Source organism: Streptomyces sp. NPDC005017 (assembly GCF_042873115.1).
GTDB lineage: Bacteria > Actinomycetota > Actinomycetes > Streptomycetales > Streptomycetaceae > Streptomyces.
In genome coordinates this window covers 57,672-112,777 of sequence record NZ_JBIALD010000007.1, presented here as the reverse complement: position 1 = coordinate 112,777, position 55,106 = coordinate 57,672, and the positions used below count along the sequence as shown (strand labels likewise).

The window sequence follows — 55,106 nt, the reverse complement described above, 5'->3', positions numbered from 1 at the left end:
GTGGTCCTGCGGACGCCTCCGGGGGCCGCGCAGTTCCTGGCCTCGGCGATCGACCAGGCCGAGCTGCACGACATCCTCGGGACGATCGCCGGGGACGACACGCTGATGCTGATCAGCCGGAACCCCACGGGTGGGCAGGCGCTGGCCGACCATCTGCTGAGGCTGGCCCAGAACGGTCACTGAGGGGGCGCGGCCGTTCACGGGGGAGGCATGCGGTCGGGTTGCGCGTGCGGGCCGGTCGTAGCGGGGCGCGCCCGCGCGGCGGTGGCCGCACATCGAACAGAGCCCCGCGCCCCTTCAGGGCGCTCGGATCAGCCCAGCCAGGCCGCGAGGCCCTGGGTGCAGCGGACCTCGTCGCCCGCCGTGATGAGGAGGCCTTCCGCGTCGGGGAGGGATTCCAGCCAGGTCAGGCCCTCGCGTGAGCCCATCGCGAAAGCCGCTGTGGCCCAGCAGTCGGCCCAGGTCAGAGACGGCGCCACCACGGTCACCGCCAGCAGGTCGGTCACCGCGGAGCGGCCCGTGCTCGGGTCCGTGATGTGGGTGCCGCGTTCGGTGGTGCCGGAGGTGGCGACCGCCAGTTCGGGGGCCGTACCGGCCGAGATCACCGCCGCCAGGCCGCCGGGCCGCAGCGGGTCCGACACCCCCACCCGCCAAGGGCGTTCGGCACCGGGAGCGCCCAGCAGCTGCACGTCCCCGCCGCCGTTGACGCTGACGCCGGTCGCCCCGGCGGCCGTCAGCCGCCGTGCGGCCCGTTCCGTCGCCCAGCCCTTGACGATGCCGGTCGGGTCCAGCCGGCCCGCGTAGGACGTGCTGAACCAGCCGTTGCTGACCCGCTCGGCCCGCGCGCCCAGCTCGAGCACCTCGGCGACCTCCGGGGCGCACCCGGCCAGGGACACCTCGCCCCGGGCCAGCCGGGAGAGCTGACTGTCCTCGCGATAGGTGCTGAACACCTCGTCGGCCCGGTGCAGTTCGGCCACGGCGTCGGCCAGGGCCGCCCGGACCGCGTCGGGGTCCCCGCCGCGGACGTCGAAGGAGAAGACCGTCCCCATGACCTCTTCCGTCCGACGTGCCGCGGCGGGAGTCGGTGACCGGTCGCCCTCAGGCACCGGAGACCTGGTCGAGAGCCGACTGGAGGGACTGCCGGTAGCCCTCGCTGGTGTACGTCGCTCCCGAGACAGTGTCGATCTGAGCGTTCTGCGCCGCCACCGCCGCCTGGTTGAGGCGCGGCACGGCGTTGCCGGTGATCTCCGAGCTGCGGCCGCCGCTGGGCGCCTGCACCGCGGCGGCCTGCGTGATCTTCCCGCCGACGACGGTGACCCGGACCTGGACGGGCCCGTACTGGGTGCGGGCGGCCGTGCCGGTGACCGTGGTGCCGGCGGGGGCCTGGGCGCCGCCCGCGCCGCCGCCCGCCGCACCGCCCGTCGCGCCGCCCTGGGCGACGGGCGGCGGGGCCGGGACCTGGGCCGCCGCGCTGGCCGGGTCCGTCCCCGGCTTCAGCGCCAGCAGCAGCACGATCCCGGACACGGTCGCGGCGGTGGCCAGCACGAAACGGCGGACGGGGTGGTTCTTCTTCATCGAAACTCCTGGCGCGCCCCGGACGGGGTCACATCTCGAAGGACTCGTGGTGGATCCGCCGGGCCGGGACACCCGCGTCCCGCAGTGCCTGGTACACCGACCGCGCGAACCCGGTCGGCCCGCACATGAACACGTCGTGGCGCTCGACGTCGGGGATCTTGCGCTGGAGGGTCTCCGCGGAGATGTCCGGCCGTTCCCCGTCCGGGCTGTTCACCGCGTACATCAGCCGCGCCCCGCGCTCGTCGGCGATCGCCGCCAGCTCGCTCCACAGCGCCAGGTCCTGGGTGCTGTTGGCCCGGTAGAGCAGGGTGATGTCCCCGGCGGCGCCGGGCAGCGTCTCGAACAGAGCCCGCATCGGCGTGATGCCCACCCCGCCCGCGACCAGCAGCACCTTGCCGCGGCTGCGCCGCTGGGCGGTCAGCGCCCCGTACGGCCCCTCGGCCCAGACCCGGGTGCCCGGGGTGAGGTCGCGCAGCCGGGAGCTGTGGTCGCCGATCGCCTTGACGGTGATCCGCAGCAGACCGGGCCGGGGCGCCGCCGACAGCGAGTACGGGTGGGAGCTGAACCGCATGCCCGGCGCGAGGAACCGCCAGCGGAAGAACTGGCCCGCCTCCGCGCCCATCCGGTGCAGCTTGCGCCCGCTGATCAGCACGGACACGATGCCCGGCGTCTCCTCGATCACCGCCTCGACCCGCATCCGGTGCCGCAGGTTCAGCCGGACCGGCGTCAGCACCCGGTACCAGATCATCAGCGCGGTGACCCCGGCGTACAGCCCGGTCCAGACGGTCTTCGCGATCGGCTGCACGGCGAAGTCGTTGCCGGTGGCGATCTGGTGCCAGAACGTCAGGAACACCGCCGCGTACGTCAGCAGATGCACGTGGTACCAGGCGTCGTACGGCAGTCTGCGCCGCACCCCGCCGACCGAGACCAGTCCGATGAGCAGCAGCAGACCGGTACCGATGGCGGCCTTGCCCATGTCGGGCAGCTCGGTCACCGACTCCACCGTCTGCGCGACGATGTCGCCGAAGCCGCGGCCGGACTGGAGGGCGTACCCCCACATGGTGAGCACGACATGGGCGATGACGAGGCAGAGGGTGTACCGCCCGCTCATGGCGTGCCAGCGCGCGACCCGGTCGGACCCGACCCGTCGCTCGAGAGCGGGCACCCGGGCCATCTGGAGCACCACCAGCGCCATCAGATAACCGGCGATCAGCCCGGTGATCCGGCCCGCGTTCAGGATCCAGCCGGCCCGGTCGGCCACGGCGGGCGTGTTGTCCCACCACAGCCAGAGCACGGCGGCCGCGCCCGCCCACAGGCCGAACAGCAACGGCACCGCGGGCGAGCGGCGGGGCCGAATCCGACGCATGGTCTGCCGCCTGGCGGCCCGACCGCTTGCGAGGGTCGTGGTCACGGTTCCTCCGGGAGCGGGGACTTGTGTCTTCCCTGGGCCCTGAGATACGCAAGGGAACGCCGAGCCGTTCAGCGACCACCGCGGGACGTGGCCACCCGGACGTGTCTACCCGGTTGTGGCTACCCCGGCATGGGCGGCAGCGGCAGGGGCAGCCCCGGGAGGCCGTCGAGGCTCGTGGCGATGTGCTCCTTCTTCTCGAAGTACGCGCTCAGCGAGGCGTCGTCCTCCCGCTCGAACCGCCGCCCGTGCAGATCCCGGTCCTGCTCGTAGGACATGAACGGCACCGCGTACCCGCAGCTGTCCCGGATCACCTCCGCGGTGACCACGACGATCGCCCGCAGCCCGTGGTGCGCCGGATCGATGCCGTCGAAGTGCGCCAGCAGCTCCCCGAACCGGGGGTCGTCCCGCAGCACGGCCTCGCCGTGCCCGTGCACCCGCACGATGTTCGGCGGCCCCTGGAAGGCGCACCACATCAGCGTGATCCGTCCGTTCTCCCGCAGATGCGCGACCGTCTCGGCGGTGGAACCGGCGAAGTCCAGGTACGCCACGGTGAGTTCGTCGAGCACGACGAAGGAACCCCTGAGACCCTTGGGGGAGAGGTTGACGGTGCCGTCCGCCGCCAGCGGGGCGGTCGCGGTGAAGAAGAGCGGCTGCTCCTCGATGAAGGTCCGGAGCCGGCCGTCTATGCGTTCGTAGGTCTTTCCCATGATCAAGGATTCTCCGGGGACACGGAACCTCTGTCCCTCGGATATCGCCACCGGCCGGGAACGCCCCGCCACGACCACCGACTTTGACGAATCATGCAAAGGTCTGCATACTCATGCATACCAACGGCGACATCCTAGGAGCAGTGCAGTGAGCAGCAGCAGCGGTGACGTACGGCTCTGGGGCGGTCGTTTCGCCGACGGTCCCGCCGAGGCCCTGGCGAAACTGTCCGCGTCCGTCCACTTCGACTGGCGGCTCGCCCCCTACGACATCGCCGGTTCCCGTGCCCACGCGCGCGTGCTGCACAAGGCGGGCCTGCTCACCGAGGACGAGCTGACCCGGATGATCGCGGGCCTGGACCAGCTGGAGGCGGACGTCGCCGACGGCTCGTTCACCGGGACGATCGCCGACGAGGACGTCCACACCGCCCTGGAGCGGGGCCTGCTGGAGCGGCTCGGCCCGGACCTCGGCGGCAAGCTGCGCGCCGGCCGCTCCCGCAACGACCAGGTCGCCACGCTGTTCCGGATGTACCTGCGCGACCACGCGCGCGTCGTCGCGGGCCTGATCGCCGAGCTCCAGGACGCGCTGATCGGTCTCGCCGAGGCGCACCCGGACGTGGCGATGCCCGGCCGCACCCACCTCCAGCACGCCCAGCCGGTGCTGTTCGCCCACCATGTCCTGGCCCACGTCCAGGCCCTGTCCCGGGACGCCGAGCGGCTGCGCCAGTGGGACGAGCGCACGGCGGTCTCGCCGTACGGCTCCGGCGCCCTCGCGGGTTCCTCGCTCGGCCTGGACCCGGAGGCGGTCGCCGCGGACCTCGGCTTCGAGCGCGGCAGCGTCGGCAACTCCATCGACGGCACGGCCTCGCGGGACTTCGTCGCCGAGTTCGCCTTCATCACCGCGATGATCGGGGTGAACCTCTCCCGGATCGCCGAGGAGGTCATCATCTGGAACACGAAGGAGTTCTCCTTCGTGACCCTGCATGACGCCTTCTCGACGGGCTCGTCGATCATGCCGCAGAAGAAGAACCCGGACATCGCCGAGCTGGCCCGGGGCAAGTCCGGCCGCCTCATCGGCAACCTCACGGGCCTGATGGCCACGCTCAAGGCGCTCCCGCTCGCCTACAACCGCGACCTCCAGGAGGACAAGGAGCCGGTCTTCGACTCCATCGACCAGCTCGAGGTACTCCTCCCCGCCTTCACCGGCATGATGGCCACCCTCACCGTGCACCGCGAGCGCATGGAGGAACTGGCCCCTGCCGGCTTCTCCCTGGCCACCGACATCGCCGAGTGGCTGGTCAAGCAGGGCGTGCCCTTCCGGGTGGCCCACGAGGTGGCGGGTGAGTGCGTCAAGGCCGCCGAGGCCGAGAACAAGGAACTGGACGAGCTGACGGACGAGCAGTTCGCCAAGATCAGCGCCCATCTGACCCCCGAGGTCCGCACGGTCCTCAACGTCCCCGGCGCCCTCGCCTCCCGAAACGGCCGCGGCGGTACGGCCCCCACCGCGGTGGCGACCCAACTCGCCGAACTCAAAACCGACGTCGAGACCCAACACGCCTGGTCCACCGCCAAGACCCCCACCCCATGACCCGCCCCTCCTCCCTCGCCCCCGCGCCCTGAAAGGGCCGCGGGGGAACGACGCCTTGAAGGTGGGCGGGGAACGACGCCCTGAAGGTGGGCGGGGAACGACGCTTTGAAAGGGGCGCGGGGAACTGCGCAATCCCACGGTCAAGGGTCAGCCACAGCCCCACCCAAGCCCCACCCCCAAGGGGCGCGGGGAACTGCGCAATACCCACGCACGCGGTCGCCTAAGGGGCGCGGGGAACTGCGCAAACGACGGTCAGCGGTCAGCCGCAGCCCCACGAAAGCCCCCACCCCCAGGGGGCGCGGGGAACTGCGCAATCCCACGGTCAGCGGTCAGCCGCAGCCCCACGAAAGCCCCACCCCCAAGGGGCGCGGGGAACTGCGCAAACGCCCCCACCACCCGGCACCCGCAAGCCACCCCCCAAGCACCTCGCGGCCGCGAAACCGCCGCCGTCACAACAGAACATCGCGGGTTACGTTGGTCGAGGCCCCACCCGAGCCAAGCCGGAGCCAAGCCCGAGCCAACCGCAGAGCCAAACGAACGGAGCCCGCGATGCCCTTCGCCCGCCTCGCCCAGGCCACCACCCCCACCTGCCACCTAGGCCTGGGCCTGGCCGCGGTAGGCCGACCCGGCTACATCAACCTCGGCCGCGACACCGACCTCCCGGAGGACCGCACGGTCGAAGCCCTGAGGGCCCGCACCCACGAACTCCTCGACGCGGCCTACGCCCAGGGCGTCCGCTACTTCGACGCGGCCCGCTCCTACGGCCGCTCGGAGGAGTTCCTCGCCGACTGGCTGAACACCCACCCCAACGCCGACGACATCGTCATCGGCAGCAAATGGGGCTACACCTACACCGCGGACTGGACCACGGACGCCGAGCACCACGAGGTCAAGGACCACAGCCTCGCCACGTACGAACGACAGCGCGCCGAGACCGACGCCCTGCTCGGCGACCACCTCGACCTGTACCAGATCCACTCGGTCACCCCGGACAGCCCGGCGCTCACCGACAAGACCCTGCACGCCGAACTCGCGGAGGCGGCCGCACGAGGCGTCTCGGTCGGCTTCTCCACCAGCGGCCCGGCCCAGGCGGACGCGATCCGCGCCGCGCTCGCCGTCACGGTCGACGGCGAACCCCTCTTCCGTACGGTCCAGTCCACCTACAACGTCCTGGAGACCTCCGCCGCCCCCGCCCTCGAAGAGGCGCACGACGCCGGACTCACCGTGATCGTCAAGGAGGGCATGGCCAACGGCCGCCTCGCGGACCCGCACGCCCCGGCCGCGCTGAAGGCGGTCGCCGCGGAGAACTCCCTCGGCTGCGACGCCGTCGCCCTCGCCATGGTGCTGCGTCGGCCCTGGGCCGGCGTGGTCCTCTCCGGCGCGGCGACCACCCTCCAGCTCGCCTCCAACCTGCACGCCCCCGTCGTGGACCTCGACGACGAGCAGTTCGCCCGGCTGACCGCGCTCGCCGAGGACCCGCACACGTACTGGGAGCAGCGCAGCCGACTGCCCTGGCACTGAAACACCACGAAACACGGCACCCCCGCACACCACACCCACAACACCGACGGCCATGAGACGCGCGCGCCCACAATGAGACATCAACGTCTCACATGGGCTATGCTCGTCTCATGGCTGTCGACCGTGACCTCGTGCTGCGCACCGCCGCCGCGCTGCTGACCCGCAAAGCGACCGCGACCATGGACGAGGTCGCCAAGGCCGCCGGCATCAGCCGCGCGACCCTGCACCGGCACTTCGCGGGCCGCGACGCGCTCGTACGCGCCCTGGAGTCCCAGGGGATCGCCGAGTGCGAGGCCGCTCTGGTCGCGGCCCGGCTGGACGAGGGCAGCGCGAGCGACGCGCTGCGCAGACTGGCGCGCGAGATAGAGCCCGCGACCGGACTGCTGTCGTTCCTCTACAGCGAGAACCAGCTGTTCGAGGGCGAGGGCCAGAACGAGGGCTGGGCCAGGCTCGACGCCCGCGTCGCGGCACTGTTCCGCCGCGGCCAGGACAGCGGGGAGTTCCGCATCGACCTCAGCCCGACCTGGCTCACCGAGGCGCTCTACGGCCTGTTCGCGGCCGGTGCCTGGGCAGTACAGGACGGCAAGGTCGCCCGCAACGACTTCCAGTTCATGATCGTCGAGCTGCTGCTCGGCGGTGCACTACGGAGAGAGGAATCATGACCAGCACCCTGCGGCCGGCGTCCACGACCGAGGCGGTGAAGCGCCCGGGCCGCTGGCTGGCGCTGTCCGTGCTCGTGCTCGCCGTGCTGCTGGTGGCCGTCGACGCGACGGTCCTCGGTCTCGCGACTCCCTTCATCAGCGAGGATCTCAACCCCTCCGGCACCCAGCTGCTGTGGATCGGTGACGTCTACTCCTTCGTGATCGCCGGTCTGCTCGTCACCATGGGCAGCCTCGGCGACCGGGTCGGCCGCAAGCGCGTCCTGCTGGTCGGCGCCACGGCGTTCGGCGCGATATCCGTGCTCAACGCCTACGCGACGACCCCCGAGATGATGATCGCGGCCCGCGCGCTGCTCGGAGTCGCCGGTGCCACCCTGATGCCGGCCACGCTCGCGCTGATCCGCAACCTCTTCCACGACCCGCGCGAGCGCAGCCTCGCCATCGGTATCTGGGGCGCGACGGCGTCGGCCGGTACGGCCGTCGGCCCGATCGTGGGCGGCTTCCTGCTGGAGCACTTCTGGTGGGGCTCGGTCTTCCTGATCAACCTGCCGGTCATGATCGTCCTGGTCCTCGTCGGCATCAGGACCCTGCCCGAGTCGCGCAACCCCCGGCCCGGCCCCTGGGACCCGGCCAGCGTGCTGCTGTCCCTGGTGGGCATGATCGCCGTGGTGTACGCGGTCAAGGAGGCCGCTTCGCACGGCCCCGGCTGGGAGGCGCTCGCCGTGGGCGCCCTGGGCGCGGCCGCGCTGTACGGCTTCGTACGCCGGCAGCTCACCCTGCCGACCCCGCTGCTGGACATGCGCCTGTTCGCCCGGCGTGGCTTCAGCGGCGCGGTGCTGGCCGACCTGCTGACGGTGCTCGGTATGTCCGGCCTGGTGTTCTTCCTCTCCCAGTATCTGCAACTAGTGCAGGGCAGGCGCCCCTTCGAGGCCGGTCTCGCGGAACTCCCCGCCGCGGTGGGCGCGGTGGCGGCCGGTCTGGTCGCGGGCCAGGTGGCCCGTCGCCACTCGGTGCGCGCGGTCGTCTCCGGCGGTCTCGCCGCGGTCGGCCTGGCCCTGGGCGCCCTGGCGTTCATCGACCAGTCCACCGGCTACCCGATCCTCGGCGCGGCCCTGCTGATCGTCGGCGTCGGCGCGGGCTTCTCGTTCACCGTCACGGCCGACGTGATCCTCGGGTCCGTACCCAAGGACCAGGCGGGCGCCGCGTCCGCAGTCTCGGAGACGGCGTACGAACTTGGCGCGGCCCTCGGCATCGCCCTGCTGGGCTCGATCGTGACGGGCATCTACAAGGGCTTCCCGGCCCCGGCCGGCACCCCTGCCGAGGCCCACGAGTCCCTGGGCGGCGCGGTCGAGTCCGCCACGCACCTCCCCGCCACCACGGCCGAGCCCCTCCTCGACGCCGCCCGCGAGAGCTTCGTCGACGGCCTCGCCTTCGCCTCGGCGGCCGGCGCGACAGTCCTCCTGGCCGCCGCGGCAGCAGCCTGGTTCATGCTCAAGAACCAGACCCTGGAACCCACCGACTAGAACAACGCCCCTCCTCAAGGGGCGCGGGGAACTGCGCGACAAGCTACAGACGACCCGCACACACCCCCCGGCAGCAGCGAACCCCGCCCCACCGCGAAGCGCTACGCGGCCTTCGCCTTGGTCGCGTACATGTCCACATACTCCTGCCCCGACAACCGCATGACCTCGGTCATCACCGAGTCCGTCACGGCCCGCAGCACATACCGGTCCCGGTCCATCCCCTCGTACCGGGAGAACTCCAGCGCCTCACCGAACCGAACGGTGACCCGGCTCGGCCGGGGCATCCCCGCCCCACCCGGCTGGATCTTGTCCGTGCCGATCATCGCGAAGGGCACGACCGGCGCCCCGGTCATCAGGGTCAGGCGGGCGATACCGGTGCGGCCGCGGTACAGCCGCCCGTCGGGCGACCGCGTCCCCTCGGGGTAGATGCCGAACACCCGCCCCTCCTCCAGCACCCGGCGCCCGGTCATCAGCGCGGCCACCCCGCCCTTGCCGCCGTCGCGGTCCACGGGGATCATGCCGACGCCGGTGAAGAACCAGGCCATGAGCCGGCCCTTGAGCCCCTTGCCGGTGACGTACTCGTCCTTGCCGATGAAGAACACCTGCCGGTCGCAGACCAGCGGCAGGATCATCGAGTCGATGAAGGTCACGTGGTTGCCCGCGAGGATGACGGGACCCTCGCCCGGGATGTTCTCCACTCCCTCCACCCGGGGGCGGAACATCAGGCGCATGATCGGACCGAGCACTGCCTTGATGAGGGCGAAGCGGGACAACGGGTCCTCCGGTGTCGAGGTGGACGACGGTGAATTCTGTATGAGTCTGTGCAGGTGAGGACGATACTCGCGGCCACGGGGGTTGCGCACATCGGGTTCACACACGTCTTACGCGAAATTGACCGCTGTTTACCTGCGGCGGCGTCGCGCAGGACGCCCGTAACCCGGCGGCGACGATGTGACGGACATCGCGCGGGACCGTGACCACCGGGTGCCCCGCCCCGGCGGGGCCAAGCCGACGGCCCGTCATTCTCGTCCTCCGGTACGACATTCAGCGTCATCCATGTGTTCCAGCCGGAGTATCCCTCCGGTCATGTCCACGCCCCTACCATCGGCGCGCACACAAGCGACAGGAACGACGGCAAGGAGGCCGCCCATGGGAACGCACGAGTCGAACGAGCCGCAGCCGGCCGGTACCGGACGGCGGGCCCTGCTGGGCGCGGCCGTCCTCGGCGCGGGTGTCCTCGGCCTGTCCGGCACGGCGCGGGCCGCCGGAGCGCCGGGCGGGTCCGTGCAGGGCGGCGGGATCAGGAGCCTGCCGAAGCCGACGATCATCGGCCATCGCGGCGCGAGCGGCTACCGCCCCGAGCACACACTCGGCGCCTACCAGCTCGCGCTCGACCTGGGCGCCGACATCGTCGAGGCCGGCGACCTCGTGCCCACCAGGGACGGTCACCTGGTCTGCCGCCACGAGCCGGAGATCGGCGGCACCACGGACGTCGCGAGCCACCCCGAGTTCGCCGACCGCAAGGTCACCAAGATCCTGGACGGCGTCTCCGTCACCGGCTGGTTCACCGAGGACTTCACCCTCGCCGAGCTGAAGACCCTGCGCGCCGTCGAGCGCATCCCGGCCAACCGCCCGCACAACACCCTCTACAACGGCGTCTGGGAGATACCCACCTTCGAAGAGGTGCTGCTCTGGCAGGACGAGCAGACGCGCAGGCGGGGCAGGCAGGTCTGGATCTACCCCGAGCTCAAGCACCCCAGCTACTTCCGCAAGCTGGGTCTCGGCCTGGAGGAGCGCGTCGCCAAGGTGCTGCACAAGCACCGCAAGGACCGCCGCAACTCGCCGGTGATCCTCCAGTCCTTCGAGCCGACCGGCATCCAGCGGCTGAACAGGCTGGTCGACAACAACCTCGTCGTCCTGCTCTCCGGCGCGGCCACCCGCCCCTGGGACTTCGTCGAGACCGGCGACCCGCGCACCGTCGCCGACCTGGTCAAGCCGGCCGGCCTGCGGGAGATCGCCTCGTACGCCCAGGGCATCGGCCCGACCCTGGACCTGGTCGTCCCCAGGGACGCGGGCGGCAACCTCACCACGCCGACCACGCTGGTGTCCGACGCGCACAAGGTCGGGCTGATCCTGCACCCCTGGACCCTGCGCAACGAGAACCCGTTCCTGCCCGCGAACTTCCGCAAGGGCACCGACGCCGACGCCTACGGCGATGTCTTCGGCGCCTACCGCACCTACTTCGCCACCGGCATCGACGGCGTCTTCACCGACCAGCCCGACACCGGCCTGCTCGCCCGCGAGGCCTTCGTCAACGGCTGAGCACGCCGCCCCTCCTGAAGGTGAACCACCGGCCGTCCGGGCAACTGCCCGCCCGGACGGCCGCGTCGTGCCGCATATGACGCACGACATGCTCACCGCCCTGCGCCCGCTGCTCGCCGCCGAGGCCTCGGCCGAGGCCCATGCCACCGGCACCGAGCCCGGCGACCTGGAACAGGCGGTCTGGCTGCGCCTGCTGGAGCGCCTCGACGCGGACGCCCCGCCGCACCACCCCGAGCGCTGGCTGCGCGCCGCCGTCCGCGCCGAGGCCCGCCGCAGCCGCCGTACGGCCCGCTTCGAGCTGCCGTACGGTACCGAGCCGGCCGACCCGGCCGACCGCGACCCCGAGCAGCAGGTCATCGGCGCCGCGCGGGGACGGGCCCTGCGCGAGGCGGTCGGCCGGCTCCCCGGCCGCTGCCCCCAGCTGCTCGCGGCGCTGCTGTCCTCGGGAGACCTCACCTACCGGGAGATCGCGGGCGAGTTGGGTATCTCACAGGGAAGTCTTGGCCCGGAACGTTCCAAATGCCTGGGATGTCTGCGGCGTTTGCTCACCCGGGAGGTTGCGGCCGGGGGAGCACGGGGATAGGAGTGAGGACTAAAGGCAACAGGTGAGCGGGAGGCGTGCACACATGGGCATGAGCGTGACCATCTCCGAGGCGACCGACCAGGACGTCGAGCAGATCTTCCGGTTGCAGTACCTGTGCTTCCAGAGCGAAGCCGCGCTGTACGGCAACTACCGCATCGACCCGCTCGTGCAGAGCCTGGACTCCGTGCGTCAGGAGGTCGCCGCCGACTGCGTGTTCGTGGCCCGGCTGGGCGACGAAGTGGTCGGCTCGGTGCGCGGCCGGGTCGCCGGGGACGGCTCCGCCGCCATCGGCAAGCTCTGCGTCCACCCCCGCCTCCAGGGCCACGGCATCGGCGCCCGCCTGCTGCGCGCCGCCGAGTCAGCCCTCGCCGCGCAGCGCGGCGCCACCCGCTTCCGGCTCAGCGCCGCCCACCGAAGCGAAGGGGGCCTGCGCCTGTACCGCCGCGTGGGCTACGTCGCCGTGGGCACGGACAAGGGGACGGACGGCGTACCGATGATCATCCTGGAGAAGGCCGCGGGCGACTACGCGGCCACCGCCTGACACCGTCGAGCGCGCGGGGCCGTGCCACGGGCCGCGCCCCGCTCCTCCCCCTGCCGCCGGGACGGCTCAGGCGGTCCGCTGCGACCGCGCCCTGCGCAGCCAGTACATCGCGGACAGCGGCAGCAGGACGGGGATGAACAGATACCCCATGCCGTAGTCCGACCACACGGTCGCGTCGGGGAACGCCGAGGAGTCGGCCAGGGTCCACGTACCGACGGTCAGCACGCCCAGCAGCTCCGCCGCGCAGCACACGAACGCCGCCCTGCGGGCCCTCTCCCCGCCCCGCACCAGCGAGTACGTGATGAACCCGTAGACGAGCCCGGCCACCGCCGAGAGCGAGTAGGCCAGCGGCGCCCTGTCGAAGTCCGTCGAGATCTGCACGGCCGAGCGCGACACCGCGCCCACCACCATCACGCCGTACAGCCAGACCAGCAGCATGCCGGGTCCGCCGATCAGCCGGGCGGGCTTGTCCTGGCCGGTGTTCGCCTCGGCCTCGCCGGTCGTCATCTCAGCCTCCCCAGATGTCGTAGAGCCGTACTTCCAGCACCGCGAGGACGACACCGCCGGCGGTGACCGTGAGCGAGCCCCAGCGGGTGCGCTCCGCCAGCGACATGAACCCCGTCACGGGCACGCACGCGAACGCGCCCAGCAGATACGCCACGAAGATCGTCGTGCCCTGCTCCGGCTTCTCGCCCCGCGCCAGCTGCACGATGCCGATCACCAGCTGGATCAGTCCCAGCACCGACACCACGGCCATCCCGATGAAGTGCCAGTCCTTCGTCGGCTGGTCACGGTAGGCCGCCCAGCCGCACCAGGCGGCGAGCAACAGCGCGGCGACGCCGGTCACCAGCGTCAGGACATCAGACATGCGGCGACCCTATTACGCGGCGGACGGCTCGCCGCAGCCGGGCCCTGACCTCCGGACGCGGGCTCCGGCCGAGCTCGGCATAGGGTCTAGACCATGTTGATCCACACGCGTGCCCTGCTCTTCGACAACGACGGCACCCTGGTGTCCAGCCTCGCCTCGGTGGACCGCTGCTGGGGCCGGTGGGCGGCGGAGTTCGGGATCACCGCCGAGGAACTGGCGCGGGTCGCGCTGCACGGCCGTACCGCCGCCGAGACGGCCGCCGACCTGCTGCCCGCGGACGTCGTGCCCCGGGCCGTCGCGAGGATCGAGCAGCTGGAGGTCGACGACGTGCCCGGCGGCGTGGAACTGCTGCCCGGCACCCGGGCCTTCCTGGACGCGCTCCCGGCCGACCGCTGGGCCGTCGTCACCTCCGCCACCCGCCGCCTGGCCGAGGCCCGCCTGGACGCCGTCGGTATCCGGCCCAAGACCCTGATCACCGCCGACGAGGTCACCCGCGGCAAGCCCGACCCGGAGCCCTATCTGCTCGCCGCACGGCACCTCGGCGTCGACCCCGCCGACTGCGTCGTCTTCGAGGACGCCCCGGCCGGGCTCGCCGCGGGCCGGGCGGCCGGAATGCGGACCGTGGCGTTGGCCACAACCCACCGGCCGGGACAGCTCTCCGCGGACCTCGTCGTGAGGGACCTGTCGGCCTTGTCCGTACTGGTCACCGACGTCGGCGTGGAGATCGCCGTACGCAACTGAGAACGTTTCCACGGCTGTCCACGGCTGTCCACTATGCGGACGGCCGTGTCCGGTCAGAAGCGTCCGTCTGGTTTACTGATCGCATGACCACGACGAGCGACCGCATCTCTGCGACCGGGGCGACCATGACGCCCGGTGCTCGTCGTCTGTGTCTCCACGCGCACATGTGTTGCCCCATGTGCCGAATGTGCGCCTTCTAGAGGGCCCCCGCACCATCTGAGCCTCGCGCCCCGAAGCGAGCGCCCGCTCGTGTCCCACGCACCTGAGATGCCTGGACCGAGCACGCCCCGCGCACAGTTTCTCCCCCGGTTCCACCGCGCCAGCGAGAACCGTGCCGCGATCCGGCTGTTCCCGACCATGCATGCCACGTGCACGGTGCCCACCAGCGCGCCGCGCACTCGACAGTGACGGAAACCCCAGTGATCACCACAACGGGCCTGACCAAGGTCTACCGCTCCCGCGGCCGCGAGGTCACCGCCCTCGACGGCGTCGATCTTCACGTCCGCGAAGGCGAGGTGTACGGCGTCATCGGCCAGTCCGGCGCCGGAAAGTCCTCGCTCATCCGCTGCGTCAACCTCCTCGAACGCCCCACCTCCGGCACGGTCACCGTGGCCGGGCGGGACCTCACCGCGCTCGCCGGCCGGGGCCCGCGCGCGGGCCGGGAACTGCGGCAGGCGCGCAGCCGCATCGGCATGGTGTTCCAGCACTTCAACCTGCTGTCCTCACGCACCGTCCAGGACAACGTCGAGCTGCCCCTGGAGATCCTCGGCCACTCCGGCAGGGACCGCTCCCGCAAGGCGCTCGAACTGCTCGACCTGGTCGGACTCGGCGACAAGGCCAAGGCCTACCCCGCCCAGCTCTCCGGCGGCCAGAAGCAGCGCGTCGGCATCGCCCGCGCCCTGGCCGGCGACCCCAAGGTGCTGCTCTCCGACGAGGCCACCAGCGCGCTGGACCCGGAGACCACCCGCTCCATCCTCCAACTGCTGCGCGACCTCAACCGCCAGCTCGGCCTGACCGTCCTGCTCATCACGCACGAGATGGACGTGGTCAAGTCGATCTGCGACTCGGCCGCCCTGATGGAGAACGGCCGCATCGTCGAGTCCGGCACCGTCAGCGAACTGCTCGCCACCCCCGGCTCCGAACTGGCCGCCGCCCTCTTCCCGGTGGGCGGCGAGGCCACCGGCGAGGACCGCACCGTCGTCGACGTCACCTTCCACGGCGAGGCCGCGACCCAGCCGGTCATCTCCCGGCTGGCCCGCACCTACAACATCGACATCTCCATCCTCGGCGCCGCCATCGACACGGTCGGCGGCCTCCAGGTCGGCCGGATGCGCATCGAACTCCCCGGCCGCTACGAGGACAACGTGGTGCCGATCGGCTTCCTGCGCGAACAGGGCCTCCAGATCGACGTATTGGACACGCTGGGCGACGCGCCCCTGCTGGTGAAGGACGGTGCCCGGTGACCTGGTCGGAGATGCAGCCGCTGCTGGAGCAGGCCTGTACCGAGACACTCGTCATGGTCGGCTGGTCCACCCTGATCGCCGTCCTCGCGGGTCTGCCCATCGGCATCCTGCTGGTCCTCACGGACAAGGGCGGACTGATCCAGAACACCGTGGTGAACAAGGTCACCGGGCAGATCGTGAACGTCGGCCGCTCGATGCCGTTCATCATCCTGATGGTCGCGCTGATGGACTTCACCCGCTGGATCACCGGCACCACCATCGGCAGCGCGGCCGCGATCGTGCCCCTCGCCATCGGCGGCATCCCGTTCTTCGCGCGGCTCGTCGAGACGGCTGTCCGGGAAGTGGACGGCGGTCTCGTGGAAGCCGTGCAGTCGATGGGCGGCAACACCTGGACGATCGTCCGCAAGGTCCTCGTCCCCGAGTCCCTGCCCTCGCTGATCGCCAGCACCACCACGACGGTCATCGCCCTCATCGGCTACTCCGCCATGGCCGGCACGGTCGGCGGCGGCGGCCTCGGCGACCTCGCCGTCCGCTACGGCTACCAGCGCTTCGAGACCGGCCTGATGTGGACCACCGTGGCGATCCTCGCGGTCGCCATCTCCCTCATCCAGTTCGCCGGCGACTACGCCGCCCGCTCCCTGCACCGCCGCGGCGCCCGCTCCGGGCCCGGGCCGAAGCTCCGCCTGCTCAAGGCGAAGGAGCCGGCCACGGCCGACGTCGGCAGGGCCGCGTAGACGAGCCCCCGCGCCCGCCCCGCCCCGCCCCGCCCCGCCCCACAGACTCCCCGTCCCACCCACGACGGGGTCGCACCACCCATAAGGAAAGGCACTTTTCGTGCGTAACACCGCCAAGATCACCACCGCCGTCCTCGCCGCCGGAGCCCTCACCCTCGGACTCTCCGCCTGCGGCTCCGACAACTCCGGCTCCGGTGCCGACGCCGACGGTCCGCTGATCGTCGCCGCCAGCCCGACCCCGCACGCCGAGATCCTCGACTTCGTCAAGGACAACCTGGCGGAGAAGGCGGGCCTCGACCTCGAGGTCAGGGAGTTCACCGACTACGTCACCCCGAACACGGCCACCGAGGACGGCTCCGTCGGCGCCAACTACTTCCAGAACCAGCCGTACCTCGACGACTTCAACAAGAAGAACGGCACCCACGTCGCGCCCGTCGTCACGGTCCACCTGGAGCCGCTCGGCCTGTACTCCGAGAAGGTCAAGAGCGCCGACGCCCTCAAGAGCGGTGCCACCATCGCCGTCCCCAACGACACCGTGAACGAGGCGCGCGCCCTGAAGCTGCTCGCCGACAACGGCCTGATCACCCTCAAGGACGGCGTGGGCAACGAGGCCACCCCCGCCGACATCACCGAGAACCCCAGGAACTTCAAGTTCAAGGAGCTGGAGGCGGCCCAGACCCCGCGCTCCCTCAAGGACGTGGACGCGGCCGTCGTCAACGGCAACTACGCCATCGAGGCCGACCTCAAGCCCGCCCAGGACGCCCTCGTCCTGGAGTCCGCCAAGGACAACCCCTACGGCAACTTCCTCGCCGTCAAGGAGGGCAACGAGAACGACCCGCGCGTCAAGAAGCTCGCCGAGCTGCTGACCTCGCCCGAGGTCAAGAAGTTCATCGAGGACGAGTACGCCGGCTCGGTCATCGCCTCCTTCTGAACCCACTGACGCCCTTTCAGCGGGCGTTCACCGCACCCGGTGTCCCCTCTGCGCGAACGCGTGCGCGAACGGAGGGGCCCCCGGGTGCGGTTCGGTGCTTTCATGCTGCATGCTGGGCAGTTCAGCGGACCTCACGGTTGCGAAGACGTCCCGAGGCTACGGAGCGGCGCATGACGAGCACCTTCCCCAACATCTCCATCAGCACGGAGCGGTTGGTGCTGCGTCCCCTCGACGAGGACGACGTCCCCGCCCTCGCCGAGATGATGAACGACGAACAGATCGCGGCCTGGACCGACGTACCGCAGCCCTTCGGCGAGGACGGCGCCCGCACCTGGATCACCGAGTACGCCCACGCCGAGCGCGCGGCCGGCCGCGGACTCGACCTCGCCGTCACGGAGTTCCTCACCCAGCGCCTGGTCGGCGTCATCCAGCTCGGCAGGACCGACTGGCACATCCGGTCCACCGAGCTGTCGTACATCGTCGCCCCCTGGGCCCGCGGCGAGGGCTACGCCTCCGAGGCCGCCCTCGCCACCGCCCAATGGCTGTTCGGCGACCAGAAGTTCGAGCGCATCGAGATCCGCACCGCCGCCGCCAACACCGCCTCCCAGCAGGTGGCCCAGAAGATCGGCTGCATCAGCGAGGGCGTGCTGCGCAACGCCTGCATAGTCCACGTCCGCGCCGACGACGGCACCTGGACCGACGTCCGCACGGACTTCATCGTCTGGAGCCTGCTCCCCGAGGACCTGGAAGGCGCCGCCGAGCAGCTCGCCGACACCGCGGGCTTCACCGCGTACGCCGACTGGAACTGACCGCCCGCGGCCGCATGCGACAGCCCCGGCCGCACAGCACGAGCAGGTAGGCTCACCAGGTCCGCCCCGCCGCGGGCCACCCCCGACGACGACCCGCGACGACCTGCGAAGACCCCAGGAGACTGACGACGATGGCCGACCGGGTCACGGTGATCGGCTGGGACGGCTCGCCGCTGACCGCGGCGGCACGCGCCGCCCTGGGCGCGGCCACGCTGGTGGCCGGCGCGGCACACCATCTGGCCCTCCCCGAGGTGCCTCCCGCCGCCGAACGCATCCGGCTCGGCAGCGTCGCCCTCGCCGCCCGCCGGATCGCCGGCCACCGGGGCAGCGCGGTCGTGCTGGCCGACGGCGACCCCGGCTTCTTCGGCGTCGTACGCACCCTGCGCTCGCCCGAGTTCGGCCTGGAGATCGAGGTCGTCCCCGCGGTCTCCTCGGTCGCCGCCGCCTTCGCCCGCGCGGGCATGCCCTGGGACGACGCCCAAGTGGTCGTCGCACACCGGCGCACCCTGCGACGCGCGGTGAACGTATGCCGCGCCCACACCAAGGTCGCGGTCCTCACCTCGCCCGGCGCCGGCCCCGCCGAGCTCGGCCTGCTCCTCGCCGGCGTCCACCGCACCTTCGTCATCTGCGAGGAACTGGGCACCGAACGCGAACAGGTCACCGTCCTCACCTCCGACAAGGCGCCCGACCACACCTGGCGCGACCCCAACATCGTCATCGTCATCGGCGGCCGCTCCGGCCCCGGAGCCGCCGCCGAGGACACCGGCTGGCTCGCCGGCCGCGACCCCGCCGCCGGCCCGCGCGGCTGGACCCAGCCCGCCGGCGCCTACGCCGGCACCCTCGGCGAGGGCGAGTCCGACCTGCTGCGCGCCGCACAACTGGCCCGGCTGGGCCCGCGCACCGGCGACCTCGTCTGGGACATCGGCTGCGGCTCGGGCGCGTTCGCCGCCGAGGCCGCCCGCGCGGGCGCAGCCGTCCTCGCCGTCGACCACGACATCGACGCCTGCGCCCGCACCGACGCCGCCGCGCGCCGCTTCGGAGTCCAGCTCCAGATCGTCCGCGGCACCGCCCCGCACGTGCTGGAGGACCTGCCCGAACCGGACGTCGTCCGGGTCGGCGGCGGGGGAGCGGCCGTCGTCTCGGCGGTCGCCGACCGCCGCCCCGCGCGCATCGTCGCCGACGCCGCCACACGCGACGCCGCCGAACGCATCGGCCGCGATCTGACGGAGCACGGGTACGACGTCGAGTGCGCCCTCATCCAGTCCGTGGAGCTCGACACCCGTGCCTGGACGGAGAAGGAGCGGAGCGTCGCGTTCCTGCTGTGTGGAGTGCTGCCGGATCGCTCCCCGTGATCCTGTTGTCGTACCGCGCGCGGTAGGCTGGCCGATCGTTGTACCGCATCTCGGTCGACCGGCACTTCGTCGGTCAATGTCCGGAAAGCGCACCCCTTTTGGGGTGAGTGTGGTACGGCAGAACCGGAGGACGCGCAACGTGGCGCAGTCCACAGCGGACCGTTGCGGATCAAGCTGTCGTGACGGCGGCACGCCAGCGACAATGCCACCGAATGGCTTTGTCGCCTTTTTTGGGCGGGTCGTTCGTGCCGCTGGACACGCACGCTCGTTCTTCACTGTGGGGCGGTCGGTGCGCCGTCCCGGGTGAGCTGGTCGTAGAGGCACTAACCGATGGGCGAGGGGTTCGCATGACCGACACCGGCCAGGTCCCGGGCGAGGGACTGCCGGAGAACGCAGGCACGGTGGAACAGCCGGGCGTTCCCGGGCACGGCGCGTACACCTACCTCGCCGAGTCTCCCGCGGAGGACGAGGACCTGCTGCTGCCCGGCGCCCAGAGCGCCTGGGGCAACGAGGTCGCCCCGCCCGCGCCCGAGCCGGTCGTCGAGACCGTGCACGAGCCGGACCCGCACGAGACGGGCGGCCGCGACAGCGGCTCCGTCGACCTGAGCGGCGTCCGTCTCCCCAACCCCGCGCCGATGGCCGGCCGCCGCCCGCTGCATCTGGGCCCGCCCCTGCCCGACACCTCCGCCAGCCCGGTGCGCTCCCTCGCCGACCGCGGCCCCGCGGGTGCTCCGGTGCGCCAGCCCGGCCCGGAGTACGTCGACGCGGCGCGCGCCCGCGAGACGCCCGCCCAGGGTGTGCCGGTGCCGTCGCAGCCCGGCGCGGTCCCGCAGGCCGCGGCCCAGGCCATGCCCCAGGGCGCGGTGCCGTGGGGTGCCCCGGCCCAGGCGGCCCCCGAGACCGTTCAGGCCCCGGCGTCCGTCCCGGCCCCGGCTCCCGCCCCGGTGGCCGAGCAGGCCGTGGCCGACGCGACGGCCCCCACTGCGGAAACGGTTGCCCCGGCCACGCTCCCCGAGCCGGAGCCGGTGGGCGCGGCCCAGGCCACGCTGGCCCGCCTCACGATCGAGGCGACGGCGGCCGCGCAGGAGCCGGTCGCGTACGAGGCGGAGGCGCCCCGGGCGGCGATCCCCGAGCCCGCTCCGGCTGAGCCCGCTCCGGCCCAGGCCGAGCAGGTGGCAGCGCCGGTAGCAGAGCAGGTCGTGGAGCCCGTCCAGGAAGCCGTCCCCGCGTCGGCCGAGACGCCGGAAGCCGCCGAGCAGGCCACCGAGGAGCCCGCTGTCCTGGCAGAGGCCCCGCAGCCCGAGGGCACTCCGGCCCCCGAGCCCGTCCAGGAAGCCGCCGCGGAGCCCGCCCAGCAGCCCACGGCCCCCGAGCCCACGGCACCCGCTGAGGCCCAGCCCGAGGCTCAGGCCGCCGAGGCCCAGGCCCTCGAGGCCCAGACCCCCGAGCTCGCGCCCACGGAGCCCACCCCGGCCGCTCAGCCCGAGCCGGAACTCCAGCAGCCCGCCCCGGCCGCTGACCCCGCGCAGCGACTCCAGCAGCCCACCCCGGCGGCCCAGCCCGAGCCCGAACTCCAGCAGCCCACTCCGCTCGCCGAGCCCGAGGCCGAGTTCCAGCAGCCCACCGCGGCGGCCCAGCCCGAGGCCGAGTTCCAGCAGCCCATTCCGCTCGCCGAGCCCGTGCCGGAGCCTCAGCAGGCCGCCCCGGTCGCCGAGCCCCCGCAGCCCACCCCCGAACCCGCGGCCGCCGACGGCGAGATCGCCCCGCAGGGGCCGTCCGCACCGGTCGACGAGACCCGCACGGGTGGTGCGGGCGGGAACGAAACGCCCGAAGGCGAAGCCGAGGCCGCAGCGCCCCCACACCCGCTGCCCCCCATCCCCGAAGCCCTCGCGGGCCCCCAGGCGATCCCCCAGGACCTCCAGGCACCGCGGGAGCCCGAGGCGCCCCAGCAGCTCCACGCTCCGCAGGAGCCCGACGCCCCGCAGCAACTCCTCGCCCCGCTGGAAGCCGACGCGCCGCAGCAACTCCCCGCCCCCGAGGCGGTCCCGGCCCTCGTCGCCCAGGAGCCGGCCCCGGCGCAGATCCACCCCGGCACGCTCCCCCTGAACCCCACCCCCACCCCGCTGGGCGAGTTCGTCCCGGTGGAGGGCGCCCCCGTACCGACGACCCCTCACCTCGCCCCCACCCCGCCGCACCCCCTCCAGGTACCGGCCCAGCGCGACACGGCCCCCGAGCCCGAGCAGCCCGTCACGGACCTCGTGCAGCAGGCGGACGACCTCCAGACCCGGGCCGCCGAACAGGAGGACGCGCAGGAGGCACAGGGCGCGCAGCCCCTGGAGGCCCCGCACGCCCAGGAGGTCCAGGAGACCGAAGCCTCCGCCGAGGCAAGGCAGTCCGCCGGCCCTGCCGCCCCCGCGTACGACGACGCCGAGCGCGAGGCCGTACTGAAGGTCATGCGCGAACGCCGCGACATCCGCAACGGTTTCCGCAGCGACCCCATCCCGCACGAGGTCCTGCTCCGCGTCCTGGAGGCCGCCCACACCGCGCCGTCCGTGGGCCACTCGCAGCCCTGGGACTTCGTGGTGATCCGGTCGGCCGACACCCGCCGCACCATGCACGAACTGGCCACGCGCCAGCGCGAGGCGTACGCGAAGTCGCTGCCCAAGGGCCGGGCCAAGCAGTTCAAGGAACTGAAGATCGAGGCCATCCTCGACACCCCGGTGAACATCGTCGTCACCGCCGACCCGACCCGCGGCGGCCGGCACACCCTGGGCCGCCACACCCAGCCGCAGATGGCGCCGTACTCGGCCGCCCTCGCGGTGGAGAACCTCTGGCTCGCCGCCCGCGCCGAGGGCCTCGGCGTCGGCTGGGTCAGCTTCTTCGACGAGCGCGAGATGGTCCGCTCCCTCGGCCTGCCCGAGCACCTGGAGGTCATCGCGTACCTGTGCGTCGGGTACGTCGACGAGTTCCCGGCCGAGCCCGAGCTGATGCAGGCGGGCTGGTCCAAGCGCCGCCCGCTGTCCTGGGTGGTGCACGAGGAGACGTACGGCCGCCGCGCCCTGCCCGGTGAGGAGCCGCACGACCTGCTCGCGGAGACCGTCGCCCAGATCCGCCCGCTGGACGCCAAGGCCCTCGGTGAGGCCTGGGAGCGGCAGAAGCGGATGACCAAGCCGGCCGGGGCGCTGGGCATGCTGGAGATCATCTCCGCCCAGCTGTCCGGTCTGTCCCGGCAGTGCCCGCCGCCGATCCCGGAGCCCGCGGCCGTCGCGATCTTCGCGGGCGACCACGGGGTGCACGCCCAGGGCGTCACCCCCTGGCCTCAGGAGGTCACCGCGCAGATGGTGGCCAACTTCCTCGGCGGGGGAGCGGTCTGCAACGCGTTCGCCAACCAGGTCGGCGCCGAGGTCTGCGTCATCGACGTGGGCGTGGCCGGCGACCTGCCCGCGACCCCGGGCCTGCTGCCCCGCAAGGTCCGCGCGGGCACGTCCGACATGACCACGGGCCCCGCGATGACCCGCGAGGAGGCCAAGCAGGCCATCGAGGTCGGCATCGAGACGGCCCGCGATCTGGTGGCCGCCGGCAACAAGGCGCTGCTGACCGGTGAGATGGGCATCGCGAACACCACCGCGTCCGCCGCCCTGATCTCCGTCTACACGGACACCGACCCCGCCGAGGTGACCGGCCGCGGCACCGGCATCAACGACGAGACCCTCGCCCGCAAGACCGAGGTCGTCCGCCGGGCCATCGAGGTCCACCAGCCCGACCCGGCCGATCCCATCGGGGTCCTGGCCGCCATCGGCGGGTTCGAGCACGCGGCCATCGTCGGCCTTCTCCTCGGCGGCGCGTCGCTGCGTACGCCGGTGATCCTCGACGGGGTGAGCGCGGGCGCCGCCGCCCTGGTCGCCCGGGCCATCGCCCCCGAGGTGCTGGCCGCGTGCATCGCCGGTCACCGCAGCGCGGAGCCGGGCCATGTGGCCGCCCTCAACAAGCTCGGCCTGCGTCCTCTGGTCGACCTCGACCTCCGCCTCGGCGAGGGCACCGGCGCCCTCCTGGCCCTCCCGCTCGTGCAGAGCACGGCACGGGCCATGCACGAGGTGGCGACGTTCGACTCGGCAGGGGTCACAGAAAAGTAGGCCGCACGCGGCGGCTGTGGGCAGGCGTTCCTCCCCCAGTGCCTTAAGGCCTGGGGGGTACCCCCAGGGCGGAACGGGTGGGCACAGCCGCCCACGGACCCGCACGTCCGGGGGTCCGGGGACAGAGCCCCCGGTTTCGGGAAGGGGCGGGCTGGGGGAAGGAAACCCCACCCGCCCGAGCCACCCACCCGGCGCGCCCCGTAAAATCCGCACGTCAGGGCCGCTTCAACGCCGCAGCACGCCCCCGCACCGCCGCCTGTTCGAGGAGCGCACCCCCATGGCCGAAAACCCCGCCTACCCGGTAGGCCTGCGCCTCACCGGCCGCAAGGTCGTCGTCCTCGGCGGCGGCCAGGTCGCGCAGCGCCGCCTCCCGGCCCTGATCGCCGCCGGCGCCGAGATCCACCTCGTGTCCCCCGAGGCGACCCCCTCGGTGGAGGCGATGGCGGACGCGGGCGAACTGACCTGGCACCGGCGCCCGTACGAGAGCGGCGACCTCGCCGAGGCCTGGTACGCCCTGATCGCCACCAGTGACGCGGACGCCAACACCCGGGCCTCCGCCGAGGCGGAGCTCCACCGCGTCTGGTGCGTCCGCTCGGACGACGCCGACGCGGCCACCGCCTGGACCCCGGCGACCGGCCACAGCGAGGGCGTGACGGTCGCGATCCTGACCACCGACACCAGGTCCCGCGACCCCCGCCACACGGCCGCCGTCCGTGACGCGGTCGTCGAGGGCCTGCGCGACGGCACGCTCGTCGCCCCGCACCACCGCACCCGCACCGCCGGTGTCGCCCTGGTCGGCGGCGGTCCCGGCGACCCGGACCTGATCACCGTGCGCGGCCGCCGGCTGCTCGCCGAGGCCGACGTCGTCATCGCCGACCGTCTCGGCCCGCGCGACCTCCTCGCTGAACTCCCGCCGCACGTCGAGGTGATCGACGCGGCGAAGATCCCGTACGGCCGTTTCATGGCCCAGGAGGCCATCAACAACGCGCTGATCGAGCACGCCAAGCAGGGCAAGTCTGTCGTCCGCCTCAAGGGCGGCGACCCGTACGTCTTCGGACGCGGCATGGAGGAGCTCCAGGCCCTCGCCGAGGCGGGCATCCCCTGCACGGTGGTGCCCGGCATCTCCAGCTCGATCTCCGTCCCGGGCGCGGCGGGCATCCCGGTCACACACCGGGGCGTGGCCCACGAGTTCACCGTCGTCAGCGGTCATGTGGCCCCCGACGACGAGCGCTCCCTGGTCGACTGGCCGTCCCTCGCCAGGCTGACCGGCACCCTGGTGATCCTCATGGGCGTCGACAAGATCGGGAAGATCGCCGAGACGCTCGTCGCGCACGGCAGGTCCGCGGACACCCCGGTCGCCCTGGTCCAGGAGGGCACGACGGCCGCGCAGCGCCGGGTCGACGCGACCCTCGCGACGGTCGCCGAGACCGTACGCGCCGAGGAGGTCAAGCCCCCGGCCGTCGTCGTCATCGGCGAGGTCGTCCGGGTCGGGCCCGCGACCTAGACGTAACCCGAGGTAACTCACCCGCTCCCGAGCCGTTGGCACCGCACGCACGACAAGGCAGTATCACCCTGTGGCCGATCTCATCACCGTTGACGACCCCGCCGACCCGCGCCTGAGCGACTACACGGGCCTGACCGACGTGGAGCTGCGCCGCAGGCGCGAACCCGCCGAGGGCCTGTTCATCGCCGAGGGCGAGAAGGTCATCCGCCGGGCCAAGGACGCCGGGTACGAGATGCGCTCGATGCTGCTGTCCGCGAAGTGGGTCGACGTCATGCGCGACGTCATCGACGAGCTCCCGGCACCCGTGTACGCGGTCAGCCCGGAGCTCGCCGAGCGCGTCACCGGCTACCACGTGCACCGCGGCGCGCTCGCCTCCATGCAGCGCAAGCCGCTGCCCGAGGCGACCGAACTCCTGCGCTCCGCGCGGCGCGTGGTCGTCATGGAGTCGGTCAACGACCACACCAACATCGGGGCGATCTTCCGCTCGGCGGCCGCCCTGGGCATGGACGCCGTACTGCTCTCCCCGGACTGCGCCGACCCGCTGTACCGCCGCAGCGTCAAGGTCTCCATGGGCGCGGTGTTCTCCGTGCCGTACGCCCGGCTCGACAGCTGGCCCAAGGACCTGGACTCGGTCCGCGAGGCGGGCTTCACACTGCTCGCGCTCACCCCGGACGAGAAGGCGAGGAGCCTCGACGAGGCGGCCCCGCACCGGATGGACCGGGTGGCCCTGATGCTCGGCGCGGAGGGCGACGGCCTCTCCACCCAGGCCCTGGTCGCGGCGGACGAATGGGTGCGCATCCCGATGTCCCACGGCGTCGACTCGCTCAACGTCGGCGCGGCCGCGGCCGTCGCCTTCTACGCGGTCGCCACGGGCCGCCCGGAGGCCTAGGGCCCTTCTGACGGATCTCCGCGGCGTCGCGACGCCCGGCACGCACCCTCGCCGCACGGTGCGGAGGGACAGGTGGCTCCGCCACACGACCCTCCGCACCGCACACCGATCGCACGCACCGAACGCCGCTCCTTCTCCCACGGAGACCCCTCAGAAGGGCCCTGGGGCCCTGTCCGGTCAGATCCCCGCCCGCCGGACGCACGACGGGTATCTGCCGGACGGGACCCGGCCCCACGCCTCACCGCGCGGGGGCCTCGGCCCCACGCCTCACCGAACCGGTCCGGCCCCACGCCTCACCGAGCGGTCGACAGCTCCATCGTCGACCGGTACTGCAGTTTCATCGTGGCGCCCCGGTCCAGGGGCGTGTACGACGGCACGGCCTTCTCCTGCCGCTCGCGGCCGCCGGTGCCGCCGAGCCCGCTCGCCGAGCTCTGGCAGCCCTGCACCAGCGCGATGCCGACCGCCACGAGCAGGGTGACCACGACGAACACGAACAGCCGCTGCCGCAGCAGCCTCGGGTTGGCCGGACGCAGCTTGGTCCCGGTGCCGCGGGGCGCCGGACGGCCGCCGCGCGGCACGGGCCGGCTGCCGCTGCCGCCACGCGTCGAGCTGCGGCCGGCGGGAGTGTTCCGGGGTGCCGGTGTGGGCCGGGCCTGCCCGGAGCGCGAGGCCGTACCACCCCGGGAGGCGCTGCCGCCCCGCGACGGGGTCGCCCCGCGCTGTGCGGCCGGACCCCGCGAGGGCGTCGCGCCCCGGGGCGGGGGAGTGCCCTGCGGCCGGGGCCTGCGCTGCTGCTGGAGCCGCTGCTGTTCGGGATGGACGCGCTGCTGCTCGGGGTAGGTGTCCGTGAGCCGCCCGGCGGGCCGGTCGGACTCCGCGGCGCGGGGCGCGGGCGGACGGCCCTCCAGCAGGATCTGGGCCTCGCGGGCCGCGATCTCCTTCAGCCGCAGGGACAGTTCGAGCGTGCTGGGCCGCTCCTCCGGGTCCTTCGCGAGACAGGCCCGCACCAGCGGGGCGAGCGCGTCGGGGACGCCGTGCAGCTGGGGCTCCTCGTGCACCACGCGGTACAGCATCACCTCCGAACTGCCGTGTCCGAAGGGGGAGTCGCCGGTGCAGGCGTAGGCGAGCGTGGCGCCCAGCGAGAAGACGTCGGTGGCGGGTGTGACGGCCGCGCCGCGCACCTGCTCGGGGGCGAGGAAGCCGGGGGAGCCGACGGCGGTGCCGACGTGCGTGAGGGTGGAGGCGCCCGTCGCCCAGGCGATGCCGAAGTCGATGATCCTGGGGCCCTTGGGCGACAGCAGGATGTTCGACGGCTTCAGGTCCCGGTGCACCACCCCGGCCTCGTGGACCGCGACGAGCCCCTCCGACAGAGCGGCCCCGACCGCGGCGACGTCCGCCGCGACCAGCGAGCCCTCCTCGGCGACCTTGTCGTGCAGCGAGGGGCCGGGCACGTACTGCGTGGCGAACCAGGGCCGGTCGGCCTCCAGGTCCGCGGCGACCAGCCGGGCCGTGCACCCGCCCCGGATGCGCCGGGCGGCGGACACCTCGCGCGCGAACCGGGAGCGGAACTCCTGGTCCTCCGCCAGATCGGGCCGGATCACCTTCAGCGCGACCCGCTGCCCCTTCTTGTCGGAGCCCAGATAGACCACACCCATGCCGCCGGCGCCGAGACGCCGGTGCAGTTTGAACGAGCCGACGACGCGCGGGTCCTCGCGCCTCAGGCGCATCATCGCCATGTTCATCCCCGCTGCCCGGTCCGTGTGACGTGCCACAGCTTACGTTTCCGCGGCCGTGTGCGCGCAGAGGCCGCGCCCTCTCGGTCCGATCGATTGTCAGTGCCCGGTGGGAGACTTGAAAGACGGTCAGGCAAGGCGCGAACGGGGCGGCTCCAGGCTGCCCAAGATCCCAACGGCCAGACTCAGAAGGGGGATTGAACCCGTGAAGGGTGATCGCGTGGAGATAGTCGTGGACGCCGGCGACACGACCCGTACGTACGAGGTGGTGGCGAGCAGAGCGGGCCGCAGGGTGGAGACGGCGGTGCGCCGGGGGGTGGTGGAAGTGAGCGAAGTCACCCGGACCGGGACGGTGGTGCGGACCGCCCGTTTCATGGCGACCCGGGTCCTCGCCCTCGTGGAGCAGCCCGTGCCCCGCGAGGACAGCTCGGAAATGACCGGACAGACCGGGCGCCCCCTCCGGGAAGACCCCGAGACCTAGGACCATGTCTCCACCCAGGGGAGTACGCGAGGGCGAAGGGCTCATCCTCCGGGAGGCCCGGCATTCGGTACGAGGGCATGACGTCCCAGGCCCGCAGCGAGCCTAGATTTGAAGTCAAGCGGCGGGTGCAGCACTCGTCCCCCGAGGTCAGACGCCCGCCGCTGCCAACGACAACTGAAGCGGTCAGGAGAGGGACCATGGCCCACGCGGCACCGCGGACAGCGCTCCGCACGCGCCGGGACAAGGCGCACACAGCCTTCCGCGCACGCCGTACGGGGCGTCGCCACCCACTGGTGGCGACCGCCATGGCCCTGCCCCTGGCGGTCCTGCTCCTCGTCGTCTTCGACGGCTGGGAGACAGTGGCCACACAGGCGTCGTCCGTGGGCGTGATGCTGGGGCGCTGAGCGGCGACCCCAGGCCCGGAAGAGCGGTCCGGGCGGGGACATCCACCCATAACCCCGTGGGGACGGGGGTGCGGCGGACGGCAAAAAAATGCCGGCGCAGCTGGGGAGCTGCGCCGGCATTGCTTTTCCCTCTCCGGGCGACCCGGTTCCCGTACCCTCACGGCCAGAGCGACCTGGGGGGATGAGTGACCGCAGACCTGTTGTCCGAGCTCACCGTGCGGGCCCGGCGCGCGGCACACCCGCGCACCGACGACTGCGCCTGCGCGGCCGCCCCTCTCGCCCAGCGCCCGGACGCCACCGTCGTACGGCACGGCCCGACGGTCGCGAAGGCGCACGCTCCCGGCAGCACCGCCGGTGATCTCGCGCCCCGTCTCGCCCTGGCGGCCGCGCTGCCCGCAGTCCTGCTGCCGCCCCTGTCGTCCACGCCCGTCGCCCTGCACGGCCGCCCGGTGACGTTCTGGCCGTACGGCACCCCCGTGGACCCCGAGGACCCCGACGCGGCCCCCTGGGAGGCCGCGGGCGCCCTCCTCGCGGCCCTGCACCGCACGCCCGCGCCCGACGGCCTGCCCCCGATGCGGGGCCCGGCCAAGGCGGCCCGCGCAATCGCGAGGCTGCGCGAGGGGGCCCCGGGCCACCCGGCCGCCGGACCCGTCCTGCGCGCATGGGAGACGCTCCCGCCCTGGGCCCGCGACGAGCGGCCGATGCCGGACACCACGACCGTGTGCCACGGCGACCTGCACCTCGGACAACTGGTCCGGCACCCCGCGCCCGGCGGGTCCTGGCGGCTGATCGACGTCGACGACCTCGGCACCGGCGTCCCCGCCTGGGACCTGGCCCGCCCGGCGGCCTGGTACGCCTGCGGCCTCCTCCCGCCCGAGGAGTGGACCCGCTTCCTGGACGCCTACCACGGCGCCGACGGCCCGGCCGTGCCCCCGGACGGCGACCCCTGGTCCGCCCTGGACGTCCCCGCCCGCGCCCTGACGGCCCAGACGGCGGCCCTGGCGATCACCAAGGCCGTCGCCGCGGACCGCGCGCTCGACGAGGTGGAACAGGCGCTGATCGACGCCTGTGCGCGCATGTGTCCCGTATCACCGCAGTTGACGACGAGTTTCGCGAAGTAGCGTGCAACCGGGCGCGAGGCGACGGAGTCTGTCCTGGAGACACCCGAAGCAGGACCGAACGGCGAGGAGTTGAGCCGATCATGCAGTGTCCGAAGTGCCACGGCGCGATGCACACGTACAACCGCAACGGCGTCCAGATCGAGCAGTGCTCCAACTGCCGGGGCATCTTCCTCGACTACGGCGAGCTGGAGGCGCTGACCCGTCTGGAGTCCCAGTGGTCGCAGCCCGCCCCGCCCGTGCCCCCGGCCCCGGCCGCCTACCCGGCCGCGCCCGTCCCGCCCGCCCCCGCCTGGGGAGCCCCGCACGGCGGTCACCACCGGCACAAGAGCTTCGGCCGCATGCTCTTCTCCAGCTGATCCGCCGAGCCGCACCGCACACGAAGAAGCCCCCGGTCGCGGACCGGGGGCTTTCGGTGTGGACGATACTGGGATTGAACCAGTGACCTCTTCCGTGTCAGGGAAGCGCTCTCCCGCTGAGCTAATCGTCCTCGGGACCCTGAACCCGCAGGTCAGGGGCATTGCGTGCGCGATACTGGGATTGAACCAGTGACCTCTTCCGTGTCAGGGAAGCGCTCTCCCGCTGAGCTAATCGCGCGGGGATCCTCGCGGATCAGGTCCTTGCGGACCAGTGGACGATACTGGGATTGAACCAGTGACCTCTTCCGTGTCAGGGAAGCGCTCTCCCGCTGAGCTAATCGTCCTTGGAGGTGGAGACGGGATTTGAACCCGTGTAGACGGCTTTGCAGGCCGTTGCCTCGCCTCTCGGCCACTCCACCAGGAGTGTAGGGGATCGGGAAACCCCCTCTTCCTTCGAGCGGACGACGAGGCTCGAACTCGCGACCTCAACCTTGGCAAGGTTGCGCTCTACCAACTGAGCTACGTCCGCCTGTCGTTTCGGTCGGCTTGCGCGTCCCGGCGACGTGTTGAACTCTAGCGGATTCCTGGGCCAGCACAAAAACGCGTTTGTGCAGCGTGCTGCGCCCCACCTGGTCGGCGACCCGGCCGGAGCTCCCACGACGACATGCCCAGGTCACCCGCAGGACACCCGCCATAGACTCGACAACGTGCTCGACCTAGCTCCTCTGGCCCGCTTCGGCGACCGCGTCGCCACCGGCCTTCTCGACGTCACCGACGACCCCGCGGCCCTCGACTCCACCGGCTTCTGGGCCGTCTGCGCCGACTTCGAGGGCCGTCTGACCTGTGCCCGCTTCGCGGACGTCCGCGAGCAGCCGGTGCCCGCGCCCGTGCCGGACGCCTGGCACGGCCCGTCGCCCGACGGGTGGACCTCGTCGCTCGACCGCGCCGCCTACACCGCGGGCGTACGCCGCATTCGCGAGCACATCGCGGCCGGCGAGGTCTACCAGGCCAACCTCTGCCGCGTGCTGTCCGCGCCCGTCGCCCCCGACGCCGACGTGGACGCGCTCACCGCACTGCTGGCCCGCGGCAACCCCGCGCCCTACGCCGGGACGATCCGGCTGCCGGAGCACGGCGTGGAGATCGCCACGGCGTCCCCCGAACTGTTCCTGCGGCGCGCCGGACGGGTCGTCGAGTCGGGCCCCATCAAGGGCACCGGCCGCACCGAGGCGGACCTCCTGGACAAGGACTACGCCGAGAACGTGATGATCGTGGACTTGGTCCGCAACGACATCGGCCGGGTCTGCGCCACCGGCACCGTGACCGTCCCCGACCTGTGCGCCGTCGAGAAGCACCCGGGCCTGGTCCACCTCGTCTCGACCGTCCGCGGCGCCCTGCGCGACGACGCCGGCTGGGCCGAACTGCTCGACGCCGCCTTCCCGCCCGGCTCGGTCACCGGCGCCCCCAAGTCGAGCGCCCTGCGGATCATCGAGGCGCTGGAGACCGCGCCGCGCGGACCGTACTGCGGAGCCGTGGGCTGGGTCGACGCCGACCGCGGCACCGCCGAGCTGGCCGTCGGCATACGCACCTTCTGGATCGACCGCGCCGAGGGCGTGCTGCGCTTCGGCACCGGCGCCGGCATCACCTGGGGCTCGGACCCCGAGGGGGAGTGGCGCGAGACCGAACTGAAGGCGTCCCGCCTGCTCGCGGTAGCGTCGGGAGCGTACGAGGTGAGTGGAGAGGGGCTCTAGAAAGTGAAGATCTGGCTCGACGGCGGGCTCCAGGACACCGAGTCCGCTCGCGTCTCCGTCTTCGACCACGGCCTGACCGTGGGCGACGGCGTCTTCGAGACCCTGAAAGCGGTGGACGGCAGGCTCTTCGCCCTCACCCGGCACCTGGACCGGCTGACCCGCTCCGCCCGCGGCCTCGGCCTGCCCGACCCCGACCTCGACGAGGTCCGCCGCGCCTGCGCCGCCGTCATCGAGGCCAACCCGATGCCGCTCGGCCGGCTGCGCATCACCTACACCGGCGGCCACGGCCCCCTCGGCTCCGACCGGGGCGAGCACGGCCCGACCCTCGTCGTCGCCCTCGGCGAGACCGGCCGCCGCCCCGACTCCACCGCCGTGATCACCGTCCCCTGGACCCGCAACGAGCGCGGAGCCCTGACCGGCCTGAAGACCACCTCGTACGCCGAGAACGTCGTGGCCCTGGCCCGCGCCCACCAGCACGGCGCCTCCGAGGCGCTGTTCGCCAACACGGTCGGACAGCTCTGCGAGGGCACCGGATCCAACGTCTTCGTCGTCCTGGACGGTGAGATCCACACCCCGCCGGTCGCCTCCGGCTGCCTGGCCGGCATCACCCGGGCCCTCGCCGTGGAGTGGACAGGCGCCAGGGAGACCGACCTCCCGCTGGACGTCCTCGAGCGCGCCGACGAGGTGTTCCTCACCTCCACGCTGCGCGACATCCAGGCCGTCCACCGGATCGACACCCGCCAACTGCCGGGCGCGCCGGGGCCGGTGACGGCGAAGGCGATGCAGGTCTTCGACGAGCGCGCCGGCGACGACCTGGATCCGTAGACGCGTATTCGGGCTGCCGCAAGGCCCCTTCGGCGGGTAGAACTCCGTTGATGACCACGACCCTGCGGCCGACCGAGCCGCTTCAGCGCGCCGCCGACGGGGCGCTGTCGCGCCACTTCTCGGTGTGCGTGAACAGCCGTCCCGTCGGCGTGGTGCACCTGGCCACCCATCCCGTGTTCGGGCCGTCCGTCGCCCAGATCCGCGACCTGCGCGTCGAGGAGCCCGACCGCCGGCGCGGCCGCGGCACGGTCGCGGCGCTCGCCGCCGAGGAGGTGGCCCGGGCCTGGGGCTGCGCCCGCATCGAGATCACCGTGCCCGCCGACGCCGGACCCGCCCTGCGGCTCGTCACCGCCCTCGGCTACGTCCAGCGCAACCGCGGCATGGAGAAACGGCTCGGCACGGTCCCGCCCGCCCTGCCCGAGGGCAGCCGGGCCCGTCCGATGACCCCGGCCGAGTTCGGCCCCTGGAACGACAAGGGCATGGCCGACTACGCCCTCAACTGGATCGACCGCGGCGTCCCCGAGAACGAGGCCCGGGAGAAGGCGCGCAGCGACAACGAGGCCCTGCTCCCGCAGGGGCTGGACACCCCGGACGTGCTGCTGAGCGTCCTGGAGCACGAGAGCGCGCCCGTCGGCACGCTGTGGCTCGCCCTCGCCCCGGGGCGCGCGTACGTCTACGACGTCGAGACCGACGCCCGCTTCCGGGGCCGGGGCCACGGCCGTTCCCTGATGCTGCTCGCCGAGTCCCAGGCCGTCGCCGCGGGCCGGCGGACCATCGGGCTCAACGTCTTCGTGGGCAACACCCCGGCGGAGCGGCTCTACGAGTCGCTGGGATACCGGCCGGTGGGCTACTCGATGTACAAGCAGCTGCTCTGAGCCCGCCGGGGCGGGCGGGGGCGGCTCGTCGTTGTGCTGGGCGAGCGGCCCGCCCTGGGCTCAGCCCTGTCCGGCGAGGAGCCGGTCCGCGATCTCCTCGACGCGCTCGCGCAGACCCTCCTGGCTCCTGCCGCCGTCGAGACGCTCGCCGTCGATGACATAGGTCGGCGTGCCGGTCACGCCGATAGCCTTGCCCTCGGCCTGGTCGGCGTCGACGATCAGGATGTGCCGGCCGTCGATCAGCGCCGTGTCGAACTCCTCGGCGTCCAGACCGAGTTCACGTGCCACGTCGACGAGGAAGGCCTCCCCGCGGCTCGCCAGTTCCTCCACGCGGCCCAGCACCGCCTCGACGTACGCCCAGCCCTGCCCCTGTTCGGCCGCCTCCTCGGCGGCCTGCGCGGCGGCGAAGGCGTGCTTGTTCTTCTCCAGCGGGAAGTGGCGCAGCCGCACCTCCAGCCGGTCGCCGTAGCGGGCCCGCAGGGCGCTGAGGTCGTCCAGGGCGGTACGGCAGTCGGGGCACTGCAGGTCGCACCAGACGTCGAGAACAGGGGCCGTGGGGCGCGCGGGGGCGGGGGAGGTGTCGCTCATGGGCACAGTCTTCCAGCCCAGGTCGGGACGGCCCAATCCGGTGGGCGCGGACCGAGGCGGTCCCGTCGCCCAGGTCATGAACGGTGCGGCCGCCGTCCCCGGTGGGGGTGACCCGGGGGCGACCCGGACTCAGGGAGGAGACGACCCGGAGATGTCCCTGATGTCCCGCTGGACCATGGCCGGGCGGGGTCCGGCAGGTGCACGATGGAGGGGACGAACCACCATGTCCGACCGAGTGTGCCTGGAGGACCGGATGATTGCCGAGACGGTGTGTTCCGCCGTCGCCGTGGCCGGGCTCGGAATCGCCGCGGTCAACGCGTACCGCAGGCGCTTCCTGACGGCGGCCAGGATCGCGGCCTACTCCCTCGTGCCGCTCGGCCTGGTGATGACGGGCGTGATCGACTGGCTCGCCGACACGGCCTTCAGTCCCACGGCGTGGGCCGGCTTCGGTGTGCTCGGCCTGGCCTGGGTGCTCTTCGCGACGACCCGGGCGGTCGAGCGCCGCCGCGGCGGCACCCGCAAGGAGCGCCGGGCGGCCGCCGCCGCACAGCGCGACGCCGTCGCCCCGCAGGCCACCGCCCCCTCCCTGGGCCCGAGCACGCGCGGCGCGTCCAAGCCGCGGAGCGCGCCCCGCGGTGACGGGGAGGACTTCAGCGACATCGAGGCGATCCTGAAGAAGCACGGCATATGACCGCCGGGTGAGCCCGGCACACCATCGGAACGCCACCGCGCCGCAGCCCGCGGAGAGGTGGAGACGCGCCTATCCCAAGCCATCGGCCTTCGTCACAGTTTCCGGCGAACTACCGCCTGATCCGGGCGTGTTGAGCGTGTCAAGGGTGCCGTTTGCGTCATCATCACCCGCGAGATGCTGGACACGACACAGAGCGATGCCGCGCCGCCGAAGGACGAGCCCCGCGGATGCCTCTTCGCCCTTTCCCAGCCACCGCTGATGATCTTCCTTGCGGTGATCGGGAGCCTTCTGCTCATGGCCGCGCTGCACGACCTGCTGCTGCTGTGATCCGTACCCGCGGTCCCCGGCGCCACCCGCTGGGGACCGCGTCACCCTCCGGGGGCCGTGCGGCCGACCCGGAAACCTCCGGGACGAGACCGGCAGCCCTCGGGACGACGTACGGTCCGTGTCCGAAAAGCGACGGGCTCAGCCCGCGGCCTCCTTGCGGCGGGCCCGGTAGGCGGCCACGTGCAGGCGGTTGCCGCAGGTGCGGCTGTCGCAGTAGCGCCGCGAGCGGTTGCGGGAGAGATCCACGAAGGCGCGCCGGCAGTCCGGGGCCTCGCAGCGCCGCAGCCGCTCCTGCTCCCCGGCCACGACGAAGAAGGCCAGCGCCATGCCGCAGTCGGCGGCGAGATGATCGGCGAGGGAGGCACCGGGCGCGAAGTAGTGCACATGCCAGTCATAGCCGTCGTGGTCGGTCAGCCGGGGCGTGGTGCCCGCGGCCGCGACCAGCTCGTTGATCAGTACGGCGGCCGAGCGGGCGTCGGGAGCCGAGAAGATCGACGCGAACCGCCCGCGGATCTTGCGTACGGCGGCGAGGTCGAAGGCGGAGAGCGTCCCGATGTCACTGACCTTGTGGCCGCGCACGAAATCCTCGAGGGCCGCCACGTCGGAGAGCGCCTCGGGGGTCGACTCGTCCTCCGGTGCGGTGTTCACCAGATCCACCACAGTGTCGAGTGCGCACCGGGTGTCGTGGGTGATCAGCACGTTTCGCTCTCCCTGGCCTGGGGTCGGGCGGGCGCCCGCCGATGCTGGCCGATGGTAGTGGCTCCCGGCCGCATCGAAAGGGGCACCGCCCCCGCTCGCGATGTCCTTACAACGCGTGACGCCCCTCGGTCGTTCCCGGAACCCCGGCACGGCTCGGGCGGTCGGCCGTGGGAAAGCAGGACCGGCGTCGTCGCCGCGGTGGTTCCGCGGCGACGACGCCGGTGTGTGCCGTATGCGGTTGTCCTGGCCCGAGCCGTCTCCCCGAGTGGACGGCGCCGGGCGGTCTGTGAGGTGCTCGCTCAGCTCTCCGCCAGGATGTGCGACAGCTCCTGGTCCAGGTCGAAGTGCCGATGTTCCGTGCCGGGCGGCACGGCCGCGTCCGTTCGCTTCAGGAAGGACTCCAGGGCCCGCGCCGGGGCCTCGAGCAACGCCTCGCCTTCCGGAGAGCTCAGGGCGATGCACACGACGCCCTGACCATGACTGCGCGACGGCCAGACTCGGACGTCGCCGGTTCCCGTGGGCCGGTGCAGGCCCTCGGCGAGGAGGTCGCGGGCGAACACCCACTCGACGGTCTCCTCGGCTCCGGTGTGGAAGGTGGCGTGCACGGCGTAGGGGTCGGCCGTGTCGTACCGCAGGCCTGCGGGGACAGGCAGGGAGGACTCGCTCGACACAACGAGGCGCAGGTGCAGCTCGCAGCTGACCGTGGTGTTCATAAGCGCCAGGGCCTTTCGCTCAGTGTGCGCTCGGGGATTCGCACGTCGGCGAAATCGACATGCCACCTACGGTGCCGTTGTAAACCCCTCTGCGTGTTTTGCATGTCTTTACGTAACTCTTCCGGCCGAGGGTGGCATCGGCGGGTACGACCATTACGGTGACCGGATTCGGTCCGGTAGGGTTTGGCTGTATGAATACGGGGAGTGACAAGCCGGGCGAGGCAGTGGCCATGGCGACGGACGGTGCGAAGGCGGACGGGGCGCAGGGCGATCGCGCGCTCGGATCGAGGGCGCCGGCGTTCATCAAGGCGCGCCGTGCGCTGCACGTGAGCTGGCAGGTCGGCGTCTTCATCGTCGGTCTGGCGGTCGTCGGGGCCGGCGTCATCATGCTGCCGCTGCCGGGTCCCGGCTGGGTGGTGATCTTCGGCGGTATGGCGATCTGGGCGACCGAGTTCGTCTGGGCCCAGCTGGTGCTCCGCTGGACCAAGCGCAAGGTGACCGAAGCGGCCCAGCGCGCCCTCGACCCCAAGGTCCGTCGCCGCAACATCGTCATCACGTCCATCGGCCTGGTGATCGTGATCGCCCTCGTCGGCTTCTACCTGTGGAAGTTCGGCATCGTCATGCCCTGGAAGATCAAGGACCAGTGATCCCCGGCGGGCGCGGGACCGCCTCCGGCTGGTCACAGCCACCCCCTGACATGGGGTAATGTTCTTCCTGCGCCCGGGCGATTAGCTCAGTGGGAGAGCGCTTCGTTCACACCGAAGAGGTCACTGGTTCGAACCCAGTATCGCCCACCCGGAACATCGGCCCGTCTGCTTCGGCAGACGGGCCGATGTCGTTCCCGGCGACCCGGAGAGCCTCGCCGGGCCTGGCCCGGTGACCTGCCTCGACAGGACGTGGTGTGCCTGGCGACCACGGGGGTCCCCATCCTCGCCCCGTCACCTCCCGGCGACGCCTCGACGGTCCCGACGCCCCCCATGACCGCCCCGCCCCTCCGGCTTCCCGGTCGCGGCACGGACCGCCCTCGGCCGGCCCAGCCTCGATGGGGCTGCCCCGGATCCTTGCGGTCAGGGTGAGAGCCCCGCCCGGTTCCTCCGCCTGAGACGCATACCGCCTCGAGCTTCCCGAAAGCCCGGGGCCGTCAGCCGCCCTTGAGGGGCGCGAGGAACGGCACGACCAGCCACGCACGACCCGCAGTCAAGCGACACAGCCGACACCCCCGCCCTCAAGGGGCGCGGGGAACCGCGCAAACAACCGCACGAGACCCGCAGGGAACTCGCGGGGAACTGCGCGAACGGCCACACAGCCCGCACCCGAACGACACCCCCACGACCAAGCCCCCGCGGACAGCTCGGTGACGATCCGTTACTCCTGGTGAGGTGCCGAGGAACGGGCCGAGCGGATCAACGAATCCATCAGACTCTCCGAGAAGAAGTACCCGAAGATCAGGGTCGAGGCGGACTTCCGGGACCGCCTCTGTTACTGGGAGAAGTTCCAGACCCGGGCCGCCGACGGAAATCCCCCGGACGTTTTCCAGAACACCGTCGGATTTCTTGGGAAGTACGACAAGCGCGGCATCCTTCTCGGCCTCAAGTCGCAGATAGACGCGGGCAATCTCCGCATCGGCGACTTCCCGGGCCGGCGTCACCTCCGTCGGTGAGGTGGACGGAAAGCAGTTCGGCATTCCGGTCGGCTCCCACACCAGGGCCCTGGTGATCGACAAGAAGGTCCGTCAGAAGGCAAGCGTGGCAAAGGGGTCGGGCCGGCCCGGCGGTCCACGACCCCGAGGTGGGGACGGCCACGGGATACGAGGTGGTGGGGCTACTGCATGCTCTGGAGGCGGTGGCGTAGGGCGTTGAGGTTGCGGAGGCGTTGTTCGTACGTCGCGCCGAGGGTGAGCAGGAGGAGGCCGGCGAGGGCGGGTGGGGCCCAGCGGGGGAGGGTGTCGGCGAGCTGGACGAGATAGGGGGACAGCTCGTGGAGGGCGTCCAGCGCGAGGACCGCGCCGCCGAGTAGCAGCGGGGCCTGGAGGTTGTGGCCGGCCCCCAGCAGGGTCACGGCCAGGGCGCCCAGGCCCAGCAGCAGCGGTCGCTCCCAGTGCGGATCGGCCCACGCGGCCACCAGACTCGGCAGCAGAGTGACGGCGAGGCCCGGGCCGTACGCCGTCCAGGAGGAGACCTCGGGGTCCCGGCGCCGGCGCAGGTGCCCGACCAGCAGGGCGGGAATCGTCACCGGCAGCGTGTACGCCTCCGGGTCGGTGACCTCCCAGGCCGCCAGCCGCACCCAGGAGGCCAGCACGAACAGGGCCATGGCCGCGTAGCCCACCTCGCGCCGCTCAGGACGTACGGCCGTGCCCGCGGTGATCACACCGGCGAGAGCCAGTACCAGCGACAGCATGGCCGGGTCCGGCAGTGCCAGGCCGACGGCGACCAGGCCGGACGCCGCCCCGGTCACCTCCACCGCGACACGGGCCGTGCCCTCGGCGCGGGGCGCGTACAGGGCCGCCGCCGCGGGCACCGTCAGCACCAGCAGGGCCGTGTGCTCCGGCGCCCAGCCCAGCGAGGCACCCACGGCGCAGGCCAGCGCGGTCGCGTACACCGTCGCCGCCACCGCGGGCAGCGCCCGCCTGGCCAGTGCCGCACAGCCCGCGGTGAGCAGGGCCAGCACCGTCAGTGTGGCCGCCTCGGAGGCCAGCGACAGCAGCGCCAGGTCCACCGAGGTGACCAGGGCCAGGATCGCCGGCACCAGGCGGCGCGGGAACATCAGCCCGGCCGTGAGCAGCCCGAGCAGCACCAGGCCCGCGACATAAGGCAGTTCCAGCGTCGCGGGCAGCACCAGCGCCGCCGCCCAGCCCAGACCCAGGGCCGCGTCGAGCGCCCTCGGCCGCCACACACCGTCCCTGACGGCGAGGGCCAGCACCCCGGCGACCACACCCAGTACCACCGGCACCAGGGCGGAGTCCTGCGGCCACGGCACCTCACCCGCCACCGCCGCGCGCACGTCCCCGGGCGCCCCGGACCACACCCGCGTCACCCAGCTCACCGGGCCCAGCGCCGCCGGCACCACGGCGGGCAGCGTCCACACCAGCGCCAGTGCCTGCACGGACCCCGACGCCCAGAGCGCGCCGTCACGCACCGCCAGCGGCGCACGGGGGACCCGCACGACCGCCAACAGGGCCACACCCAGGGCGAGATGGGCCGCCACCGTCCACATGCCCGGCAGCACCGCACGCGGCACTCCGCCCAGCGCGGCCACCGTCAGCAGACCCGCCGCCACGGCCGTACCCAGCGCCACGGCCCGCAGCGGGGCCCGCCAGGCCGCGCCCAGCGCGATCAGGGCGGCAAGAAGGAGAAGCGCCGACGCCCGCGCGGCGGCACCCGGACCGGACGCCGTCAGCGACAGCCAGCCGGCCCCCAGGACACCCCAGGCGCCCATGCCGAACGCACCGGCCGCCGCCACCCGACGCACGGCTCCGGCCCCTGGGCGCAGCGCCAGCAGCGTGTCGCAGGCCGCCGTCACCAGCAGGGCCGCCGATATGCCGTACGGGCCCATGTCCAACGCCATGGCGCCCAGCAGCAGCGGGAGTTGGGCCACCGCCAGCGCGGCCGGGACCGGCAGCCGCAGCGCCGGGCCGGACCGGCGGGCGACCCCCAGGCCGTACCCCGCCCACACCGCCGCCAGGACCGCCGACGCCACCGCCGCGTACCCCGTGCCGTCCTCGTCCGCCAGTGCCACGCGGTGCAGCGCGTACGCGTCCAGCACGGTCAGCGCCAGGCCCAGGCCCGCCACCGACTCCGCCGTGGCGCCCAGAGCACGCCGCAGCAGCGGAAGCGGCGCCGTCAGCGCGGCCGCCGTCAGCACACCCAGCACCAGCGCGCGCCCGCCGATCCCGAGATGCCCCCAGCTCACCACCGTGAACGCGGTCGCGGCGATGGTCAGCAGCACACCGCCCAGCACCAGCAGCACGTTCTGCACCCCCGGCGCGGAGGTCTCCGGGCGCGGCGGCACGACGCCGGGCAGCGGGCGTACGGGCGTCAGCTGGGAGACCAGCCAGGCACGGCGGGCCAGCAACTGGGAGCGGCGGGCGTCCAGCCGGAACAACTCGGCGTCCAGGAGCCGCAACTCCTCGGACGGCGGCGGAAGGTGCGTCATACCAGGCAGTGTGGTCCCCGTCACCGCGCACGGCATGAGCACGCGTACTCAGAGAACGTACTCAGAACCGCGCCCGCCGACCGGCACACTGCTCCCATGGACTGGAACCGGTACCGCTTCCTGAGTCGGTGGTCCCTGCCCGCGCCCCCGGCCGCCGTCTACGCGGCACTCGAACGCGCCGACGACTATCCCCGCTGGTGGCCCCAGGTCCGCGCGGTCGAGCGCCTGGACGAGGTGACCGGCGTGATCCGGGCCCGCTCCCTGCTGCCCTACGACCTGACCTTCACCGCGCGCGAGGTGCGCCGCGACCCTGCCGCCGGGGTGCTGGAGATCGCCATGACCGGCGACCTGGAGGGCTGGGCCCGCTGGACGATCAGCCCCCACGGCACCGGCACCCTCGCCCGCTACGACCAGGAGGTCGAGGTCACCAAGCCGCTGCTGCGCAGACTCGCCGTGCCGGGACGGCCCTTCTTCCGCGTCAACCACGCCCTGATGATGCGCTCCGGCCGACGCGGACTGCGGGCCTACCTCGAAGCGGTTTGAAGGAGACGCGCTGGAACCTGTATTGTTCAGTGCGTTCCCGGGCGATTAGCTCAGTGGGAGAGCGCTTCGTTCACACCGAAGAGGTCACTGGTTCGAACCCAGTATCGCCCACCGGGAAAAGGCCGGTCCGCCAGTGCGGGCCGGCCTTTCGCGTACCTCCGCCCGTCGGGCCGCCGCACGCGTCTCCGGACGCACTTCAGGCCGCCGCACGCATCCCCGGACGCACCCTTCAGGCGGCGGCCCGCATCTCCGGCCGCAGCGGCCACGCCGGGTCCACCTGCTCCTCACTGCCGCTGCGCGCGAACCACGCCTGCAGCCCACGCGCCTGTGCCGCGTGCCACACCGCCTGGAGCGTGTGCAGCTCCGCGGGGGAGAGGCGCTCCAGCCGCGCCGCGAACCTGCGCCCCACCGCACGCACCACCTCCAGCGCGGCCAGCGCGTCCGCGGCCGCGTCGTGCGCCTCGTCCAGCGCCACCTCGTAGTGCGCGCAGAGATCGGTCAGCGTGCGCCGGCCCTTGCGATAGCGGTCCAGATGCTTGTCCAGCACCCTCGGGTCCAGCACCAGCAGGGGCGCCGACTCGAACCAGCGGCCCAGCGACGACGCCCGGTGCCTGCGCAGCTCACGGTCCAGCAGCGTCAGATCGAACGGCGCGTTCATCACCACCAGCGGGCGCCCCACCACCGCCTGATCGTGCAGGCCGGCGGCTATCTCGTGCATCACCGGCGCGGGCCAGCGGCCGTTGCGCACCAGGTGATCCTCCGTCAGTCCGTGCACCGCGGTCGCCGACTCCGGCACCGGCACACCCGGATTCACCAGCCACCGGATCACCCTCGGCCGGCTGCCCGGCGCGTCCTGGACGACGAGGGCGGCCGACACGATCCGGTCGGTCTCGACGTCCACACCCGTAGTCTCCGTGTCGAATGCCGCCAGCGGCCCCTCGTACCAGGTTTTCATGGCCCCACAACTCCTCGTTCACCCAGGGCAGCTGACGTACCGTCTTCTGCCTGTTTGGTGATACCCGGGCTGTTTGCGCACTACGCCGCCAGGAGACAACAGGAGTACGGGTCTTTGCAGTTCAGCGGCCCGGCACCGGGAAAGCACCTGCCTGGAAGGCTGTTGGACATGGTGATAGCGCAGCCCGAGCGGGGCGGGCTGCTGCCCGAGCGCACGGGCGCTCACCGCGGCACACTCGCCACCACCGCCTGCATGGAGACCCTGCAGGTGGGATATCTGCACGCCGTCGCCGCCGCGGCCGGCTGCTCGCTGTCCCAGCCCTTCCCGGACAACGGCATCGACTGGCACGTCAGCCACAGCGCGCCCGGCCACACGGTCGACGACGAGGTCACCATCAAGGTCCAGCTCAAGGCGACCTACCAGATCCCGCCCGGCCCTCCCGGCCGCTCCTTCTCCTTCACCCTCGACAACGAGCACCTCAGGAAGCTCGCCCGCACCCCGGTCTCGGTCCACAAGATCCTCGTCGTGATGCTCGTGCCGCGCTCCCAGGACGACTGGCTGCGCGCCGGCCACGACCGCCTCGACCTGCGGCACTGCTGCTACTGGGTCAACCTCGCCGGCCACGCCGTCACCGGCCGGCACCGCACCACCGTGCGCATCCCGACCGCACGGATCTTCGACGACCGGGCCCTGTGCGAGATCATGACGCGGGTCGGGACGGGAGGCAGACCATGACCCACCGCCCCTACGACGAACCCCTCAGGCCGGTGCGCCCCCACCCCGAGGACACCCCGTGGAACCGTCCCCCCGAGCCCGGCGACGTCGACCCCGCCGTGCTCGGCGCCCTGCTGCACCGGCACGGCTGGCAGCGGCGCGGTGGCGCCCCAGGCCGCTACGGCCGCTGGACCCCGCCCGGACCGGCCGCCGCGGGCACCAGCCTGCTCGTCCCCGAGAGCCGCGCCTTCCCCGACAGCGACGACCTGCTCGGCGAGGCCCTCGACGCCCTCGCCCGCAGCGCCACGCCCTCGGCCCGCGAGGTCCTCGTCGGCCTCAGCGTGCCCAGCGACGAGATCCGCTGGTCGCGCGACATCCCCGCGGGGCCCGCCGGAGCCGCCCCCTGGACCGTCGAGGAACAGCTGCGCGCCGCCGCCCGCCAGACGCTGCTCGCCGGGGCCCTCGCCATCCGGGCCCGCGCCGGGTACCACGGCGCCCGGCACCGCAGACCCGCCGCCGCCCTGCTGGAGACCGTCCTCGTCGGACCCGCCGGCGGCGGCGACAGCCTCACCGCCTTCGTGCCCGTCACCGGCGGCCGCCCCCTCGCCGTACGCCTCCACCAGGCGCTGTACGCCGCCCGCGAGGCCATCGACTACCAGCGCGCCACCGGCGGCATGGACGCCTTCGACGGCGCGATCGAGGCGGGCGTGAGCCGCGAGCTCACCGAGGCACTGATCAACCTGGTCCGCGGCAGCGAGGGCGCCCGGATCGCCGTCGACTGGGCACCCGCCGCCGGAGTGCCCGACGGCTGCGGCGCCGAGCCCGTGGAGTTCTCGCCCGGCGACCTGGCCGTACTGCGCGAGGCGGGCGCCCGCTATCTGCGCGGCGAACCCTCCGTGCCCGTGCGCCTCACCGGCGCCGTCGTACGGATGCGCAGGTCCGGACCGCGCGGCGAGGGCAGCGTCCGGCTGCGTGTCCTCGCGGGCGCCGAGATCCCGCATGTCCGGGTCGTCCTCGACGAGGAGGACTACCGCATCGCCGGCCAGGCCCACCTCGTCGGACTGCCCGTGCGGGTGCAGGGCCGCCTGGAGAGCCGGGGCGGCTTCCGGCGGCTCACCGGCGCCTGCGGCGTGGCACCCGTACAGGTCGACGAGGCGGAGCGGGACCGGCTGATGAAGTCCCTCCAGGAGAACCTCGACTTCTTCGAGGAGGCCTGCGGCGGGGATTGATTTCGCGGAGAGGGGTGCCGGGTCGGTACGATCCGGAGTCAATGCGTGCGCTCCGGTATGGCGCCGCGCCCCCCTTCAGTCAGGAGAGACCGGTGTCAGACGTCCGTGTGATCATCCAACGCGATTCCGAGCGGGAAGAGCGCACGGTGACGACGGGCACTACGGCGGCCGACCTCTTCGCCGGCGAGCGCTCGATCATCGCCGCGCGGGTGGGCGGTGAGCTGAAGGACCTCACCTACGTGCTGCTCGACGGCGAGACCGTCGAGGGCGTCGAGATCACCTCCGAGGACGGCCTCGGCATCCTGCGCCACTCCACCGCGCATGTGCTGGCCCAGGCCGTGCAGGAGCTGTTCCCCGAGGCCAAGCTGGGCATCGGCCCGCCGGTCAAGGACGGCTTCTACTACGACTTCGACGTCGAGAAGCCGTTCACGCCCGAGGATCTCAAGGCCATCGAGAAGAAGATGCAGGAGATCCAGAAGCGCGGGCAGAAGTTCGCCCGCCGAGTCGTCACCGACGAGGCCGCCCGCGAGGAGCTCGCGGACGAGCCCTACAAGCTGGAGCTGATCGGCCTCAAAGGCTCCGCCTCCAGCGACGACGGCGCGGACGTCGAGGTCGGCGCCGGCGAGCTGACGATCTACGACAACCTGGACGCCAAGACCGGCGAACTGTGCTGGAAGGATCTGTGTCGCGGCCCGCACCTGCCGTCGACGCGCCTCATCCCGGCGTTCAAGCTGATGCGCAACGCGGCCGCCTACTGGCGCGGCAGTGAGCGCAACCCGATGCTCCAGCGCATCTACGGCACCGCCTGGCCGTCCAAGGACGAGCTGAAGGCGTACCTCGACTTCCTCGCCGAGGCCGAGAAGCGCGACCACCGCAAGCTGGGCAACGAGCTGGACCTGTTCTCCGTCCCGGAGCAGATCGGCTCCGGCCTCGCCGTCTTCCACCCCAAGGGCGGCATCGTCCGCCGGGTGATGGAGGACTACTCGCGCCGCCGGCACGAGGAGGAGGGCTACGAGTTCGTCTACACCCCGCACGCCACGAAGGGGAAGCTCTTCGAGACGTCCGGGCACCTCGACTGGTACGCCGAGGGCATGTACCCGCCCATGCAGCTCGACGAGGGCGTGGACTACTACCTCAAGCCCATGAACTGCCCGATGCACAACCTGATCTTCGACGCGCGCGGGCGTTCCTACCGTGAACTGCCGCTGCGGCTCTTCGAGTTCGGGACCGTGTACCGGTACGAGAAGTCGGGCGTCGTGCACGGTCTGACCCGTGCCCGCGGTTTCACCCAGGACGACGCGCACATCTACTGCACCCGTGAGCAGATGTCGGAGGAGCTCGACAGGACGCTCACCTTCGTCCTCGGGCTGCTGCGCGACTACGGTCTGACCGACTTCTACCTGGAGCTGTCCACCAAGGACCCGGAGAAGTTCGTCGGCTCGGACGAGGTCTGGGAGGAGGCGACCGAGACCCTGCGCGAGGTCGCCGAGAAGCAGGGTCTGCCGCTGGTCCCGGACCCGGGTGGCGCCGCCTTCTACGGGCCGAAGATCTCCGTGCAGGCTCGCGACGCCATCGGCCGTACCTGGCAGATGTCGACGATCCAGCTGGACTTCAACCTGCCGGAGCGGTTCGACCTGGAGTACACGTCGGCGGACGGCTCGAAGCAGCGGCCGGTGATGATCCACAGGGCGTTGTTCGGAAGCATCGAGCGGTTCTTCGCGGTGCTGCTCGAGCACTACGCGGGCGCCTTCCCTGCCTGGCTCGCGCCCGTCCAGGCGGTCGGCATCCCGATCGGCGACGCGCATGTGGAGTACCTCCAGCAGTTCGCCGCCGACGCGAAGGGGAAGGGCCTTCGCGTCGAGGTGGACTCCTCCTCCGACCGGATGCAGAAGAAGATCAGGAACGCGCAGAAGCAGAAGACGCCTTTCATGATCATCGTCGGTGACGAGGACATGAACGCGGGCACGGTGTCGTTCCGCTACCGGGACGGCTCGCAGGAGAACGGCATCCCGCGTGACGAAGCGCTGGCGAAGCTCGTCGATGCCGTGGAGCGTCGCGTTCAGGTGTGATGTCGTCCCCGCGTGAGCGGGGGTGTTCCGAACCGCTCGATCGAGCCCAACAGCGCTCGCCGGCTCTCTCCGCCCACGCGGAGGTCAGGCCCCCGGAAGGCTCAGCTCTCCGGGGGCCTCCTGTCGCTCTCGCGGGAGAAGACCTGCAGCAGCCACGACGAGAACGATCCCGTCACCGCGCCGAGCAGGGCCAGCCCGCCCGCCATCATCGCCATCGCGATCGCCCGGCCACCCGTGGTCACCGGCGTGATGTCGCCGTAGCCGACCGTGCTGAGGGTCTCGGCGGCCCACCACAGGGCGTCCCCGAACGTCTTCATGGTCGCCCCGGGCGCGCCGCGTTCCTGCTGGAAGACGGCGAGGGCGCCGGCGAAGCCGAGGAGCAGCGTCGACAGACTGGCGTAGGAGATCACGCGTGCGTGCAGGGAGAGCCGGGGCTCGCCCTGCCGGCGCTGGATGACGTCGTAGAGCGGCACGATCCGCAGGGGGCGCAGCAGGGGCAGGAGAACCACGACCGTGTGCAGGAAGTGTGTTCTGACGAAACGGGGGAAGCGTTGTCCGCTGAGGCGCCAGCGCATCACGTAGTCGAGGGCGAACAGCACCCAGAGCGCGAGCATCGTGTACGCGCACACGTCCTTCCAGAACGACGGCATGCTGACCGCGAGAACGCGAGCGGCGTAGGCGGCCAGGAAGAGCAGTGAGGCCAGGAACAGAGGGATCTCGGTGCGCTGCTCCCAGCGGGTGTAGGGGCTGTCGTCGTCCACGGGCCAAGCTTGGCCGCTGTAGGCCCTGACGCCGCCCCGGCGACACGCCCCGAACGGGCGAAGCCATATGCTGCATGGCATGACGAGTGAGCCGGAACAGCAGATCGGAGTGGGGACCCAGGATGCCTTCCAGCGCCTGTGGACGCCCCATCGGATGGCCTACATCCAGGGTGAGAACAAGCCGACCGGCCCCGGGGCCGACGACGGCTGTCCCTTCTGCTCCATACCGGCCAAGTCGGACGAGGACGGGCTGATCGTCAGGCGGGGTGAGCACGTGTACGCGGTGCTGAACCTGTACCCGTACAACGGCGGTCATCTGATGACGGTGCCCTACCGGCATGTCGCCGACTACACCGATCTCACCGACGCGGAGACCGTGGAGCTCGCGGCGCTGACCAAGCAGGCGATGGCGGCCCTGCGGGTGGCTTCGGGTGCGCACGGTTTCAACATCGGCATGAACCAGGGGACGGTGGCGGGCGCCGGTATCGCCGCGCATCTGCACCAGCACATCGTGCCGCGGTGGGGCGGGGACACCAATTTCATGCCGGTCGTCGGTCACACCAAGGTGCTGCCGCAGCTGCTGGGGGACACCCGCAAGATGCTGGCGGACGCCTGGCCCGCCTGAGCGGCGGGCCGGCGTGGTCCTGGGGGCTCCTCTTCGGAGGGGCCCCTTCCCTCATGCGTCGTAGAGGTCGGCCTTGCGCGGTGAGGCGTCCTGGACGGCGGTGCTGAGGAAGGACGAGCGCGTGCCGAACTTCTCGGTGTCCACGCCGTTCTCGGCGAGGACCTTGATGGCCGCCGAGTGGACGACGCGCAGTACGGGGGTGGCGGCGCGCAGGGCGTCGTCGGCCATGAAGCGGTGCCGCCAGGGCTGGTCGGCCCAGGCGTGGCGCAGGCCGAAGGGCTCGGGGAGGCCGATGGAGCCGCCGAGCCAGTTCAGCAGCGGCGGGTACCAGGTGAGCGGCGCGCGGACGGCGAGGCGTACGACCTCGTTGGTGGTGACGAGCGGCAGGTTGACCGTGCGGCTCTCCCAGGGCTTGAAGGACTTGGCGACCTCCTTGGTGGGGGCTTCCGGCTTGGCGGTGAACAGGGGGTTCACGGGGCCGAGGGCGTGTCCGGTGACCTCGATGCGCAGGGTGGCGTGCAGCACGGTGACGGTGATCAGCATGGTGATGACGAGCTGGCCGTCCCAGAGGGTCCACTGGACGCCGAGGTAGTGGCGGTCGCCGGCGCCGAACTGCTGCTTGTTGCAGATGTCCTGTATGGCGTGCGACTTGACCTGGTAGGCCTCGACGTCGGTGCCCTCGGGGCGGGAGACCGCCTTGGCGTTCTCACCGACGGGGCTGACGATCCAGTGCTTTATGGAGGGGGCGGGGAAGCCGCCGGTGTTGAGCGGGCCGCGTTCCAGCATGCGCAGCTGGTCGTGGATGGAGCGCACGACGTCCCAGCTGCGGAACGGGTGGATCTCGCGGTCGGCGTCGGCGGGGACGAGTTCCTCGGCGAGCTGCCAGGCGCCCCAGCGGGTGCCCATGCCGAGGACGCCCTTGGGGCCGGCGTAGAAGACGGAGTTGGACTGCTGTTCGGCGCTGAGCCGGGCCAGGGACTGGCGCAGTTCCTCTGCGGCGGTCTCGCGGGGGCTGCTGGGGACGGCTTCGGGGACCTTGGCGCCGACGCTGCTGCCGGAGAGCAGGCTGTCCCAGCGTCCGCGCAGGTCGCGGGCGGTGGACTCACAGATCCGGCGGGCGAAGAACCAGCCGACCACCGGCATGATCACGGCCGCGCGCGCGTACCAGGCCCAGAAGCCGTCGAAGGGCAGGCGGAGCACGGCGATCACGGCGACGGCGCCGACGCCGACGAGGAGGGCGGTGGCGAGCGCGGAGGCGCGTTTGTCGTCGCGTTTGTCGATGGTGGCGCGCAGCTGGAAGACCAGCAGCCACATCAGGAAGCCGGGCAGGAAGAGGAGTCCGCACACGACGCTGAGGGTGGTGAGGCGGTTGTCGCGCTCGCGGCGGATGCGGTTGGCGGCCAGGCAGTGCTCGACGACCACCTGGGGCTCGGTGCCGAAGGACTGGATCAACGGTGCCCTGCCGCTGCCGAGCATGCGGGCGACGACCGCGCCCGAGAAGGCCTCGCCGAGGTTGGGCCGGAAGATCGCGGCCCAGGAGCGGCCGTCCTTGACGGCGGACTGGTGCCAGTCGTTGTCGGCTTTCTTGATCTCCTCCATCGGGCCGTCGCGGTAGGCCGCGGAGGCCAGTGCGAAGGTCGCCGTCTGGCCCTCGTCGCCCGTGCGCGGCACCTGTGGTCCGAAGAAGTCCGCGTAACCGCTGCCAACGGTCATTCCCGCCCCCCAATGCCGCCCGTGCTTCGCTTCTGCGGCCTTCCCGACTTCTGTGCCGCGCACACCTGTTGATCAGGTGATCAGCGTATCCGCAGGCGGTGACGTCGTGTCGGCGGACGGCCGAAAGCCGGCCACCGACACGGCGCAAATCCTCTCTGCCGGGGTCACTTGGCGGTGCGGCACTCCAACTACGAGGCCTCCTTCTCGAGTTGGCGCAGGCGTTCGGCGACCTGCGGGGGCATGGGTTCGTGGCGGGCGTAGACGCGGTCGAAGCGGGCGGTGCCGTGGGAGAGGGAGCGCAGGTCGACGGAGTAGCGGCCGATCTCGATCTCGGGCACCTCGGCGCGGACGACGGTGCGGCCGCCGCTGGTCTGCTCGGTGCCGAGGACGCGGCCGCGGCGGCCTGACAGGTCGCTCATGACGGCGCCCACGTACTCGTCGCCGACCAGGACGCTCACCTCGGCGACCGGTTCCAGCAGGTGGATCCTTGCCTCGGCCGCGGCCTCGCGCAGGGCGAGCGCGCCGGCGGTCTGGAACGCGGCGTCGGAGGAGTCCACCGAGTGGGCCTTGCCGTCGAGCAGGGTGATCCGCACGTCGACCAGGGGGTGGCCGGAGGCGAGGCCGCGGGCGGCCTGGGCGCGTACGCCCTTCTCCACAGAGGGGATGAACTGCCGGGGCACGGCGCCGCCGACGACCTTGTCGACGAACTCGACGCCGGAGCCGCCGGGCAGGGGTTCGACCTCGATCTCGCAGATGGCGTACTGGCCGTGGCCGCCGGACTGTTTGACGTGCCGGCCGCGGCCGGCGGACTTGGTGGCGAAGGTCTCGCGCAGCGGCACCCGGTGCGCGACCACGTCGACCTGGACGCCGTAGCGGCTGCGCAGCCGTTCCAGGGCGACGTCGGCGTGGGCCTCGCCCAGGCACCACAGGACGACCTGGTGGGTGTCCTGGTTCTGTTCGAGGCGCATGGTGGGGTCCTCGGCGGCGAGCCGGGACAGGCCCTGGGACAGCTTGTCCTCGTCCGGTTTGCTGTGTGCCTGGATGGCGACGGGCAGCAGCGGGTCGGGCATCTGCCAGGGTTCCATCAGCAGCGGGTCGTCCTTGGCGGAGAGGGTGTCGCCGGTCTCCGCGCGGTTGAGCTTGGCGACGCAGGCGAGGTCGCCGGCGACGGCGTGGCCGACGGGGCGCTGCTGTTTGCCGAAGGGGGTGGTGAGGGCGCCGACGCGTTCGTCGACGTCGTGGTCCTCGTGCCCTCGGTCGGCGAGGCCGTGTCCGGAGACGTGCACGGTCTCGTCGGGGCGCAGGGTGCCGGAGAAGACGCGGACCAGGGAGACGCGGCCGACGTAGGGGTCGGAGGCGGTCTTGACGACCTCGGCGACGAGGGGGCCGGAGGGGTCGCAGCCGGTGAGGTCGCGGGGCGTGCCGTCGGGCGTGGTGACGGAGGGCGCCTGGCGTTCCAGGGGGGTCGGGAAGCCGCGGGTGATCAGTTCCAGCAGTTCGACCGTGCCGAGGCCCTGGCGGGAGCCGTCGCCGGCGGGGGCGGCGGCGAGGACGGGGAAGAAGGTGCCGCGGGCGACGGCCCGTTCCAGGTCCTCGATGAGTGTCTTGACGTCGATGGTCTCGCCGCCGACGTAGCGGTCCATGAGGGTCTCGTCCTCGCTCTCGGCGATGATGCCCTCGATGAGCCGGTTGCGGGCCTCCTCGATCAGCGGCAGTTCATGCTCGCCGGGTTCGGTTTCGGCCCGTGCGCCGCCGGAGTAGTCGAAGAGCTTCTGCGACAGCAGTCCGATCAGGCCGGTGACGGGCGCGTGTCCGTCCGGGGCCTGCGGTCCGTGCAGCGGCAGGTAGAGCGGCAGTACGGCGTCGGGGTCGTCGCCGCCGAAGGCCTCGGCGCAGACCCGGGTCATCTCCTCCAGGTCCGCGCGTGCGGCTTCCAGGTGGGTGACGACGATGGCGCGGGGCATGCCGACGGCCGCGCACTCCTCCCACACCATGCGGGTCGAGCCGTCCACGCCGTCGGAGGCCGAGACGACGAAAAGGGCCGCGTCCGCCGCCCGCAGACCGGCCCGCAGTTCCCCGACGAAGTCGGCGTATCCGGGGGTGTCCAGTAGGTTGATCTTGATGCCGTCCCATTCGACGGGCACCAGGGAGAGCTGTACCGAGCGTTGTTGCCGGTGTTCGATGTCGTCGTAGTCGGAGACGGTGCCGCCGTCCTCCACACGGCCCGCCCGGTTCACCGCCCCGGCGGTCAGTGCGAGGGCTTCGACCAGTGTGGTCTTGCCCGAGCCGGAGTGGCCGACCAGCACCACATTCCGTACGGACGCGGGGTGGTCGGCCGCCACTGCCCTGCCGGCGGCCCCGGGGTGTGTGTGCGCTTTGTCGCCCATGGACTTGCCTCCCGTGCACGGTGAGGTCGTCGGGGGTCGTGGAAGGCACCGACACGCGGACCGCGTGCACTGGCGGCTCCGGCGACGCCCGCGGTCCTTCGAGCTTTCCACTCCCGTCACGGTGCGTCCATACGAACGACGCGAACCGGCGGCCTCCGGTAGGTTGCGGGCCATCCGCCGGATCCGGCGCAGGGCCGAGGGTGCCCGTGGGTCGTCCGCGCGGGCGCGTGACTACGATGGGCCAGCCGGTGGCCAGCAGGGGCCGCGGCGACAGCGACCCTCGGGAAGGCCATGCTGAACAAGTACGCGCGTGCATTCTTCACGCGTGTCCTCACACCGTTCGCCGCGTTTCTGATCCGCAGGGGCGTCAGCCCGGACGCGGTCACGCTGATCGGCACCGCCGGCGTGGTCGTGGGCGCGCTGGTCTTCTTCCCCCGGGGCGAGTTCTTCTGGGGCACGATCGTGATCACCGCGTTCGTGTTCTCCGACCTCGTCGACGGCAACATGGCGCGCCAGCTCGGCCGCTCCAGCCGCTGGGGCGCCTTCCTGGACTCCACCCTGGACCGGGTCGCGGACAGCGCGATCTTCGGCGGGTTCGCCCTCTGGTACGCGGGCGGCGGCGACGACAACGCCCTGTGCGCGGTGTCGATCTTCTGTCTGGCCAGCGGTCAGGTGGTGTCGTACACCAAGGCGCGGGGCGAGTCGATCGGGCTGCCGGTGGCCGTCAACGGGCTGGTCGAGCGCGCCGAGCGGCTGGTGATCTCCCTGGTCGCGGCCGGGCTCGCGGGCCTGCACGCGTTCGGTGTGCCGGGTATCGACGTCCTGCTGCCGATCGCCCTGTGGGTGGTCGCGGTGGGCAGCCTGGTCACGCTGATCCAGCGCGTGGTGACCGTACGCCGGGAATCCGCCGAGGTGGAGGCGGCGGCCGCGCGGGAGAACGCCGAGAATGCCTCTCAGGGGAGTGAGGCGGCGAAGTGAGCGCTTCCGAGCGTCTGACCGACGCGCTGTACGGGATCGGCTGGAGCACGGTCAAGAAGCTCCCCGAGCCGGTCGCCGTGCGCCTCGGCAACGCCGTCGCCGACCTGGCCTGGAAGCGCCGCGGCAAGGGTGTGCTGCGGCTGGAGAGCAACTACGCGCGCGTGGTGCCGGACGCGTCCCCCGAGCGGCTGGCCGAGCTGTCCCGCGCGGGCATGCGCTCCTATCTGCGCTACTGGATGGAGTCGTTCCGGCTGCCCGCGTGGAGCGCCGACCGGGTCAGGAACGGCTTCGACCCCAAGGACGTGCATCACCTCACCGACGGTCTCGCCTCCGGGCGGGGCGTCGTCCTCGCGCTGCCGCACCTCGGCAACTGGGACCTGGCGGGCGCCTGGGTCACCACCAAGCTGGAGACGCCTTTCACGACCGTCGCCGAGCGGCTGAAGCCCGAGTCGCTGTACGACCGCTTCGTCGCCTACCGCGAGGGCCTCGGCATGGAGGTCCTGCCGCACAGCGGCGGCTCCGCCTTCGGCGCCCTGGCCCGGCGGCTGCGCGACGGCGGTCTGGTCTGCCTGGTCGCGGACCGTGACCTGTCGGCCTCCGGCGTCGAGGTGGACTTCTTCGGCGAGACCGCCCGGATGCCCGCGGGGCCCGCCCTGCTCGCCCAGCAGACGGGCGCGCTGCTGCTGCCCGTGACGCTCTGGTACGACGACTCGCCGGTGCTGCGGGGCCGGGTGCATCCGCCGGTGGAGGTGCCGGAGTCAGGTACGCGGCCCGAGAAGACGTCTGTCATGACACAGGCCCTGGCCGACGCCTTCGCCACGGGCATCGCGGACCACCCGGAGGACTGGCACATGCTGCAACGGCTGTGGCTCGCCGACCTGGACCCGGCGGCCGGCCCGGGCGCCGACGCGTCGAACCCGGTGAAGGGGCCGCTGTGAGGATCGGCATCGTCTGCCCGTACTCCTGGGACGTCCCCGGCGGCGTCCAGTTCCACATCCGCGACCTCGCCGAGTACTTCATCCGCACCGGCCACGAGGTGTCCGTCCTGGCGCCCGCCGACGACGACACCCCGTTGCCGCCGTACGTCGTGTCCGCGGGCCGCGCGGTCCCGGTGCCCTACAACGGCTCGGTGGCCCGGCTGAACTTCGGCTTCCTGTCGGCCGCCAGGGTCCGCCGCTGGCTGCACGACGGCGCGTTCGACGTGGTGCACATCCACGAGCCGACCTCGCCCTCGCTGGGCCTGCTGACCTGCTGGGCCGCACAGGGGCCCATGGTGGCCACCTTCCACACCTCCAACCCGCGCTCCAAGGCGATGATCGCCGCGTACTCGATCCTCCAGGCCGCCCTGGAGAAGATCAGCGCCCGGATCGCGGTCAGCGAGTACGCCCGTCGCACCCTGGTCGAGCACCTGGGCGGCGACGCGGTGGTCATCCCCAACGGCGTCGACGTCGACTTCTTCGCGAAGGCCGAGCCGAAGCCGGAGTGGCAGGGGGAGACGATCGGCTTCATGGGCCGTATCGACGAGCCCCGCAAGGGCCTGCCCGTGCTGATGAAGGCCCTGCCGCGGATCTTCGCCGAGCACCCGAAGGCCCGGCTGCTGATCGCCGGGCGCGGCGACGAGGAGGCGGCCCTCGCCCAGCTGCCGTCCGAGCTGCACGCGCGCGTGGAGTTCCTCGGCATGATCAGCGACGAGGACAAGGCGCGCTTCCTGCGCAGCGTCGACCTGTACGTCGCGCCCAACACCGGCGGCGAGAGCTTCGGCATCATCCTGGTCGAGGCGATGTCCGCGGGCGCCCCCGTCCTCGCCTCCGACCTGGACGCCTTCGCGCAGGTCCTCGACCGGGGCGCGGCCGGGGAGCTGTTCGCCAACGAGGACGCCGACGCCCTCGCCGAGGCGGCCGTACGGCTGCTGGCCGACCCGGAGCGCCGCGAGACGCTGCGCAAGCGGGGCAGCGCGCACGTGCGGCGCTTTGACTGGTCGACGGTCGCCGCGGACATCCTGTCCGTCTACGAGACGGTGACGGCAGGCGCGGCCGCGGTGGCGGCAGCAGACGACAAGGACCCAGGCCCGGGCCTGAGAGCCAGATTCGGCCTGGCCAGAGACTGACCCCCGCCAGATAACGCGAGGACGGCCTAGGGGCGCGGGGAACGGCGCGGCGAGCCACTTCGGGGCCTGCGGCGAAGAACGGCACACCGGCTACCCCGGGGGGCGTGGGGAACGGCGCGACGGGCCATCCCGGGCCCGCGGCGAAGAACGGCACACCGGCTACCCCGGGGGGCGCGGGGAACGGCGCGGCGAGCCACCCCCGGGCCCGCGGCGAAGAACCGCACACCGGCTACCCCGGGGGCGCGGGGAACGGCGCGGCGAGCCATCCCGGGCCCGCGGCCAAGAACGGCACACCGGCTACCCCGGGGGGCGCGGGGAACGGCGCACCCCCCACGCAAGGCCCGCACGCAACCGCGCCCGCACCCCAGCGGCCAGAGCGCCACGCTAGCCTTGCGGCCCGTGACACCAACGCTCATCTGGATCCTCGTAGCCCTCGTGGCCATCGGCCTGTACCTGAGCTG

The 55,106-nt window shown here is 72.3% G+C and carries 52 protein-coding genes and 7 tRNA genes (2 of these 59 cut by a window edge); 38 read left to right on the top strand and 21 right to left on the bottom strand.

The window, feature by feature from the left end; genetic code table 11:
• Window positions 1–183, top strand: the final stretch of a protein-coding gene (locus tag ACFYR0_RS12970) for an arginine repressor (protein ID WP_389325739.1). 357 nt of this gene lie to the left of the window's left edge; only the last 183 of its 540 coding nucleotides appear in the window; its start codon lies beyond the left edge, outside the window; its stop codon occupies window positions 181–183.
• A 128-nt stretch (window positions 184–311) separates the two neighbouring features.
• Here ACFYR0_RS12970 and ACFYR0_RS12965 read toward each other — a convergent pair whose 3' ends face one another.
• The 4 genes from ACFYR0_RS12965 to ACFYR0_RS12950 all read right to left on the bottom strand — a co-directional run bounded on the left by ACFYR0_RS12965 (window position 312) and on the right by ACFYR0_RS12950 (window position 3,693).
• Window positions 312–1,049, bottom strand: a complete 738-nt coding sequence (locus ACFYR0_RS12965) for an FAD:protein FMN transferase (protein WP_389325737.1) — start codon at window positions 1,047–1,049, stop codon at window positions 312–314.
• A gap of 49 nt (window positions 1,050–1,098) precedes the next feature.
• A complete protein-coding gene (locus tag ACFYR0_RS12960) occupies window positions 1,099–1,575 on the bottom strand; it encodes an FMN-binding protein (protein WP_389325734.1) in 477 nt (158 codons plus the stop codon).
• 28 nt (window positions 1,576–1,603) lie between these two features.
• A complete protein-coding gene (locus tag ACFYR0_RS12955; protein WP_386377157.1) occupies window positions 1,604–2,986 on the bottom strand; it encodes a ferric reductase-like transmembrane domain-containing protein in 1,383 nt (460 codons plus the stop codon).
• A gap of 119 nt (window positions 2,987–3,105) precedes the next feature.
• Window positions 3,106–3,693, bottom strand: coding sequence for a pyridoxamine 5'-phosphate oxidase family protein (locus ACFYR0_RS12950; RefSeq protein WP_389325730.1), 588 nt, complete (start codon window positions 3,691–3,693; stop codon window positions 3,106–3,108).
• A gap of 148 nt (window positions 3,694–3,841) precedes the next feature.
• Here ACFYR0_RS12950 and argH point away from each other — a divergent pair, with 148 nt between their 5' ends.
• The 4 genes from argH (at window position 3,842) to ACFYR0_RS12930 (ending at window position 8,981) form a co-directional block, all read left to right on the top strand.
• Window positions 3,842–5,278: an argininosuccinate lyase gene (gene argH, locus ACFYR0_RS12945; RefSeq protein WP_389325727.1), complete on the top strand. Its 1,437-nt coding sequence runs from the start codon at window positions 3,842–3,844 to the stop codon at window positions 5,276–5,278.
• 549 nt (window positions 5,279–5,827) lie between these two features.
• Complete coding sequence (locus ACFYR0_RS12940; protein ID WP_389325724.1) at window positions 5,828–6,799, top strand: aldo/keto reductase; 972 nt, start codon at window positions 5,828–5,830, stop codon at window positions 6,797–6,799.
• Window positions 6,800–6,909: 110 nt separating this feature from the next.
• Entirely contained in the window at window positions 6,910–7,461 is a 552-nt protein-coding gene (locus tag ACFYR0_RS12935) for a TetR/AcrR family transcriptional regulator (RefSeq protein WP_389325721.1), read from the top strand.
• Complete coding sequence (locus ACFYR0_RS12930) at window positions 7,458–8,981, top strand: MFS transporter (protein ID WP_389325718.1); 1,524 nt, start codon at window positions 7,458–7,460, stop codon at window positions 8,979–8,981. The genes ACFYR0_RS12935 and ACFYR0_RS12930 overlap by 4 nt, the downstream gene beginning before the upstream one ends.
• Window positions 8,982–9,082: 101 nt before the next feature.
• On the opposite strand, the gene ACFYR0_RS12925 is transcribed toward ACFYR0_RS12930, so the two are convergent.
• Entirely contained in the window at window positions 9,083–9,754 is a 672-nt protein-coding gene (locus tag ACFYR0_RS12925; protein WP_386377164.1) for a lysophospholipid acyltransferase family protein, read from the bottom strand.
• A gap of 376 nt (window positions 9,755–10,130) precedes the next feature.
• Here ACFYR0_RS12925 and ACFYR0_RS12920 point away from each other — a divergent pair, with 376 nt between their 5' ends.
• The 3 genes from ACFYR0_RS12920 to ACFYR0_RS12910 all read left to right on the top strand — a co-directional run bounded on the left by ACFYR0_RS12920 (window position 10,131) and on the right by ACFYR0_RS12910 (window position 12,427).
• Window positions 10,131–11,303, top strand: coding sequence for a glycerophosphodiester phosphodiesterase (locus tag ACFYR0_RS12920; RefSeq protein ID WP_389325714.1), 1,173 nt, complete (start codon window positions 10,131–10,133; stop codon window positions 11,301–11,303).
• Between the two features lie 76 nt (window positions 11,304–11,379).
• Window positions 11,380–11,886 carry an RNA polymerase sigma factor gene (locus tag ACFYR0_RS12915; protein ID WP_389325711.1) on the top strand — a complete coding sequence of 169 codons (507 nt, stop codon included), beginning with the start codon at window positions 11,380–11,382 and terminating at the stop codon, window positions 11,884–11,886.
• A 43-nt stretch (window positions 11,887–11,929) separates the two neighbouring features.
• The gene (locus ACFYR0_RS12910) at window positions 11,930–12,427 is read left to right on the top strand and encodes a GNAT family N-acetyltransferase (protein ID WP_389325708.1); all 498 of its coding nucleotides are present in this window, start codon (window positions 11,930–11,932) and stop codon (window positions 12,425–12,427) included.
• Between the two features lie 66 nt (window positions 12,428–12,493).
• Here the strand turns inward: ACFYR0_RS12910 and ACFYR0_RS12905 are convergent, their stop codons facing one another.
• Both ACFYR0_RS12905 and ACFYR0_RS12900 read right to left on the bottom strand, forming a co-directional pair.
• The gene (locus ACFYR0_RS12905; RefSeq protein ID WP_389325705.1) at window positions 12,494–12,934 is read right to left on the bottom strand and encodes a hypothetical protein; all 441 of its coding nucleotides are present in this window, start codon (window positions 12,932–12,934) and stop codon (window positions 12,494–12,496) included.
• Between the two features lies 1 nt (window position 12,935).
• Window positions 12,936–13,295 (bottom strand): hypothetical protein, encoded by a 360-nt coding sequence (locus ACFYR0_RS12900; RefSeq protein WP_386377169.1) that lies wholly within the window; start codon window positions 13,293–13,295, stop codon window positions 12,936–12,938.
• A 93-nt stretch (window positions 13,296–13,388) separates the two neighbouring features.
• Between ACFYR0_RS12900 and ACFYR0_RS12895 the strand changes: the two genes are divergently transcribed.
• From ACFYR0_RS12895 to ACFYR0_RS12855, 9 genes are all read left to right on the top strand, one after another.
• The gene (locus ACFYR0_RS12895) at window positions 13,389–14,036 is read left to right on the top strand and encodes an HAD family hydrolase (protein WP_389325702.1); all 648 of its coding nucleotides are present in this window, start codon (window positions 13,389–13,391) and stop codon (window positions 14,034–14,036) included.
• A gap of 419 nt (window positions 14,037–14,455) precedes the next feature.
• Window positions 14,456–15,499, top strand: coding sequence for a methionine ABC transporter ATP-binding protein (locus ACFYR0_RS12890; protein ID WP_389325699.1), 1,044 nt, complete (start codon window positions 14,456–14,458; stop codon window positions 15,497–15,499).
• Window positions 15,496–16,233: a methionine ABC transporter permease gene (locus tag ACFYR0_RS12885; RefSeq protein ID WP_389325696.1), complete on the top strand. Its 738-nt coding sequence runs from the start codon at window positions 15,496–15,498 to the stop codon at window positions 16,231–16,233. Before ACFYR0_RS12890 ends, ACFYR0_RS12885 begins: the two co-directional genes overlap by 4 nt.
• Before the next feature lie 100 nt (window positions 16,234–16,333).
• Window positions 16,334–17,164, top strand: coding sequence for a MetQ/NlpA family ABC transporter substrate-binding protein (locus ACFYR0_RS12880; RefSeq protein ID WP_389325693.1), 831 nt, complete (start codon window positions 16,334–16,336; stop codon window positions 17,162–17,164).
• Between the two features lie 170 nt (window positions 17,165–17,334).
• Window positions 17,335–17,973, top strand: a complete 639-nt coding sequence (locus ACFYR0_RS12875; protein ID WP_389325690.1) for a GNAT family N-acetyltransferase — start codon at window positions 17,335–17,337, stop codon at window positions 17,971–17,973.
• A gap of 131 nt (window positions 17,974–18,104) precedes the next feature.
• A complete protein-coding gene (cbiE, locus tag ACFYR0_RS12870) occupies window positions 18,105–19,325 on the top strand; it encodes a precorrin-6y C5,15-methyltransferase (decarboxylating) subunit CbiE (RefSeq protein WP_389325687.1) in 1,221 nt (406 codons plus the stop codon).
• 347 nt (window positions 19,326–19,672) lie between these two features.
• Window positions 19,673–23,458, top strand: coding sequence for a nicotinate-nucleotide--dimethylbenzimidazole phosphoribosyltransferase (gene cobT, locus ACFYR0_RS12865; protein ID WP_389325684.1), 3,786 nt, complete (start codon window positions 19,673–19,675; stop codon window positions 23,456–23,458).
• A gap of 277 nt (window positions 23,459–23,735) precedes the next feature.
• Window positions 23,736–24,962 (top strand): uroporphyrinogen-III C-methyltransferase, encoded by a 1,227-nt coding sequence (gene cobA / locus ACFYR0_RS12860; protein ID WP_389325681.1) that lies wholly within the window; start codon window positions 23,736–23,738, stop codon window positions 24,960–24,962.
• A gap of 70 nt (window positions 24,963–25,032) precedes the next feature.
• Window positions 25,033–25,851, top strand: coding sequence for a TrmH family RNA methyltransferase (locus ACFYR0_RS12855; RefSeq protein WP_386377179.1), 819 nt, complete (start codon window positions 25,033–25,035; stop codon window positions 25,849–25,851).
• 293 nt (window positions 25,852–26,144) lie between these two features.
• On the opposite strand, the gene ACFYR0_RS12850 is transcribed toward ACFYR0_RS12855, so the two are convergent.
• A complete protein-coding gene (locus tag ACFYR0_RS12850; RefSeq protein WP_389326263.1) occupies window positions 26,145–27,593 on the bottom strand; it encodes a protein kinase in 1,449 nt (482 codons plus the stop codon).
• Between the two features lie 196 nt (window positions 27,594–27,789).
• On the opposite strand from ACFYR0_RS12850, the gene ACFYR0_RS12845 reads away from it, so the two are divergent.
• From ACFYR0_RS12845 to ACFYR0_RS12830, 4 genes are all read left to right on the top strand, one after another.
• On the top strand, window positions 27,790–28,065 hold the full coding sequence (locus ACFYR0_RS12845) for a hypothetical protein (RefSeq protein ID WP_386377181.1): 276 nt from the start codon (window positions 27,790–27,792) through the stop codon (window positions 28,063–28,065).
• Window positions 28,066–28,262: 197 nt separating this feature from the next.
• Complete coding sequence (locus ACFYR0_RS12840; RefSeq protein ID WP_389325677.1) at window positions 28,263–28,469, top strand: hypothetical protein; 207 nt, start codon at window positions 28,263–28,265, stop codon at window positions 28,467–28,469.
• 185 nt (window positions 28,470–28,654) lie between these two features.
• The gene (locus ACFYR0_RS12835; protein ID WP_389325674.1) at window positions 28,655–29,590 is read left to right on the top strand and encodes a phosphotransferase family protein; all 936 of its coding nucleotides are present in this window, start codon (window positions 28,655–28,657) and stop codon (window positions 29,588–29,590) included.
• An 80-nt stretch (window positions 29,591–29,670) separates the two neighbouring features.
• Entirely contained in the window at window positions 29,671–29,946 is a 276-nt protein-coding gene (locus ACFYR0_RS12830) for a zf-TFIIB domain-containing protein (RefSeq protein WP_386377184.1), read from the top strand.
• Window positions 29,947–30,005: 59 nt separating this feature from the next.
• On the opposite strand, the gene ACFYR0_RS12825 is transcribed toward ACFYR0_RS12830, so the two are convergent.
• From ACFYR0_RS12825 to ACFYR0_RS12805, 5 genes are all read right to left on the bottom strand, one after another.
• Window positions 30,006–30,077: transfer RNA gene (locus tag ACFYR0_RS12825), tRNA-Val, on the bottom strand.
• 35 nt (window positions 30,078–30,112) lie between these two features.
• Window positions 30,113–30,184 (bottom strand) — tRNA-Val (locus tag ACFYR0_RS12820).
• Between the two features lie 34 nt (window positions 30,185–30,218).
• Window positions 30,219–30,290: transfer RNA gene (locus ACFYR0_RS12815), tRNA-Val, on the bottom strand.
• A gap of 1 nt (window position 30,291) precedes the next feature.
• Window positions 30,292–30,365, bottom strand: a tRNA-Cys gene (locus tag ACFYR0_RS12810).
• 37 nt (window positions 30,366–30,402) lie between these two features.
• Window positions 30,403–30,475, bottom strand: a tRNA-Gly gene (locus ACFYR0_RS12805).
• 178 nt (window positions 30,476–30,653) lie between these two features.
• Here ACFYR0_RS12805 and ACFYR0_RS12800 point away from each other — a divergent pair.
• The 3 genes from ACFYR0_RS12800 to ACFYR0_RS12790 are packed head-to-tail and all read left to right on the top strand — an operon-like array spanning window position 30,654 to window position 33,394.
• Complete coding sequence (locus tag ACFYR0_RS12800) at window positions 30,654–31,694, top strand: chorismate-binding protein (RefSeq protein ID WP_389325671.1); 1,041 nt, start codon at window positions 30,654–30,656, stop codon at window positions 31,692–31,694.
• Between the two features lie 3 nt (window positions 31,695–31,697).
• Window positions 31,698–32,519, top strand: coding sequence for an aminotransferase class IV (locus ACFYR0_RS12795; RefSeq protein WP_389325668.1), 822 nt, complete (start codon window positions 31,698–31,700; stop codon window positions 32,517–32,519).
• Between the two features lie 50 nt (window positions 32,520–32,569).
• Window positions 32,570–33,394, top strand: a complete 825-nt coding sequence (locus ACFYR0_RS12790) for a GNAT family N-acetyltransferase (protein WP_389325665.1) — start codon at window positions 32,570–32,572, stop codon at window positions 33,392–33,394.
• A gap of 60 nt (window positions 33,395–33,454) precedes the next feature.
• Here ACFYR0_RS12790 and ACFYR0_RS12785 read toward each other — a convergent pair whose 3' ends face one another.
• Window positions 33,455–33,982 carry a DsbA family protein gene (locus tag ACFYR0_RS12785; RefSeq protein ID WP_389325662.1) on the bottom strand — a complete coding sequence of 176 codons (528 nt, stop codon included), beginning with the start codon at window positions 33,980–33,982 and terminating at the stop codon, window positions 33,455–33,457.
• A 253-nt stretch (window positions 33,983–34,235) separates the two neighbouring features.
• Between ACFYR0_RS12785 and ACFYR0_RS12780 the strand changes: the two genes are divergently transcribed.
• Both ACFYR0_RS12780 and ACFYR0_RS12775 read left to right on the top strand, forming a co-directional pair.
• The gene (locus ACFYR0_RS12780) at window positions 34,236–34,673 is read left to right on the top strand and encodes a hypothetical protein (RefSeq protein WP_389326260.1); all 438 of its coding nucleotides are present in this window, start codon (window positions 34,236–34,238) and stop codon (window positions 34,671–34,673) included.
• A gap of 174 nt (window positions 34,674–34,847) precedes the next feature.
• Complete coding sequence (locus ACFYR0_RS12775) at window positions 34,848–35,000, top strand: hypothetical protein (protein WP_356689695.1); 153 nt, start codon at window positions 34,848–34,850, stop codon at window positions 34,998–35,000.
• A gap of 138 nt (window positions 35,001–35,138) precedes the next feature.
• Here ACFYR0_RS12775 and ACFYR0_RS12770 read toward each other — a convergent pair whose 3' ends face one another.
• A complete protein-coding gene (locus ACFYR0_RS12770) occupies window positions 35,139–35,699 on the bottom strand; it encodes a CGNR zinc finger domain-containing protein (RefSeq protein ID WP_389325658.1) in 561 nt (186 codons plus the stop codon).
• A 299-nt stretch (window positions 35,700–35,998) separates the two neighbouring features.
• Window positions 35,999–36,412: an SsgA family sporulation/cell division regulator gene (locus ACFYR0_RS12765; protein WP_004002642.1), complete on the bottom strand. Its 414-nt coding sequence runs from the start codon at window positions 36,410–36,412 to the stop codon at window positions 35,999–36,001.
• Between the two features lie 191 nt (window positions 36,413–36,603).
• Here ACFYR0_RS12765 and ACFYR0_RS12760 point away from each other — a divergent pair, with 191 nt between their 5' ends.
• Together ACFYR0_RS12760 and ACFYR0_RS12755 are read left to right on the top strand one after the other, a co-directional pair.
• Window positions 36,604–37,059 (top strand): TIGR02611 family protein, encoded by a 456-nt coding sequence (locus ACFYR0_RS12760; RefSeq protein WP_389325655.1) that lies wholly within the window; start codon window positions 36,604–36,606, stop codon window positions 37,057–37,059.
• A gap of 75 nt (window positions 37,060–37,134) precedes the next feature.
• A tRNA-Val gene (locus tag ACFYR0_RS12755) sits at window positions 37,135–37,206 on the top strand.
• Window positions 37,207–38,233: 1,027 nt separating this feature from the next.
• Here ACFYR0_RS12755 and ACFYR0_RS12750 read toward each other — a convergent pair.
• A complete protein-coding gene (locus ACFYR0_RS12750; protein ID WP_389325652.1) occupies window positions 38,234–40,564 on the bottom strand; it encodes an SCO7613 C-terminal domain-containing membrane protein in 2,331 nt (776 codons plus the stop codon).
• A gap of 96 nt (window positions 40,565–40,660) precedes the next feature.
• Between ACFYR0_RS12750 and ACFYR0_RS12745 the strand changes: the two genes are divergently transcribed.
• Both ACFYR0_RS12745 and ACFYR0_RS12740 read left to right on the top strand, forming a co-directional pair.
• Window positions 40,661–41,107 carry an SRPBCC family protein gene (locus ACFYR0_RS12745; protein WP_389325649.1) on the top strand — a complete coding sequence of 149 codons (447 nt, stop codon included), beginning with the start codon at window positions 40,661–40,663 and terminating at the stop codon, window positions 41,105–41,107.
• A 39-nt stretch (window positions 41,108–41,146) separates the two neighbouring features.
• Window positions 41,147–41,218 (top strand) — tRNA-Val (locus tag ACFYR0_RS12740).
• 118 nt (window positions 41,219–41,336) lie between these two features.
• Here the strand turns inward: ACFYR0_RS12740 and ACFYR0_RS12735 are convergent.
• Complete coding sequence (locus ACFYR0_RS12735; protein WP_389325646.1) at window positions 41,337–42,062, bottom strand: 3'-5' exonuclease; 726 nt, start codon at window positions 42,060–42,062, stop codon at window positions 41,337–41,339.
• 168 nt (window positions 42,063–42,230) lie between these two features.
• On the opposite strand from ACFYR0_RS12735, the gene ACFYR0_RS12730 reads away from it, so the two are divergent.
• The 3 genes from ACFYR0_RS12730 (at window position 42,231) to thrS (ending at window position 46,074) form a co-directional block, all read left to right on the top strand.
• Window positions 42,231–42,797 carry a DUF4365 domain-containing protein gene (locus ACFYR0_RS12730; protein ID WP_389325643.1) on the top strand — a complete coding sequence of 189 codons (567 nt, stop codon included), beginning with the start codon at window positions 42,231–42,233 and terminating at the stop codon, window positions 42,795–42,797.
• A complete protein-coding gene (locus ACFYR0_RS12725) occupies window positions 42,794–44,005 on the top strand; it encodes a hypothetical protein (protein ID WP_389325640.1) in 1,212 nt (403 codons plus the stop codon). Before ACFYR0_RS12730 ends, ACFYR0_RS12725 begins: the two co-directional genes overlap by 4 nt.
• A gap of 92 nt (window positions 44,006–44,097) precedes the next feature.
• The gene (gene thrS / locus ACFYR0_RS12720) at window positions 44,098–46,074 is read left to right on the top strand and encodes a threonine--tRNA ligase (protein WP_389325637.1); all 1,977 of its coding nucleotides are present in this window, start codon (window positions 44,098–44,100) and stop codon (window positions 46,072–46,074) included.
• A 101-nt stretch (window positions 46,075–46,175) separates the two neighbouring features.
• Here thrS and ACFYR0_RS12715 read toward each other — a convergent pair whose 3' ends face one another.
• Entirely contained in the window at window positions 46,176–46,835 is a 660-nt protein-coding gene (locus ACFYR0_RS12715) for a potassium channel family protein (RefSeq protein ID WP_389325634.1), read from the bottom strand.
• A gap of 67 nt (window positions 46,836–46,902) precedes the next feature.
• Between ACFYR0_RS12715 and ACFYR0_RS12710 the strand changes: the two genes are divergently transcribed.
• Window positions 46,903–47,460 (top strand): HIT family protein, encoded by a 558-nt coding sequence (locus ACFYR0_RS12710; RefSeq protein ID WP_389325631.1) that lies wholly within the window; start codon window positions 46,903–46,905, stop codon window positions 47,458–47,460.
• Between the two features lie 51 nt (window positions 47,461–47,511).
• Here ACFYR0_RS12710 and ACFYR0_RS12705 read toward each other — a convergent pair whose 3' ends face one another.
• Together ACFYR0_RS12705 and ACFYR0_RS12700 are read right to left on the bottom strand one after the other, a co-directional pair.
• Window positions 47,512–49,173, bottom strand: coding sequence for a hypothetical protein (locus ACFYR0_RS12705; protein ID WP_389325628.1), 1,662 nt, complete (start codon window positions 49,171–49,173; stop codon window positions 47,512–47,514).
• Window positions 49,174–49,361: 188 nt separating this feature from the next.
• Window positions 49,362–51,560, bottom strand: coding sequence for an elongation factor G-like protein EF-G2 (locus tag ACFYR0_RS12700; RefSeq protein ID WP_389325625.1), 2,199 nt, complete (start codon window positions 51,558–51,560; stop codon window positions 49,362–49,364).
• A 291-nt stretch (window positions 51,561–51,851) separates the two neighbouring features.
• Here ACFYR0_RS12700 and pgsA point away from each other — a divergent pair, with 291 nt between their 5' ends.
• The 4 genes from pgsA to ACFYR0_RS12680 all read left to right on the top strand — a co-directional run.
• Complete coding sequence (gene pgsA, locus ACFYR0_RS12695) at window positions 51,852–52,538, top strand: phosphatidylinositol phosphate synthase (RefSeq protein ID WP_389325622.1); 687 nt, start codon at window positions 51,852–51,854, stop codon at window positions 52,536–52,538.
• Window positions 52,535–53,476, top strand: coding sequence for a phosphatidylinositol mannoside acyltransferase (locus tag ACFYR0_RS12690; protein ID WP_389325619.1), 942 nt, complete (start codon window positions 52,535–52,537; stop codon window positions 53,474–53,476). Before pgsA ends, ACFYR0_RS12690 begins: the two co-directional genes overlap by 4 nt.
• Complete coding sequence (locus ACFYR0_RS12685; RefSeq protein WP_389325617.1) at window positions 53,473–54,645, top strand: glycosyltransferase family 4 protein; 1,173 nt, start codon at window positions 53,473–53,475, stop codon at window positions 54,643–54,645. The genes ACFYR0_RS12690 and ACFYR0_RS12685 overlap by 4 nt, the downstream gene beginning before the upstream one ends.
• A gap of 399 nt (window positions 54,646–55,044) precedes the next feature.
• Window positions 55,045–55,106: the beginning of a hypothetical protein gene (locus ACFYR0_RS12680; RefSeq protein WP_389325614.1), read on the top strand. 481 nt of this gene lie beyond the right edge of the window; only the first 62 of its 543 coding nucleotides appear in the window; its start codon is at window positions 55,045–55,047; its stop codon lies off the right edge, out of view.

What these genes read in the sequence shown, in the direction of transcription:
- ACFYR0_RS12965 (WP_389325737.1), bottom strand. Translation starts at nt 1,049, where the DNA reads ATGGGGACGGTCTTCTCCTTCGACGTCCGCGGCGGGGACCCCGACGCG.
- ACFYR0_RS12960 (WP_389325734.1), bottom strand. Translation starts at nt 1,575, where the DNA reads ATGAAGAAGAACCACCCCGTCCGCCGTTTCGTGCTGGCCACCGCCGCG.
- ACFYR0_RS12950 (WP_389325730.1), bottom strand. Translation starts at nt 3,693, where the DNA reads ATGGGAAAGACCTACGAACGCATAGACGGCCGGCTCCGGACCTTCATC.
- ACFYR0_RS12940 (WP_389325724.1), top strand. Translation starts at nt 5,828, where the DNA reads ATGCCCTTCGCCCGCCTCGCCCAGGCCACCACCCCCACCTGCCACCTA.
- ACFYR0_RS12935 (WP_389325721.1), top strand. Translation starts at nt 6,910, where the DNA reads ATGGCTGTCGACCGTGACCTCGTGCTGCGCACCGCCGCCGCGCTGCTG.
- ACFYR0_RS12930 (WP_389325718.1), top strand. Translation starts at nt 7,458, where the DNA reads ATGACCAGCACCCTGCGGCCGGCGTCCACGACCGAGGCGGTGAAGCGC.
- ACFYR0_RS12920 (WP_389325714.1), top strand. Translation starts at nt 10,131, where the DNA reads ATGGGAACGCACGAGTCGAACGAGCCGCAGCCGGCCGGTACCGGACGG.
- ACFYR0_RS12915 (WP_389325711.1), top strand. Translation starts at nt 11,380, where the DNA reads ATGACGCACGACATGCTCACCGCCCTGCGCCCGCTGCTCGCCGCCGAG.
- ACFYR0_RS12910 (WP_389325708.1), top strand. Translation starts at nt 11,930, where the DNA reads ATGGGCATGAGCGTGACCATCTCCGAGGCGACCGACCAGGACGTCGAG.
- ACFYR0_RS12905 (WP_389325705.1), bottom strand. Translation starts at nt 12,934, where the DNA reads ATGACGACCGGCGAGGCCGAGGCGAACACCGGCCAGGACAAGCCCGCC.
- ACFYR0_RS12900 (WP_386377169.1), bottom strand. Translation starts at nt 13,295, where the DNA reads ATGTCTGATGTCCTGACGCTGGTGACCGGCGTCGCCGCGCTGTTGCTC.
- ACFYR0_RS12895 (WP_389325702.1), top strand. Translation starts at nt 13,389, where the DNA reads ATGTTGATCCACACGCGTGCCCTGCTCTTCGACAACGACGGCACCCTG.
- ACFYR0_RS12875 (WP_389325690.1), top strand. Translation starts at nt 17,335, where the DNA reads ATGACGAGCACCTTCCCCAACATCTCCATCAGCACGGAGCGGTTGGTG.
- cbiE (WP_389325687.1), top strand. Translation starts at nt 18,105, where the DNA reads ATGGCCGACCGGGTCACGGTGATCGGCTGGGACGGCTCGCCGCTGACC.
- cobT (WP_389325684.1), top strand. Translation starts at nt 19,673, where the DNA reads ATGACCGACACCGGCCAGGTCCCGGGCGAGGGACTGCCGGAGAACGCA.
- cobA (WP_389325681.1), top strand. Translation starts at nt 23,736, where the DNA reads ATGGCCGAAAACCCCGCCTACCCGGTAGGCCTGCGCCTCACCGGCCGC.
- ACFYR0_RS12850 (WP_389326263.1), bottom strand. Translation starts at nt 27,593, where the DNA reads ATGAACATGGCGATGATGCGCCTGAGGCGCGAGGACCCGCGCGTCGTC.
- ACFYR0_RS12840 (WP_389325677.1), top strand. Translation starts at nt 28,263, where the DNA reads ATGGCCCACGCGGCACCGCGGACAGCGCTCCGCACGCGCCGGGACAAG.
- ACFYR0_RS12830 (WP_386377184.1), top strand. Translation starts at nt 29,671, where the DNA reads ATGCAGTGTCCGAAGTGCCACGGCGCGATGCACACGTACAACCGCAAC.
- ACFYR0_RS12790 (WP_389325665.1), top strand. Translation starts at nt 32,570, where the DNA reads ATGACCACGACCCTGCGGCCGACCGAGCCGCTTCAGCGCGCCGCCGAC.
- ACFYR0_RS12785 (WP_389325662.1), bottom strand. Translation starts at nt 33,982, where the DNA reads ATGAGCGACACCTCCCCCGCCCCCGCGCGCCCCACGGCCCCTGTTCTC.
- ACFYR0_RS12780 (WP_389326260.1), top strand. Translation starts at nt 34,236, where the DNA reads ATGATTGCCGAGACGGTGTGTTCCGCCGTCGCCGTGGCCGGGCTCGGA.
- ACFYR0_RS12775 (WP_356689695.1), top strand. Translation starts at nt 34,848, where the DNA reads ATGCTGGACACGACACAGAGCGATGCCGCGCCGCCGAAGGACGAGCCC.
- ACFYR0_RS12765 (WP_004002642.1), bottom strand. Translation starts at nt 36,412, where the DNA reads ATGAACACCACGGTCAGCTGCGAGCTGCACCTGCGCCTCGTTGTGTCG.
- ACFYR0_RS12760 (WP_389325655.1), top strand. Translation starts at nt 36,604, where the DNA reads ATGAATACGGGGAGTGACAAGCCGGGCGAGGCAGTGGCCATGGCGACG.
- ACFYR0_RS12750 (WP_389325652.1), bottom strand. Translation starts at nt 40,564, where the DNA reads ATGACGCACCTTCCGCCGCCGTCCGAGGAGTTGCGGCTCCTGGACGCC.
- ACFYR0_RS12745 (WP_389325649.1), top strand. Translation starts at nt 40,661, where the DNA reads ATGGACTGGAACCGGTACCGCTTCCTGAGTCGGTGGTCCCTGCCCGCG.
- ACFYR0_RS12735 (WP_389325646.1), bottom strand. Translation starts at nt 42,062, where the DNA reads ATGAAAACCTGGTACGAGGGGCCGCTGGCGGCATTCGACACGGAGACT.
- ACFYR0_RS12730 (WP_389325643.1), top strand. Translation starts at nt 42,231, where the DNA reads ATGGTGATAGCGCAGCCCGAGCGGGGCGGGCTGCTGCCCGAGCGCACG.
- ACFYR0_RS12725 (WP_389325640.1), top strand. Translation starts at nt 42,794, where the DNA reads ATGACCCACCGCCCCTACGACGAACCCCTCAGGCCGGTGCGCCCCCAC.
- ACFYR0_RS12710 (WP_389325631.1), top strand. Translation starts at nt 46,903, where the DNA reads ATGCTGCATGGCATGACGAGTGAGCCGGAACAGCAGATCGGAGTGGGG.
- ACFYR0_RS12705 (WP_389325628.1), bottom strand. Translation starts at nt 49,173, where the DNA reads ATGACCGTTGGCAGCGGTTACGCGGACTTCTTCGGACCACAGGTGCCG.
- ACFYR0_RS12700 (WP_389325625.1), bottom strand. Translation starts at nt 51,560, where the DNA reads ATGGGCGACAAAGCGCACACACACCCCGGGGCCGCCGGCAGGGCAGTG.
- pgsA (WP_389325622.1), top strand. Translation starts at nt 51,852, where the DNA reads ATGCTGAACAAGTACGCGCGTGCATTCTTCACGCGTGTCCTCACACCG.